The organism is Psychrobacter sp. MES7-P7E, from assembly GCF_002863645.1.
GTDB lineage: Bacteria > Pseudomonadota > Gammaproteobacteria > Pseudomonadales > Moraxellaceae > Psychrobacter.
In genome coordinates this window covers 1-43,640 of record NZ_PJBU01000105.1, presented here as the reverse complement: position 1 = coordinate 43,640, position 43,640 = coordinate 1, and the positions used below count along the sequence as shown (strand labels likewise).

The window sequence follows — 43,640 nt, the reverse complement described above, 5'->3', positions numbered from 1 at the left end:
TTTTTTTTGAGTAGCTTATCTATGTTTGGCATATCTATTAAGTAAGTAGAGTTCAATAATATACGTTGTGTATTACAACTACTTTTGCAAGAGGTCTAATATTGTGTCCTGTTTTTAATAAGAAAGTTTTTAATAATAAAATTTGAAAATATAGTTAGGGCGTGTCCTCAATTCAATCAATAGTCATCTAAATGGGTTAAAAATGGCTAAACCTTGCCAAACAGCGTCAAATCGCTGGTTAATATCCCGATATTATCTGCACTATTTTCCTCGTTTGACGGCAATTTACCTCATTTTTATCACCATTTTTGAAATGAAGATACGCCCTAGTAATGGTTTAATTGTTTGAAATTCATTGATGCCGCAAAATATAAATCTTATGCATCTTATGCAAAAATTGACTGCAATAATGTTTGAGTCTGCTGCTCAAGCTCTGCAATGGCTGCTTGGTTTAAAGCATCAGCATGTGGTCGACCAAATTCTCCTCTTGCATCGCCATGTGCGCCACCTTTGATGTCGTTATCAAAGTATGTACCAGTATCGTCAGCGAACTCATCCGAGATGGCCAACTCCGTTAGGATATTTGCGCCTTTGTCTGCTGATGACCAATGCTGACCATACGCTTCGTTAGCCATTTTTGTATTCAGTAGCGAACCTGGGTTAACGGCGATGACATTGATATCGTTGCTAACGACTGTGTCAGCTAATGCCATACTCCACATGGTTAATGCCAGCTTACTTTGGGCATAAGCATCTTTATCATCGAGGCGGGTTTGACCTGCAAGTGCTTGATAAGATATTGACGCTTGCGCAGCTGAGCTTAAGTTCACGATACGCGCTTGCTTAGACTGCTTGAGCAAAGGCAACAAAGCATTGGTCAGCTCATAAGGCGCTAGGTAATTGACTACGAAACGTACATCCAAACCGTCTTTCGTCATTGCTGATGCCGTAGTATAAATCCCTGCATTATTTATGAGCACATCAAGCTTGGTCAGTTTTTCATTGACGTCTGCTGCCATCTTTAGCACATCCGTTAGATCAGAAAAATCAGCCACAAACCCATCAATATTATCTACTGCTGCGCCTGTCGCGACTGCTCGAACTTCTGCAATGACGCTAGCAAGCTTGTCAGCATCGCGGCCATGCAAGTACACTTGGTGCCCAGCTTCTACCAGTTTTAACGCTGCCAATTTGCCAATGCCATCTGTGCTGCCAGTAATTAAAATTGTTTTAGTGGTATTCAGAGTCATAAACCGCCCTTATTGTTTGAATTATTGTTTCAGTTTTGGATACCTGTTCTATTTTATCCGTCGTGATAGCGTCCATTGTAATGAAAGTGTTGTGGGTCAAACAGTAGCCATCACCTAAAACACTTTCAATATAATTTTGAAAGTGAATTATATTTAAGAGGTTATGTAGAGCATTATCTAAGCGGTTGCTAGTTATACTTAGGTTCAAACTTCATGAGGAATGTTAAATGCAGTATCCCATAGCAATTACACCAAGTAATAAAACAACAGCTTATGGCATATTTATCCCAGACATAGTGGGTTGCTATTCAGCCAGCGATGAACGTGCAGATATCTCTAATAATGCTAAAGAAGCGATTATGCTCCATCTAAAAGGATTGATAGAAGACGGTGAAGCCATTCCTCTACCTACCGATAGTACTAAACATAAAGATAATCTAGATTTTGAAGGAATGGATTGGGCAGTAGTAGATATTCAGATACATGAGCTATATGAATGACATCAAAGAACCACTCATGCCTGTCAGATATAATAAATGAACTAAAAAAATTCACATAACAAAAAGGACAAGTAATCTAATCATGAAAAATTAAAAAGATAATGAATAGAAAACTGCATTATCAATCTTATTTTAAGTCACGCTATGCAAATTGGCGTTCGAATGACGTCCAGTCCTCAACATAGGTTGACTGGCAAATAAGACAATCACACCAACTAATGAAAACACACCAAAGGCGTAGAATGCAGTAGCAGCACCATACCGATCCACAATCAAACCAGTAAAGATGACGGGTACACTAAGCCCTATATATGCCATCAGAAAATAGCCTGCACTTGCACGTGCCTGCTCATTTCCAGCAGATTTTGCGACTCCTAACATACCGCCTAAATAGACAAAGCCATAGCAACTAGTACTGGCCAAGAATGCCGCCAAAAGAATGACTGGTAGATTGGCGTTCAACGTCCCCCAAGCCAATAAAGCATAAGCCGGTAATAAGATCAAAAGACCAAGCTTGCTTGAGACTTGAGGGTCAAGCTTTCGGGCGATTGGCTGAACGATCAATCCACAACTGATGGCTAACATAGAGGATATCCCTGCATACTTAGCGAGTCCATGTGTGGCCAGTACTGAGGGAATAACTGACAGCACCAAACCTGTCGTCGCCCAACAAATCAAAATACTACTGCCATACCAAATGACTTCACGATTAAAATAAGGTAGCCGTAGCATAGATGTGGGCAAATTAGTGCGTTTAGGTGCTGTCTCTGGTAATTGATATAACAAAAACATAGCGAATATCCCACTCGCTAGCAGTAAGAAAAAACTGGCTGGCTGATCGGTTTCGTAAAACATTAAAGAAACTGTCGTCAATACAGGACCAAGACCAAAACCTATCGTCGTACTGGCCGTCACCCACGCTGTCGCACGCATCGTATCCGATGAGCCAAGCAGCTCAATCATATAGGCTGTCGCCGTAGCAGCCATCAGAGCAGTTCCCACACCCAGTACGAATCGCGCTACTGCTAATGCTCGCGTGTATGGATAAAATAACATAAGAGCCGTCGCTGCTACCGATAACGCTAAAGCTATTAAAATTGTCTTGCGCCGTCCAATCCGATCAGACAACCCACCAAAAGCCAACAATACAGGTATGACGCCTAATACATAAAAGGAAAACGCTATCGTAGTTGCTAGTACACCATAGCCATCATTGTGTGCGTAAACGGCATAAAGCGGCCCTTGGATATTGACGCTTGTCGTTATCACGCATAAGGCAAAGGCCAGATATTTATTATATTTTTTCGTGGTCATATATCGCTGCTTTTTGAAGAATTACCATTGAATTGACTGAGGTAAGTGTGATTCACAGTAGAATGACACCTACCTCTACATCGTTTACGTTCAATGATTAAAACAAAAGTACAGTAGGTTATCTATATACAATCCAGTACAATTAGACAGAACTGTTTGGTCTATAAAACCCATACAGTTCGGATATCCTACCCATATATTGTCCTAGCTATAACCTTAAGATAAAACCTTCACAAAATTCGCCTTACCAAAAATTGTAAAAAATATGAATAAAAAGCTAACACGTATCGAAGTTGTCATGGCTGACGTAAAAGAGAAAATAGCGACTGTCATCTACATGCCAGAGTCGCGACTACCCTCCGTCCGTGCCGCTGCCAAAGATTATGGGTTCTCGCCATCTACCGTGGTTGAAGCCTATGAACGCCTGCAAACTGAGGGAATCATCTACTCCCGTCCTGGCGCAGGGTTTTATGTGGCAGAAACTACAGCGCCGCTATCATTGACAGATATAGCACCAAAAATTGACCGAGTGGTAGATCCGTTGTGGGTATCGCGGCAGTCACTGGAGCCACCCGATGGCGCGCTAAAGCCAGGCTGCGGCTGGTTACCAGCGGACTGGCTGTTTGAGGCAGGTATACGCCGTGGTCTACGAAATGTGGCAAAGGCTGACGCGTCCATTATCAGTGAGTATGCAACGCCGCTAGGACTGTTAACATTGCGCCAATTACTCACACGGCGTATGGCAGGATTAAGTATCAATGCAGAGCCATCACAGGTTATATTGACGGATTCAGGCACTCAGGCGATAGATTTGATTTTTCGATTTTTGCTGACGCCGGGTGACACGGTCATCGTCGATGATCCTTGTTATTTTAACTTTCGAGCACAGCTGCTTGCCCATCGGGTCAAAGTGGTTGGTGTGCCTTATACGCCAAATGGGCCAGATATAGATGCCTTTGCAGCGATTTTAGATGAGTGTAAGCCGCGCCTGTACATCACCAATGCTGCCATTCATAATCCTACGGGCGCAACGTTATCACCTGCTACGGCATACCGTGTATTACAATTGGCTCAGACTGCTGATTTGTACATTATCGAAGACGATATTTTTGCAGATTTTGAAGTCAAGCCTGCGGCGAGATTGGCGGCTTTGGATGGGTTATCACGAGTATTCTATATAGGCAGTTTTTCTAAAACGTTATCAGCATCCCTACGCTGTGGTTATATTGCAGCGCCTACAGAGTGGGTTGAGAGTTTGGTAGATTTAAAGATAGCGACTGGCTTTGGTGGCAGTCAGTTAGCAGCGGCGGTTGTGTTCTCAGCATTGACTGATAGCGGCTACCGTAAGCATATGAATGATATCCATACTCGGCTGGCAAGCGCGCGTACTCATACGCTACCACGATTGGCCAAATTAGGCATCGTACCGTGGCTGCTCCCACAAGCAGGTATGTTCCTATGGTGCCGATTACCTGAGAATAATAATGCGACCGAATTGGCCAATCGCTGCTTATCACAGGGTGTGGTATTGGCGCCGGGTAATGTTTTTAGCCAATCGGACAATGCTGAGAACTTTATGCGGTTCAATGTGGCGCAAATGAGTCATTCAAAAGTTTTCGAGGTATTGGCTCAATCGTTAGACTGACCAATCAGAAATTTATATATTCATTCCACTATTATAAAAGTATTACAGCGTTAACCTCGCTTGAAGTATCAAATGTACATCTATACTCGGTTGCCTTGTACTACTTTTAAATTGAATCGACTATAGTGCTAGTACCGTCCTATTATATAGTGACCTTTCGACTATAACTCTAAGTCTAAATATCAGCCAAACACAATCAAATCTAATCACTTCCGACAACGGATAATAACCCTCTAGGATAGCTCATATGTCCCCTATATATACTGCATTGGCTGTACTGGTTACCTTTATCTGGGGCGTAAATTTTACTTTTATTGCGTGGGGTCTTGAGAGCTTTCCGCCACTGATGCTTACCGCCCTGCGTTTTTTCTTTACTGCTGTGCCACTGGTTTTGTTTCTAAAGCCGCCTAAATTCAACCGTACCCTGTTTATTTATGCCATCGGTACATTTGTCATGCAGTATGCCTTTGTCTTTACAGCGATGCATCTGGGTTCATCCCCGGGGCTGACGGCACTACTGCTACAAATTCAGATTTTTATTACGGTATTGCTAGCGTACTTTATATTGGGTGAAGCAGTCAGCCGTATGCAAATCGTCGGTATGTTGGTCGGTGTACTAGGACTCAGCGTGATTGCGTTAAACCTTGGCGGTGATATGCCTTTGGCAGGGTTCATCTGTATTTTGATTGCGGCCATCGGTTGGAGCTTTGGTAATATTGCCTCCAAGCAAGTATCAAAACAGGCCTCAGAAAAAGCGTCAGAGCAAACGGCTCTAAAAGCGATGCAGCAAGCAACAAGGGTATCTGTTGCTACATCTAGCACTGGAAAAAATAAAGCCTCTGCTCTGTCTGCGCTAGCGCTGGTAGTCTGGGGCGGTCTCATTGCTTGCGTGATATTGACAATATCTTCTCTTACATTTGAGACTGATGCATGGCAGCTAGCGACATTTACTGAAGCATCGCTCAAGTCTTGGCTCTCACTTGGGTTTATCGTCTATATCTCAACCTTAATTGGCTTTGGCCTGTGGGCACACTTACTCAGTCAAAATACCGCCTCCAAGGTTATGCCGTTTGCGCTATTGGTGCCCATATTCGGTATGGTGACCTCAGTACTACTCACAGGAGAAGTAGTGACGTGGTGGAAAATGCTGGCCATGATGTTGATCTTATCAGGACTGCTATTGGCGAATGTGAAGATGAAAATAAAAAAAAGCTGCTAACGATGACTACTAAAACACTCGGCCATCATTAGCAGCTTTTTATTTTCTGCAGCTTTTTTTCTATAGTTATCGTAAATCATCCACGACAGCTAGCATTGCTACCAGTGATGCTTCCCCTAACTTGATAGAACGCTCGGGTGACCAACCCATCTCTTCATCGGGCAGATTATCATTGTCTTTAAATGGCATCTCTAACGTATTGGCGAGGCAATCAAAACGCTCTGCTACCCAATTGGTGGCAACGGTCATATTGGCAGCACCCGGCACATCAATCTCATAGCCAATCTCAGACTGAAAATCAGCACTGGCTAACTTTAATACCTCTGAAAATCTATCACGTAGTCCAGCAAGACGGTCACTGTAGCTTGGCGTCCCTTGTGACCCAGCGAGGAATACGTATGGCAATGCTTCATCACCATGCACATCATAAAATAGATCCACGCCTGTCGCTTCCATTTTATTAATCACATGAAATACTTCAGGGCTTTTGTCTAAGCTTGGACTTTGCCACTCACGGTTTAGATTGGTTCCGGCAGCATTAGTACGCAAGTGACCACGTACACTGCCATCAGGGTTCATATTAGGGACAATATAAAAATTGGCCTTGTCTAACAACTGCTTGCCAGTCGCATTATCACTATCTAACAAGCTATACAACAAACCCTCAATGAGCCATTCAGCCATCGTCTCACCTGGATGCTGACGAGCAGTAATCCATATATTGCGCTTACTAGCATCTCCGTCACCAATTTTGACTAGGGTCAAGTCACGTTTATCAAGTGTTTCGCCTAGATGCTCTAACGTCACTAGCGGATGCACTTGCACTGCGGCCAACAAATCTTGATGACGCTCATAGCTGTAAGGGGCAAAGTACGCAATTTGAATGGTTTCACATTCTAACTCTGCCACGATGGTCAACTTGCCATCTTTGTAAGAGGTTGGCAGACGGAACCAATGCTGACGATCATAAGAAGCCACCGCTTGGTAGTTCTCCCAACCCTCCAGATAAGAGGCCTCTCCTGCATTCAAAATATTGAGAACATACTGCTCCCCTATTTGACCTGACAGACGAAAGTTAAACCATTGAAAAAACTCGCCACCAACATCTGGACGAATCGCTAATTGAATGTCTTTTTTGTCATCTGCATTAATAATGTCAATGTTGCCTGCATCAAAATTAGCCGTGATATGCATAGTCATTCCCTAATTGATTTTTATGATTGTGTTTTAAGTATTATGTTCGTTATCGACTTACTCTTCTACCTATTGCCTTTTAATAATCTCTAGCTTTATATTGGGCACTAGACATACATTTACTTGGTCATTACCAGCTCGTTTTCAAGGCAACCATCTATCAAATTTATCTATTCAGATTGAATATCTATCGTTGACTACTAAAAGATTAAACGTCCGCTAATAACTCGACACTTACTTGAAAGTAATCATCGTCTTTTATAGTAATACTGACGTTACCATTATGCGCCCCAACGATAGACTGTACGATAGATAGCCCCAAACCTGTTCCTGTATGGCGATCTATTGTCTTGTGATGTCGATAGAAGCGCTCAAACAACTTATCTGCTTCACTTTGTGCCAATGGCTCATCTACTTGGTTGGTGATGGTGATTCGTAGAACGGCCTGTTTTGATTGTTGGAGGCTGGTTATCATTGTACCCACCATCTCATCTGAGTTTACTCTATCTGCACTAATGGTTATAACGCTATCTTGAGCAGCATAATAAATCGCATTCGATATCAGATTAGCAAAGAGCCTTTGTAATAAACTTTTATCTCCTAAAACAGCGCTGAACTCACCTTTGGTTTCAATAGCGATACCTCGGTCTTCTGCAATCATTTCGTAGTAATCAACGAGCTTGGTGATTAAACGGTCCGTATCCACGTGACTGATTTGCGAGTCACTCAATCCTTTTTGGGTTTTTGCCAGCAGCAGCATGTTGTTTATCATGGCCGACAGCTGCTCTAACGTGTCATGCTGATGATGTAGCTGCTCAATGTATTCATCACCAGCTCTCGGTTTATTTAACATGACTTGCGTTTGCGTGCTGAGTGTCGCTATTGGAGTGCGCAGCTCATGGGCGATATTGTCTGAAAACCGTGACAATGATTCAAAATTACTTTCAAGCTTGGCCATCATCGAATTGTAAGATTCTGCTAGTGGTCGCAGCTCTAACGGCATATCGCTGACCGTGACTCTATCATCCAATCTGTCAGGATTCATTCTTTTCATTTTTTGGACGATGGTCGCCAAAGGTGCAAAACCCCAGTACACACCCAATGCCGCTACTGAGACGAGCAACAAGGTAATCGCGAACAAAATCATACTAAGCTGACGATTGAACTGTAATAAATACTGATGATGCACATCTATAGGCAGTGCGATAAGCGCAAGCATTTTGTCGTCTTCAATGACCATTGCTCGATAATATCGGCTGTTGATATTCATCACAAACTGTTGCTTATCATTATCTTGTTTCAGTGATGATAGGTTAAACCCTTCCCCTAGCTCTTGAGCAAAGTTATTGGGGGTACTAGACAGTATCTGCCCTTCTTTATTAGCGATAATGGTTTTTAGATCGTAATCTAGCCAAGAAGAATGCTGATGATCAGCTTCATCTGATATCGCTGCGGTAGAAGTATCTCCATCAGGCATTACGTCAGGTGCCGCTCTTAGCGGCTGTTGACTATTCAATGGATATTGAGAGCTTGGTAGGGTTTGGGAAGTTATAGGGCTACTATCTATCACTCGTTTACGTAAGTTAAAAGCCGCATGAGTCATAATCTCAGCGTCCATTTGCTCGAAATGGCCTTTAACAGAACGTTGTATCCATATATAAATAATAACCTGCGATATAACAACAAATATTGTGAGCAATAGCACAGTACGCCATAATAGTGGCAAGCGCCGATTATCAAACCTATATTTCATATTAGACATTGCCAGCTTCGTGAGATGGTTTGCTATCAAGCGCTGTATCGACAGCTTCTAACCGATAGCCCATCCCGCGCACCGTATGAATCAGCTTTGAGTCATGATCATCGTCTATTTTTATACGAAGGCGCCTTATCGCCACATCAATCACATTGGTATCATTTTCAAAGTTCATATCCCATACTTGGGAGGCGATGATTGAGCGTGGAAGCACTTCACCGCGGCGCTCTAATAAAAACTGTAGTAAGGAAAACTCTTTTGCCGTGAGCTTAATAGGCTTATCTCCTCTATGCACCGTACGCTTGCCGATGTCCATCTTAAGATCCGCTATTTGCATAATCGTACTTTGATAGTCGGCTTGATTGGCACGTCGTAATAAGCTTTTCATCCTGACGATCAATTCTGCAAAGGCAAAAGGCTTGGTCAAATAATCATCGCCACCAATCTCAATCCCTTTTATCTTGTCACTTAAGTCATCTTTTGCGGTTAGAAATAGCACAGGCGTATGCTTGCCAGCCGCTCGGTAATTACGCACCAGCTCAAAGCCACTAACATCAGGCAGCATCACATCCATCAATATCACGCTAAATTCTTCCGTCATCAATGCATGATAGCCATCTAATCCTGTTAGCTGATGATCCACGATAAACCCAGCTTCGGTTAAGCCTTTTTTTATATACTCGCCAAGCTTCAATTCATCTTCTACCAGCAGTACTTTCATTGTAATTCCTCAATACGGTCATGATTGTTTAACGTTCTAACCAGCACAGGTGACAATATTGACTGGTAGCGGACAAAGATGTCATGTGCTCGTAATCAGACTGTCAGTTTTATTTTGCTAATCTATATAAACGGTACATAGGTGCTCGTTTCAATACTTAGCTACTATCCAATACTTAGGGCGTGTCCTCAATTCAAACGAGTGTCTCTAAATGGGCTAAAAACAGCTAAATTTTGCCAAACATCGTCAAATAATTGGTCAAATAATTGGTCAATATCTCGATATTATCTGCACTATTTTCCTCGTTTGACGGCAATTTATCTCATTTTTATCACCATTTTTAAAATGAGGACACGCCCTAGCTACTATGAATTATTTTTATCGGTAATCAATGTAAACAACTTACGAAAGAGGTTTTATATGAAAATTTATGGTTCGTTCAAAAAAGTAGTACTGCTTTCGGTATCTGTACTTATCGGTACTACCACTGCCAATGCGCATACGATTGATCTAAGCACTTCAATCATCAACAACTGCGACGCTGTGACTGAGTTTGCAAAAAACTTGGATCATAACGATGCTCAGCTCTCAAATTCACAAATGAAAAGCTATATCGATGCGAGAGTGGCTTGTGAGATTGAACACAAAGATCAACATCTACAGTCTGAAAAATACTTCATTAACAAATATGGTAGCGATAAGTGATATCAGCTCTGATGTCATACTAAAGGATTACTGACAACATTAAAAACCATAAATAGTAAGATGACAGAATTGTAATCTTACCGTCATCTCTCTGTCAGAATCACTAAAGTATGCTTTAAAGTAACTTAATATCTTAAAGTCTTTTCGACTACATACCAATTTAAATAAGGATTTACCATGTCATTATTCAAACCAATGCCACTGCTCAAATCAATGCCACTTTCTAAATCAATCGTAGCAACTGCTATAGCCTTAGTTGTTTCAACCTCTGCGTTGGCACACGATCCCAAAATGCACGCTGAAAAAGACCAAATGAACTGTGAGAAAATGCAAAAGCATATGCAGATGATGCAAAAAATGGATCATAGCAAAATGGATATGAATGATCCTGCTATGAAAGCCATGATGGCTAACATGAGCAAAATGAAAGCGATGTACCAAAAGCACTGTGTGAGCAGCGATAGCGATTCTTAAATATCAATTTATAAGTTCAATACTATAGTCAGTTCAATATAATTTCGATACAAGGAAACCGAGTGCAAGTTATACATTAATATGCTTAGCGAGGATGACGCTGTAGCGGATTTATATAGACTTGACTATATTGTCAGAGAAGCTGATCAAGCAGTAATGGGATATTAAATAAAATGGATTTTTAGGACAAACCTATGAAGTTTTTACTAGGAATACTGTTTACTGTCTTTGTCGCTATTGTGGGCATTTTTATGGTGGTGACTAGTGGCATGATAAATATCGGTGCTGATCGAGCTCATAGTCCGCTGGTTTACGATTTTTTAGAAACTGCCCGCACACGCTCGATTGAACATGCCAGTAAGAATATTTTGGTTCCCAATTTAAAAAAGGCGGAGATGATCAGCTCGGGCGGTGCAGATTACAAAGATATGTGTGCAGGCTGTCATTTATCTCCTGGCGTCAACAGCACAGATTTAAATAGCGGTATGTACCCAAAGCCTCCTAACTTTACTCAGGCGGATATCGTTAAGCGCTATCGAAACGAGGCTGGTGCCAGACAAAGCTTTTGGGCGATTAAACATGGCATTATGGCGTCTGGCATGCCCGCTTGGGGCGCTACTCACGATGATGACAGAATATGGGCGATGGTTGCTTTTATTAGATCGCTACCTGACTTAAATGAAAACCAGTACACCATGCTAACGACTCGGTTAGACGATAGTATGTTGGATATGTCATTTGATGGTGAGATGAATATGTCAGGTGATGGATCCGAAATGCAACATTGATTTTTTGTAAAAAATGCAGTGCTCAATAGTGCTGCTTTTTGCGATTTGAGTTTTAAGCTTTGCTAGCACTATTTTATCCAGTGATGTGGCTCTAATTTTTATAATATTTAATCGTCAGACAGACGCTCGGGAGTGGTTTTATGAGACGCTATACTAATAGATTTATTAATGAACATAATCTGATATCTGGCCGTGTGCTCTCGGCGATCGTGGTATTGCCATTATCGTTAACGATTGCCGCTTGTAATCAACCTAATTCCGCTGCTGCTGAATCAACACCAGCGACTGAGCCAACTATTGCTACGCAAAACGTGCAAACTACGCAAACGGAGCAGCCAACAGCTGAAATAATGCCAGTCAGCGCTCCTTCAGATACCCAATCAACTATCCTAAAAAACATCTCAGCCACCGTCTATAAAGATGCCAATTGCGGCTGTTGCAAAGAATGGGTCGGTTATGCCGAAGGTCATGGTCTAAACGCAACCGCACAGAATGTCGAAGACGTGTCCTTGTTTAAAGAGCGATACAGCGTACCGCAGCAAATGCGCTCTTGCCATACCACCGTCACTACTGATGGCTACGTATTTGAAGGTCATGTCCCTGCTAAGTATATGGCGCAGTTCCTAAAAAACCCGCCAAGTGATGCGATTGGCCTTGCTGTCCCGAGCATGCCAGTCGGTAGCCCAGGTATGGAATACCAAGATAAATTTATGCCATATAAAGTGATGCAGCTTAATAAAGATGGCTCAACAGCTATTTATGCAACTATTGACTCACCGCAGCAGCAAATCTAGCTTGGTTGTCGTTTAAATAGCTTATCCAGCTCTATTAATAAGCGGCCAAAGTCATATACTTAGCTGATAAATATAGACTCGACTCTCACTTTATAGATATAAATCAGGTGAATTATTATGAACACAACTATGTTTAACCGCAGGCGTTTTTTGACAGGATCTTCTACCTTGTTAGGGGCATCCATGCTGTCCACCCTACCGTCTATTGCCAATAGTGCGCTCGGTAAAGGCCAGCAGAATGTAGCCATCAACAGTGATAAAGCCGACCATATCGTACCTATCTTAACTGGGAATGAGTTTGATCTGTATGTCAGCAAGAAGCCCGTCACTGTCAATGGCAAGTCGAGTATGGCAACACTGATTAATGACTCGCTACCAGCACCAACGCTAAAGATGCGTGAAGGCGATACCGTAACTATCCGTGTTCATAACCAGATGAATGAGTCAACCTCTATTCATTGGCATGGCTTGCTGGTACCTTTTGAGATGGATGGGGTGCCAGGTATCAGTTTCGATGGTATTCCCGCGAACAGCACCTTTACCTATAAATTCAAACTTAAACAATCAGGCACCTATTGGTATCACTCACACAGTGGCTTTCAAGAGCAAACCGGTATGCTTGGTGCTATCGTCATTGAACCCAAAGGCCGTGAGCGTCATCCTATCGAGGAAGACCATGTAATCGTGCTGAGTGATTGGACGCACCGCGATCCGCACAATCTCTTGAAATTGCTCAAACAGCGCGCTGACTTTGATAATTATCATCTGCCAGATTTCAAAAAACTATTGTCTGATATCGCCGCAACAGATTTAGAAGCCGCTTATGACAAGCGCAAAATGTGGAATCAGATGCGCATGATGCCGACGGATTTTACTGATTTATCTGGCGAAAAGACCTTTACCTATCTGATGAATGGTAAGACCACAGCGGCTAATTGGACAAAGCTAGTAAAAGCAGGACAGCCCGTTAAATTACGCTTTATCAATGCTTCAGCGCAAACCATTTTTGATGTGCGTATACCGGGTCTCAAAATGACTGTGGTGGCAACAGATGGTATTGATATCGCACCTGTTGCGATTGATGATTTCCGCATTGGCGTGGCTGAGACCTATGATGTCATCGTCACGCCTACTCAAGATGCACATACGATATTTGCCCAAAATATCGATCGTTCAGGCTATGTCGCGACCACGCTTGCGACCAAGAAAGGCGCTCGTGCTGCAATACCTGCTATGGATCAGATCGAATGGCTGACCATGGCCGATATGATGGGTGCGATGGGTGATAAAGGCTACAAAGCAAAGCATGCCAAGACCGAGTATGACTTTAAATCTGATATGCGTGTCGACAGTCCACGTATGAACCTAGATGATCCCGGTATCAACCTGCGTAATATCAATCGTGACGTACTGAATTATAGTCAGCTGCGCTCTGTCGATGAGGCCATATTTGTAGAGCAGCGTAAGCCTACCCGAGAGATTGAGCTACATTTAACGGGTAACATGGAGCGCTATATTTGGGCTTTAGATGGTGTCATGTTTAAGGATGCAACGCCTGTCAATATTAAGCCTAACGAGCGCGTGCGTATCACCTTAGTTAATGACACGATGATGAACCACCCTATGCATCTGCATGGTATGTGGAGCGACTTGCGCACGCCATCTGGAGACTTTCAGGTACGTAAACATACGATTGTGGTGCAGCCTGCGCAAAAGATTAGCTTCGATGTGACGGGTGAATTTGGACGATGGGCGTGGCATTGCCACCTGCTTTATCACATGGAAGCTGGTATGTTCCGAGAAGTTGCCGTCGTTTAACAAACCTTCGAATATGAGGCTTATTATGAAAATATCTAAGAAAAATCTGCCATTCATTGGTTTGTCATCACTAGTCTTGCTCGCATCATCTTTTGCAGCAGCTGCTGAGATGTCGAATATGGATCACAGCGGCATGGATATGTCCGGTGATATGTCTGATATGGATCACAGCGGCATGGATATGTCAGGCGATATGTCTGGTATGGATCATAGTGGCATGGATATGTCGGGTGATATGTCTAGTATGGACCACAGCGGCATGGATATGTCAGGCGATATGTCTGATATGGAGCACAGCAGTATGGATATGTCGGGTATGCAAGGTGGGCAGCCACCAGCTGATGCTCGCAGTCCAGACTATTCAAATGGGGTTCCATACGGGCAGTATGGTAAACCCATGATGATGGGCAGCATGCCATTATGGGGAGTCTCAGTAGACGACTTGGGCTATCAGTTTGATGAGGATCAAATCAACTTCGAAGCGATGGGTTGGTATGGTACTGATAGTAACCGTATAAGACTACGCACGGAAGGTAGTGCTCAGACTAAAGATGATAAAGAAATCGATAGCTTGAGCTCGCTTGCTTATTGGAAACCACTGAGCATTTTCTGGAATGGTGAAGCTGGTGTCGCTTACGATACTGAAAACGATAACGCTGCCATAATGGCAGGTATTGTCGGTACCGCGCCTTATTTTATCGAAACGGATGCGAGAGCCTACTTATATACCGATGGTCAACTTCGTCTTGATTTGGGCGCAGAGTACGAATGGCGTTTGGATCAGCATTGGGTAGTCATACCGGAGGTTGGACTGACTGCCTTTAGTAAAGATGACCATGATAATGGTATTACCAAAGGCTTTAATGAGATGGAAACTGAGGTCAGGCTGACTTACGAGACATTCAGTCGCCAGCTAGCTCCTTATGTAGGTGTTAGTTATGAGACAGCGCTTGGCAAGGCTCGTGGCCAACGACGTCAAGAAAATGAATCAGTTGATAGCAGTAGTTTGACTGCGGGGGTTAAATTCTGGTTTTAACTGTCTACCCATTTTAATTTAACAAAACAATGGAGGTCATATCATGGAAGCTTCTAAGCAAAAAAATATGAACCCTTATGTAAAATTCACCTTAATGATTCTGACATCGACTGTCATCATGTATATCATGATGTATTTTAACACCTACCAGTGGGATCACATTTACTTTAGTGAAACCCGAGCTTATATGGCGCTATATATGGGTGCCGGTATGGCAGTCGTCATGTTGGCATTTATGACCAATATGTATAAAAAGACCAAGGTCAATTTGATGATCTATGGTCTAAGTGTATTGATGTTTGCAGTTGGTATCTGGGGCGTTAGATCTCAAGCGACTGTCGATCAAGTCGATTGGATGCAGGCGATGATACCGCATCACTCGATTGCCATTCTCACCAGTAGCCGCGCTGATATTGAAGATCCGCGTGTACAAAAGCTTGCTGATGATATTATAAAAGCACAAAAACGTGAAATTGATGAAATGAAGCAGTTGATTGATGAGCTTGAATAAGAGAATGGTGTACCAGTGAACGCTGCGAAAAGTGATCACTCTTTTCTGCTCAGACGCTCAATGACCCAGCCTGCTAGTGGGAAAGACACCAACTGTGTCAGTGGAACAAGTATTATCGTTTCAATTAATACCACCACTGGCAGGCTTAATCCTTGGGTCACAGGCTTCAATAACGTCAATACGATTAGGAGCGTTGGATAAAGTCCGACATATCCTATCAATATGCGTATAAGTCTGTCTTTGGAATTCTGATTCATTGCCTACTACCTATTGATAAAACGATAAAAGAAAAACCTTTAAGCGACAAAAACAATAATTGTCGCTTAAAGATTGACTGTCTGTGAATATCCAACAAGTCACAAATTTATAAATGAAAATAAGGCCATTAGTATTAATGGCCTTATCTCAGTCACTGTTTATGTACTTTGCTATTCTTGATAGTAAGGATAATCACTGTAGCCCACATCAGTACCACCATACATCGTGGTAGGATCTACTTCATTCAATGGCCAGTTATTGGCAATACGCTCTGGCAGATCAGGATTGGCGATAAAAGGACGACCAAACGCGAATAAATCACCGTAGCCTTTTTCTAAAATGTTCACAGCTTTTTGTACCGTGTACTTGCCAGCATAAATAATACGGCCTGAAAACTCTTCTCTGACTGCTTGATAAAAAGTGTCTGGTAAATCAGGCGCATTATCCCAATCAGCTTCTGCAATGGACAAATAAGCAATACCCGCTTGCTCAAGCAATTTGACTGCTTCGACATAGGTATGATGGGGATCTGACTCTACCAAGCCTAAATACACGCGCGTCTCATCCGTACTCGCAAATAATGGCGCAAAGCGTACGCCTAAACGATCAGCACCCACCACATCACTGACAGCAGCGACGATTTCTTTTAAGAAGCGCAAACGATTGGTCAACGACCCACCATATTGATCATCACGGTGATTGGTGTGCTCAGAGATAAACTGATTGACCAAATAACCGTTAGCACAATGCAGCTCTACCCCATCAAAACCCGCCTCCAATGCATTGCGCGCAGCGGCCGCATACATCGTTACCAACTCACCAACTTCATCGGTACTGAGAGCGCGTGGCTCACTTGGATCAGCCAATGCACCTGCACCTGGACCTGTTTCAATAAATACTTTGACGTTATCAGCGGTAATATCAGACGGCCCTACCGGCTGAGCACCATTAGGCTGCAAGCTGGTGTGCGACACACGGCCTACATGCCAAAGCTGAGCAAAAATAATACCGCCTTTGTCATGTACTGCTTGCGTGACTTTTTTCCAGCCTTCAACTTGGGCTGGTGAATGGATACCCGGTGTCCAAGCATAACCTTGACCTCTTGGCTCAATCTGCGTACCTTCCGTCACCATAAAGCCTGCTGACGCACGCTGTGCATAATAGCTGGCCATTAAGTCATTAGGGATATTGTCAGGTTGCGTGCTACGAGAGCGTGTCAATGGCGGCATTACGATACGGTTGTTGAGCGTATAAGGCCCAAGTGCTACAGAGGAAAATAATGTCTTTGTACCTGGAATAGTTTGTGTCATAAGTATCTCTTTTAAAGCAGCTGATGGCTTATTATTGAATGTATTGAGCCTGTTTTAATGCTTAACAGCTCATTTAGTGGCTACTTAAGCAATGTTGGTCAGCATAGCGTTTTGCAGGTACAATTAGAAACAACCGTTTCTTGTTTAAGATACAATTATTAATGGTATGAAATTATGAATGGTATGAATCGGCTCGATATCAAGCAACTTAGAGTATTGCAGGCGCTACTTGATCTAAAAAACTTGTCGCAAGTCGCACGCAAAATGGGGCTGACCCAACAAGCCATCAGTGAGCAGTTACGCAAGTTACGTGAGGTGTTTGATGATCGTTTGTTTATTCGTCAAGGCAATAGCATGGTGGCAACACCAAAAGCGCTATCGATGCAGCAACCTATTGACCATATATTAAAGCAGTTGGAAGATTTGTTAGAGCCAGAGATTTTTATGCCGCACACATACAAAGGCATATTTACGATTAGTGCGACTGACTATGCGACGCAGGCATTATTACCGCAATTGTTTAATATTACGCGACGCGAAGCACCAGATTTGAAGTTAATCGTACGTGATTTTGCCTCAGACAATATCAATCAGCTGATTGCAGCAGGCGAGCTTGATTTGTTGATTACCTTCCCTGAATTTATCCCTGATAACTTATCATATGTGACTTTATTTGAAGAGCAACATTTATGCGTGACGGGTTGTGAAAATACCTTTGCCACAGAGCCATTGACGCTGTCGCAAGTGGCTGCACACGCGCAGCTAGTCGTGTCACCCTCGCGTGCTAATTTACGCGGCTCTCATGATCAATGGTTTGCAGAAAAAGGTCTAAAACGAAATATTGTGATGTCGGTTCCTAGCTTTTCGGCTGTACCAGATATTTTGCACACGACTGACATGATTGCGTTTTATCCTTCGCGATTATTGCCGAGCAATAAGGTCAAAGAACTTGAGGTGGAAGCATTGCCGCCTACTTTTAAGGTCATCGCAGCATGGCATCCACGTACTGCTGACAGTGGCATACATCGTTGGTTAATCGAGCAATTACGAAATCTATAATAAGTAACTTAGCTATAGCCAACCTTGAAACGACATCGAACACTCTTAAACTTGATGTAAGTATTATCTAGACTAAACATGGTTCTACACAAGATTCTAGACGGGTGCACATAATCACCTTAGTAACAGTTTCTTAAAATAACAGTCTTTTAAACATAGTTATCCTACGCAATACTCTCCAAATTGGGTATTAAATCATTACTGCTTATCACTTTATCAACATCAACAAACTCACCTTTACCCATGGCGCCAAGATTATAGTCTGCAAACTCATGATATAAAGTGACCACATCACCCATAATCAATAGTGCAGGGGTTGGCAGTTTTGCTTCAGCTTGCTGATCAGCGATATCACTTAATGTGCCGATAAGTACTTGCTGCGTTGGCATACTGGCATGACTAATGATAGCAAAAGGCGTTTCGCTGTCACGTCCGCCTGCTATCAACCCTTGTGTCATCTCATGCAAACGGTGCAAACCCATGTAAAACACAACTGTCTGGCTGCTGTCCATTAGCTCACTATAATCGTTATTAGGCGCGCCATTTTTTTTGCAAGCAGTAACAAACTTGACCGATTGAGCATGGTCACGGTGCGTTAGTGGAATTCCTGTACGGCTAGCAGCGGCACTGGCGGCAGTAATACCTGGAATAGACTCAAAATGAATGCCATGACGTACCACTTCCTGTAGCTCTTCGCCGCCGCGTCCAAAAATAAAAGGGTCGCCACCTTTTAAGCGAACCACCATCTTACCTGCCAGCGCGTGTTTGACCAGTAGCTCGTTAATACTTTCTTGTGGCAATGCATGATTGGCGCGGCGCTTACCAACGAATATTTTTTCAGCCGTGCTCGCGCACATATCCAAAATATCCTCAGACACCAGACTGTCGTATAACACTACCTCTGCGCGCTGCATTACTCGCCACGCTTTTAATGTTAATAGCTCAGGGTCACCAGATCCTGCGCCAATCAGATGCACAGTGCCTCTTTTGGTGCAAGTTTGCACGTTTTCTGCGCAGTGTTGATCCATTAGCTGATAGGTCTCATGCATTGAGGTAGCGGCAGATATATTGGTCATGGTGGTGACTCCTGATAACAGCGTGAATACAGCAAAATGGGCAACCACAAGCAAAGTTGTCAATAAACCCCTACCCTAAAATGGCTTATTGTTCATAACACAACACTCAACCAGTAATTGCATATAAAAGGCTGCAAGCGACGTGCCATAACATCATTTAAGCTTGTGCCAATGGGCCGCATTCTGCGATTAATGCGTTAATTTGCCCCACGCAAGAGCCACAATTGGTACCTGCTCGGCACTGCTTACCCACTGCCGTCGCACTAATACAACCATGCTGTGTGATAGCGTTGAGAATGGTATTTTTTCCAACTGACATACATGAGCACACTAAAGGTCCTGGATCAACATAGCCGCTGGCAGGCCGCCCCGCTAGCAACCATTTATATCGTTGATTAACAGGTATTTGACTAGTATCCGTAAAGCAGCTATCGAGCCAACGTACACTCGGTAATTGCTTTTGCGTTGGAGCAACATAAATAGCCATAATCAGTTGTGTGCTGGGTCTCTCATCATCAGATGACCCACTATTTATGGCAGCGTTATTTGAGTCCGTCTCAGGCGCAGATTGCGTCACAATAAAACGCAATTGATTCTGTACATTATCGACCGTAAACGCCGTATGCATGACACGCTCTTGACAGTTTGGCTGTGATAATGATTGCATAGAGGCCATAAACTGCTGCCAAAACTCGGGGCACGCTAAGGTACTGCTAGCCTCCACCATCGGGCTAGCGAGATTTATCAAGACACTGTTATTTTGATGACTCAAACTCCAAGTAAGTGCAGGTAATGCCTCTGGCAAAATATTATTCGAATGTGCTTCGCATTTTGTTTCAGACAATTCTTTCTCTGACGATTGCGCAGAAAAATTGGCCAAAATAGTACGTAGTTGCACTATAACGGCGTCTTGCCACTCAGGATGCACCAAAATCTTGCCAAATGATTGCATAGGAACGGACGTGACACTGATCGCCGAATTTTTGAGCTCTGGCTGCCCTGAATGTGGATCGACGACTGTTGGAATAAGGGGACCTACCCGAGCAAAGCTAGCAAAAGCATTGCTCCAATGCATGGGCATAAACGCATCACCAACGCGCAACGTATCGCTAATGGCAACTTGCGCCATTACGGTACTTGCGGGCTCGTTGCCATCCCTAGCCGTACTCATCGCGATATCAATGACTATGCCATTATTGGTCACGCCGTTCTCATAACTTTCATACTTTCCGTAGTTTTCATACCTACGATGCAGTTGCACAAAATCATTGTCTTGAACACCTAGCTGCCGTGCATCATTAGGATGTATGGTCAGTGTCGGTACTGGCTGATGTTGATTTAACTGCGATGCAAGGCCAGTGCGAGTCATGGTGTGCCATTGATCACGCAGCCTGCCAGTAATCAGGCGTACATGAAACACTTCGTTTTCAGATTGAGTATCATACTCAACCTCGTGTTTAGAGGGTGTTCGATTATCAACAATCAGTTGGGGTTTTTGCCTGCTTTGATATCGATGCACATTAGCTACGCTCGCTTCATTAGAGGGTGTAATAGCGATTAACTGTGACTTAGTAATAGTAGCAGCGGAATTAATAATCTCGTTTTCTAAAGGTTTTATCTTATCAATCATAGAGATACGCGTGCCACCCCATTGAAACGGTAGCATCTCTTCGTATGCTTGCTGACTGAGTACGATTGGCTGATGTATTTGATTGCCGTTCTGGTTAATATGCTGGCTAATATATTGTTGAGCAGGTTTATCGGCTGGTACCTCATCTGTCATTAAAGCAGACAAGTCTTTGCTAAGGTTCAGATAACGAGGGTAATTCTTATTAGAGTGAGATGTTCTGTGGCTATGCGTATTACCATCAGCGGTCAATGCCACATGCTCATTAAATATCTCGCTAGGATGTTGGTAATCAAACCCCGTTAATCCCATTCGTGTGGCAACTTGAGACAGTATCCACCAATCTGGTTTGGCAAGCCCTGCTGCAGGCATTAATGTCCGCTGCCGAGAGATACGCCGTTCAGAATTGGTGACCGTTCCAGATTTTTCACCCCACCCTTGAGCAGGCAGTACAATGTCGGCACACTTTACCGTATCACTGTCTACCGAGCAATCAGAGACAATTACCAAATCACATGCAGCAAGCGCTTGACGAAAATTATCCGCATCTGGCAAGCTGACCACAGGGTTGGTGGCCATAATCCAAATGGCCTTGATACGACCATCCAATATGGCAGCGGCAGCATCGCAGGCTTTGACACCCACGTTTGGGGAGATAGGTTGAGGCGACTGCCAAAAGTCTGCCACAAGCTGACGATGATCGGCATTGTCTAGTTCTAAATGCGCCGCCAACAGATTTGCAAGGGCGCCGACTTCTCGTCCACCCATTGCATTAGGCTGTCCAGTAAGTGAAAACGGACTGGCCCCTACTTTGCCCACACGCCCCGTGAACAAATGGGTATTGGTAATAGCATTGACCTTATCGGTTCCGCTTTGTGATTGATTAACGCCCATACTAAAGGCAGTGACTGTTTTATCAGTGGCGGCAACGCATTCATAGAACTGGCGGATACTATCTGCCGACACTTGGCAGGCGTGTGCAACTTTGTCAATGCTCCATGCTTTGGCAACATTCACCGCATCATCAACGCCCAAGCTTTGGTTAACATATTCATCATCTTGGCAACCCTGCTGATCTAGGTAATGCAGCAACCCATTATATAAATGTGTATCCGTACCCGCAGCAATTGGTAAATGCAAATCAGCAAATTCACAAGAGTCCGTACGGCGCGGGTCTATTACAATCAGTTTTTTATTAGGATTGGCTTTTTTGGCTGCTAAAAATCGACCAAACAAAATAGGATGGCACCACGCCATATTGGAGCCTACCAGTACCAATAAATCACAAGCTTCCAAATCCTCGTAATTACCCGGCACAAGGTCTGCACCAAACGCACGTTTGTGCCCAGCTACTGCAGATGACATACACAGCCGAGAGTTGGAGTCGATGTTATTATTACCAATAAACCCTTTTATAAATTTGTTAGCCACGTAATAGTCTTCAGTCAGCAATTGACCTGAGACATAAAACATAATGCTGTCTCGCCCGTGTTTAGCGATAGTGTCATTTAAACGACTGGCTACGTCATCTAAAACGGTGTCCCAGTCTGTCTGATTTATAAGTGGCTTGTCGGATACGTCTATAGCATTGAAATCATTACCCAATTGCATAGGCTGATGCTGTTTCATGACTGCTTGCTTGTTTTGATAATATGGCTCGGTCAAGCGGCGCGCAGTGCCCAGTGTTTGTGCTAGCGCACTCCCTTTGGAGCACAATTTACCAAAGTTAGCCGGATGCTCAGGATCTCCTTTAACGCTCAGCACCTCTGTCTCATTTACGCTCGCTAAAACACCGCATCCCACTCCGCAATAAGGGCACGTCGTGCGGATAGTAGTGATAGAGCTATCAATCGAGCTATCAATCAAATCGCCATCAGAAGACGTCAGTGCTTTTTTTATATTTTTGGCAGCACTTATATCATGTGTTTCAATGACGCAGTCTGTTGCTTTTTGCACGCTATTAGGTAGGCCGTTCGATTTATTAGCTGATACTACTTTGCTTGCAGCAGATTCATTGGCAATAGCGTCATTCATAATGCATCCTCTAACAGTTCAGCCGCTTTATGATGATCGACGTTCTTGTCTGTCTCATTAAATTCTATATCTACTTCCGTAGTTGGCAAATTGTTAAGTGTGATTTCATCCAAATGACAATATGCCTCACCAAATATGAGTGTGTCTTTGATGGACGTAATATCAACGTTATCTATAATCAACTGGCTATAAAAGCTGCCATCGCTGGTGTCCCCATAAAGCACAGCACCAATGAGTTTGTTTTCTTTGAGGTACAGACAGTGATAATGGTCTAATTCAGGCTGACGATATACGAGAGTCTCAATGGTGTCAGCGACCTCATCATCAAAAGCAATTTGCCCTGCAGAAAATGCCGACATGCCAGATACTTTTAATTTTAATGACAGCGGCTTACTGACAAAAGGAACCCAGTGATCTGGTACGGCAGCTTTATTGCCTATCACATTTATATCGCTTTCTATCAAATCATCTTTTAAAACCGTAACCAATGTATCTACCTGCTGATTGACCGGCGCCACCATTCCAAATAGCTCGCCCTCTCGCTCTATACACTCACCAATCGCATAAACATTGGGACAACTGGTATGCATAAAATCATCGACCACAATACCGCGATTGACCTCGAGTCCGCTTTGCTTAGCAAGCGCTGTATTGGGTATCACACCCACTGCCATCACGATAAAATCGGCCGCTAGCATGCGCCCGTCTTTTAAAGATAGTCCGCATACTTCTCCTGCATCATTCATCTCGATGGCCTCAGTATGGGCAGAAACCGCGAGACCAACCCCTCGGCGACTGAGCTCAGCTTGCAGAAGCTCGGCAGCTGACAGGTCTAATTGGCGATTGAGGACATAACCGTCCATATGAATGACCGTCATGCTCGCGCCCTGTGCCGCCAAGGCGCAGGCAGCCTCCAATCCCAGTACGCCACCGCCAATCACCAACCCCGTTTTTCCTTGGCGGGCATAGTCCATCAGAGCGGTCACATCGGCAAGGTCTCGAAACACATGCACGCCCTTAGCCGTGTGATTGGGGAACGGAATGACTCGAGCAGTCGACCCTGTTGCCATCACTACCTTGGCATAATTGAGTGTTTGCCCATCATCTAGCTCAATACACTGGTGCCTGGTATCTATTGTCTCTACTGCAACCCCAGACAACACGGTGATACCTAGCTGCTCATACTCTGAGTTGTCATATAAATAAGTATCTTCAAATGCTGTGTCGCCAGCCAATACGGGTGATAACATAATTCGGTTATAGCCCACGTGCGGCTCTTTACTGATTAACGTAATTGGCAAACGGGATTTATCATTATTCGATTGCGTGCGAGCAAGCTCAATGGCAAAACGACTGCCTGCCATGCCCGCTCCGATAATAACGATGCCAGCGTTTTTTTGATGGTCTGATGCTAAGGCGTGAGTGTTGGTATGAGTATCTACCCTAGTGGCGGCTTGCGATATAGATAACGACATAAACAGTAAGTCCCTTAGCCGCGCGGAGCAGCATTGAATGCAAAACAGCGTGTCATGAAAAGTATGCCAACAATAATAAAATGATGACAAACTCTATGAAGCAAATGCCATGCCATACCAGCAGAGGGTTACGCTTAATGAGGGGTTCTGGGTCACGGCTGTGTGCCTTATTATCGGGGTTAAAGTCCTGTAAAAACTCACCAATGGCTTGATAGCGCGCGTTAGTATTGACATGCAGCGCACGCATGAGTGCCTGTTGGCTGGCGTCAGGTACATTCTGCTGCCGTAGCGGCTGCGCGGGCATCATTAGTGTTTGGTTTGGCATCATTAGTGTTTGGGTATTAAATGGCAATTGTCCCGTCAGCAATTCATAGCCAATCACTGCAATTGAGAACAAGTCAGAATGCACACCTTTTGGTGCATCGGTGTAATATTCTGGTGCAGCGTAGTGCAAATCACCATTTGGTGGTCGGGTGCTGTCTTTTAAGATAGAGGAACTGGCGGAACCAAAATCAATCAGTTTGACGGCGCCTGATTTGGTTAAAAGAATGTTTTCGGGTTTGATGTCTTGATGCAACAGATAGTTGCGATGCATGACTCGAACCGCCATGCCAATTTTGGTGAGTAAATCAAAGGTTTGCCACACATCACAAGGCTCATGACGATCCATAAAGTCCCGTAGACTCTCACCGGCGATATATTCAGTCAAATGATATAAGTATGTGGTACTTGCTGGTACTGGATAGTAACGCAGCAGCCCCGACTCACTGAGCCCAGAACCCACGTTATGACCACTATTGTTGGATGCAGGATTGACAGACAATCGATTGGGATCAGCTTGATTGTAAGCCGACTCTCCTGCGCGGCGATGTTTTGATAGGCTCAAACCGATTTTACGTTCTTTTAGAAAATCACGCAGATAGTGACCATCGGCAACAGAGTCTAAACTGGGTGATTTTAGAACAAAGTCATGATTGTATTCATCTTGCACCCAGTACACGTGACTGCGAGCCGTACGAGCAATGATACCAATCACAGTAAAACCATCAATATGATCGCCTATCTGTAAATCGGTTGGCAGCTGGTAGCGATTCACATCATGTATGACCGTATCCAGATTATCAAAGTCAATGCCATCAAAATGACCAATACCCTTTGAGCCATTGATAGAAGTAAAATGGGCTGATCGTGTGTTCATACTCAGCATGACCATGCTTAGATTATCATGACTGCCTGCACTAAAGGCTTGCTCGCACACGGCTTGACTGGTGTTAAACCCTAGCGGTAATTTGTGCGTGGTGGCCATCAACTGAAATATATCAGTCGCACTGCTGCACAGCTCAAATTGCAACTCTGTGGGCTCTATATGCTCATAAACCCCATCTGTCATAATGGCCAAACATTCGTTTTGATGAAGGGTAAATACCGATTGTTGTAGCTCTAACTGGCTATCTGCGCCGATAGCTGCAGCAAGCGCTCCTTTGTCTTGGCCGCGGTGCACGCGATGATCTTTGCTCAATACTGTCAGACAATCTACCCCAACGCGGTATATTCGAGAGTCGCCTGTATGAAACAGGTGAATACGGTCACCGATACAGAGCAAGCCTGATAACGTAGACAACAACGGCGGTACCCGTTGATACGATTGAGGAAAATATAGGATATCGTTGGCTTTGTTGACTGCTGTTTTGATGATAGTGGCGACTTGATCATCATCAAAACTGATGGATGACGTCTCATCTTGTGATTGTGCCAGTGCAGTCAACCCTAATGTGATTTTGTGGGCAATGGTATTCACTACCAGTCGACTTGCCTGTTTTGGAAACTGACAAGCGCTGACCCCATCTGCCATCAGCACCAATAATGGGGCTGATGAGGACGGGTGAGATCTTGCTTGAGATATTGAGCGATTAGCATTAGATGATTCTGCATCTGAACATTGATAGGGCAAGCAGGTGGTGATAAGTAAGCTGTCTTGGTTTTCAGTCTTGCGACCTGCCATAGTGAAAAAATCAAGCCACCATAATGCAGTACTGGCATCAACAATATCCTTACTGTCACCAGTCTTATCAATAGCGTGGCTATCAATGCGCTGGCTGACATCGTTGGTAACAAACTGACCTGAGCCTATTAGAGATGACGGATTGCCTGTATTAAAATGAACCGCCATCTCATCAGCGTTTTGGTACATATCACCATCCGCATTTTGACTATTGTTTCTATTGGCGTGTGCTATCGTCATCTGTCTTCACCCCGTACTATCTATGACTCACTTGTATTTCGGCAAATGTGCCATCTGGCATCTCTTCAATAATGATGCCTTCTGGCTCTTTTAAGAGAAACAATGCAAAGAATCCAACCACTGCTGTCGCGGCAATTACAAAGAAAAACACTTGATAAGACACCAGGCTCAACACCGTTAAATACACCACTGATCCAACATTGCCATACGCGCCTGTCATCCCTGCAAACTGCCCTGTCATACTGCGTTTGATCAGAGGAAGCACTGCAAAAACAGCACCCTCACCTGCTTGTACAAAGAATGAGCAAAACATTGTGATTAACAATGCTAATGCCAGTGGCCACGTTGAGTCAAGGAAGCCCATTAATAGATACCCGATGGCCAAACCAGCTGTCAAAATCAACAAAGTAATTTTGCGACCAAACTTATCACTGAGCCAACCGCCACCTGGGCGTGACATGAGATTCATAAAGGCATAGCTCGATGCCAATACCCCTGCCATTACAATCGATAAACTAAAAGTTTCTTGGTAAAACAAAGGAAGCATCGACACGACGGCAAGCTCTGAGCCGAACGTAGCAAAATACAAAATATTTAAAATACCTACTTGCTTAAAATCATAACGATGCGCCACTGGTACAGGCGTGGTGAAAACCTCTTTATTAAAGCGGTAGCTACTAATAAACTCGTAAACATACAGTATCGCAAGGCCGATATAGACCATGGTGACACTAGACTGGCTCAGCAAGCTCACACCATCAGGTGATAGTTTCCACGCCAATAGGGCCAATGCCAAATACATAGGCAGTTTAAAAACCATCATTAACCAAAAATCACCTGATGACGTCACCATCATGGCACCTGATTTTTTGGGTTTAAAATAAGTAGCCCCTTTGGGTGTATTACGCGCCATCTTATAAAAAATGATGCTATAAATCGCCATCACTACCCCTGACGTGGCTGTTGCATAACGCCACCCTTCATCACCACCGAACACTGCTGCGGCACCAATCGCGATAGTCGGCAATAACAATGCCGCTGCTGCTGAGCCGAAATTACCCCACCCCCCATAAATACCCTCAGCCGTCCCTAATTCATTGGTTGGAAACCAATCACTCATCAAACGGATACCCACCACAAAGCCTGCACCCACAAAACCCAGTAAAAACCGAGACAGTGCCAAGGTGTTGTAATCCTGCGCGAACGCAAAGGTAAAACAAGGAATAGCACCAATGGCTAAAATGGCAGTATAAACAATACGAGGGCCAAAACGGTCTGTCAGCATCCCGATAATCACGCGGGCCGGAATAGTCAATGCCACGTTTAAAATGAGTAGTGTTTTGACTTGGTCTTTACTCAGATTGAGCGTTTCTCCAATCGCTGATAAAAATGGTGCATGGTTAAACCATACAAAAAAGGTAAGGAAAAATGCCATCCAACCTAAATGAAGGATTTTATTTTTACCCGTAAATGACAAAACATTAAGCTTGTCTTTACTAGATGCAACGGGGGCTGATGATGACATAGGCAACTTCCTCAAATGATTAACTTCAGGGTTCTGACAACGTACTAAAGGTACTAAGTGTTCAAAAAATGCAGTATTCAAATATGATAAGTAGCAATGTTTCAAGCAGTGCAATGGTTATGCCAGTTATTTGTGTACGCTGCCAGATCCATATAAAGATCAGCACTCGTTAATTATCCAAGCGCCTTTACTGGTGGGTCTATAACCATCACCACACCTGACACTTATGCTAATAAAGCATTAATAAAGCAGATTTAAAACACTCCATCAGCCTCCCTTATAAACAGCAATAACATCCAACTTGGGGCACAGCAGTAACTATTTTGGTGCATTAATTTTTGATATCGCTGTCATTAACAATCGTGCTCACCCTGATTTTTGGCAAATAGCAACGCTAATCATGCTGACATAAAAACCTTAGTATATAAGCGACTGGTCTCGATACGGCATACCTTTATGCCTAATAGCAACGCGCAAAAACCTAGCTAATCGAAGTGCTCTGGCATGATTATTGAATGCTCTGTAATAGTAGGTATTAAATGCTGTTTATCAGCTGTTGTTGAGAGACGGAGCCGTTTATAGCGTGATAAAAAATAAACGATGTCCGTATTCAACCAGCCCCATTACTAAGGACAGACGCATGATTAGCACTGCATTGAACACAGAAAACAAAGGCAATTTGGTGGTGATTGGCAACGGTATGGTCGGTCATCACTTTATTGAACGAGCAATTGAGCAAGGACTGCACCAGCAATTTGATATTCATGTATTTGCTGAAGAAGACCGCCCTGCTTATGACCGTGTTTATTTGTCGAGCTACTTTGAACATAAAGATGCCAGTAAGCTGAACCTAGTAGATTTAACGGCTTACGAATTATCAAAAGTTAATTTGCATTTGAATCAATGCATTGTAGATATCGATTCTGCCAGTCAGCGTATTACTACTGAGGCAGGCGAGATTATTGAATACTCTGAATTGGTGCTAGCGACGGGCTCATATCCTTTTGTGCCGCCCATCCCAGGCCGCGAGCATCCGCACTGCCACGTATACCGTACCATTGCAGATTTAGATGAGATTCTAGCGATTGCTGAGCTACCCACTGTCAAAAAAGGCGTGGTGGTTGGTGGTGGCTTACTGGGGCTTGAGGCCGCAAAAGCGCTCGTGACGCTAGGGCTTGATACCTATGTGGTCGAGTTCGCACCGCAATTGATGGGCGTTCAGCTTGATGCCGCTGGTGGTGAGATCTTAAAGCGTAAAATAGAAGCACTGGGTGTCAAAGTACTGACAGGCAAAAACACCAAAGAGATTCTGTCTAATACTGCACGCGACTCTGATGACACTAGCAGTGATGGTCAACATTTAACCATGCAGTTTACAGATGGCACCTCTCTAACGACCGATATGATTGTGTTTAGCGCTGGTATTAGACCGCAAGACGGTCTCATTAAAAACAATCCCGAATGCGGTATCGAAATGGGCGGGCGTGGTGGCATCTTGATCAATGAGCAATGTCGCACCAATGTAGATCATGTTTATGCCGTAGGCGAATGCGCAGTATGGGACAATAAAGTATTTGGTCTGGTAGCTCCCGGTTACAACATGGCCAGTATCTGTGCCGCGCAAATCGCTGGTGATAGCAAACAGATATTTACGGGTGCTGACATGAGCACCAAGTTAAAACTGATGGGTGTGGATGTAGGTAGTATTGGCGACGCACATGGCTCAAGTGAAGGCAGCTTAAGCTACCTGTATCAGAACCCTGCTGAGGGAATTTATAAAAAACTGGTCACCACACCAGATAACAAACGATTGCTTGGCGCTGTATTGGTAGGCGACACCGAAGACTATAACAACCTATTGCAATTATATTTAAATGACATTGACCTACCCGCACACCCAGAAAGCCTGATATTACCCAATGTCGAAAAACCCGTGATGGGCATCGACAATCTGCCAGATACCGCCACGATTTGTTCTTGTTATAACGTGACCAAAGGTGCTATCTGCTCAGCCGTCGAAAACGGCGCATACTCCGTCAGCGATGTAAAAACCATGACCAGTGCTGGTAGTGGCTGTGGCGGCTGTGCCCCTATGGTCAAAGATACGGTCAGCTATCAACTCACCGCCATGGGCTTTGAAGTAAACAATGACTTGTGTGAGCACTTTGCTTACTCTCGTCAAGATTTATATAGCTTGATTCGCGTGCACGGTATCAAAACCTTTGATGAATTACTAACTGAACATGGTAGCGGTCATGGTTGTGAGATATGTAAACCAACGGTCGCCTCTATTTTGGCATCGTGCTGGAATGACTACGTACTCAAGACTGAGCTGACACCACTACAGGACAGTAACGATTACTACTTAGGTAACATCCAAAAAGACGGCACTTATTCCGTCGTACCGCGTGTGCCGGGCGGTGAAATTACTGCAGACAAGCTCATCGTACTGGGTCAAGTGGCGAAGCAGTTTAATTTATACACTAAAATCACTGGTGGGATGCGGGTCGATCTGTTTGGCGCACGCATGGAGCAATTGCCTGATATTTGGACGCAACTGGTGCAAGCAGGCTTTGAGACTGGCCATGCCTATGGTAAATCTTTACGTACCGTGAAATCTTGTATCGGTAATAACTGGTGCCGCTACGGCGTCGATGACAGCATTGGCCTCGCCTTGAGATTAGAAGATCGTTACAAAGGCGTGCGCTCGCCGCACAAAATCAAGATGGGTGTGTCAGGCTGTATGCGCGAATGTGCTGAGGCGCAAAGTAAAGACTTTGGCATGATTGCGACTGAAAACGGCTGGAATTTATTTGTCTGTGGTAATGGCGGTATTACCCCGCGTCATGGTGAGCTGTTCGCCACCGATCTGGATACCGAAACCATGGTCAAATACATCGACCGCATCATTATGTTCTATATCAAAACAGCGGACAAGCTACAGCGCACCTCAAAGTGGCGTGAAAGCTTAGATGGCGGGCTTGATTATCTAAAAGCCGTCATTATCGAAGACAGTTTGGGCATAGCAGATGAGCTCGAAGCACAAATGCAATTATTGGTCGACAATTACGTGTGTGAGTGGGCAGCGACGATTAATGACACCGAAAAACTCAAACGTTTCCGTCATTTTGTAAACAGTGAGAAAGGCGATGATAATGTCGTTTTCGTGACTGATCGTGAGCAGATTCGCCCAGCGACTGATGCGGAAAAAGCAACCATCAACCTGGTTGAATTGGCCTAGCCAATGATGAGTGCCTTGTTTGTTATCACAACAAGCAAGGTGCTGTTTTTTCCACTCATGTTTTTAGACTCAAGTTTTACGACTCATTTTTCTCAAATCATGTTTTGCAAATTGCAGCTTATCACTCACGATTTATCATTCATACAGAGCAATATTATCATCACTAAGGATACCGCCTCATGAACCAACAGACTATTTGTACACTTGACGATATCATTCCTGAAACCGGTGTCTGCGCCCTGATAGATGGCAAACAAATTGCTATCTTTCGTACCAAAGAGAACGATTTATTTGCTCTTGATAACTACGATCCATTCAGTCAAGCCAATGTACTGTCACGGGGGTTGATTGGTGGAACCACGATTACAGATGATACAGGAACAGCAAAAGAAGTGCTTTATGTGGCCTCGCCCATCTATAAACAACGCTTTAACCTAGCTACTGGCCAGTGTTTAGATGATGAGAGTATTGTGCTCAATACTTATAAATTCAAACTTGATGGAAATAATGTGGTGGCAAACTACGAATAATAAGCGACGTTATCTCTAATTTGATATGCCATTAATAATTGCTGTATTAATCTAAGACATCCTTTGATTCTGAGATTCAAAGGATGTTTTATTTTTGACAATTACGCTGAAACACCGTGATCTATGATTTTCAAAATACTTACCCAAACTGAAAAGCTGACAATTGCGTTTTTAGCACTTGCTGGGAGTAAGTCTTTTGGCCTTTATCACGTCCTGCTGCACCCACCGCTATCATAAGCGGTAACAAATGCTCTTCTGCCCCTAACGGATGTGAGTCAAGCGCATGAGGAGCATTTTTCCAATTAGCCAAGGCCGTGAGTCGTTTATTCGAATCTGCTGATTCTACAGTGTTCGTTAGCCATTCATCAAAACGCTCTGACGGTTCAGTAAAACTGGTATCGCCATAACCGCGCATATTATGAAAGCTCATGCCGCTACCGATGATTAGCACACCCTCTGTACGCAATGACGCCAATGCCTGACCAGCAGCCAAATGCGCTTGTGGGTCTAAATCATGACGCAGGGATAGTTGGACCACTGGAATATCCGCCTCAGGGAACATTAGCTTGAGCGGTATAAATACCCCGTGATCAAACCCACGCTCCGCATCTTGTTTATTGCTTACCCCTGCCTCTGTCAGTAGACTACTGACTTTCTCCGCCAATGCTGGTGCGCCTGAGGCTGGATAAGTCAAACTGTAAGTATGTTCAGGAAAGCCATAATAATCATAAATGAGATCAGGTTGCTTACTAGCGGTGATACTAAATTCAGCTGTCTGCCAATGCGCACTAATGATTAAGATAGCCTTTGGTCGCTCAGGCAAACGAGCAGAAATGCTCTTTAAAAACGTTGCCATCTCATACCACGTATCCGCTGGTTGCCAATCCATGAAAAAGCACGGCCCTGCACCATGCGGTATAAACAATACAGGCTGGCTAACTGACTCATTAGATAGAAGTGTTATCATGGCTTTCCCCTTGTTGCTTTTCTTAAATGGCTCTAATTAAACAGCTTTATTCACGAAAATTGAATAAAGCTATTTACAACTATAAAACCTATCCTAATTTTTCTGACAATACCTTATCCATACTGAAGGAACCGCCACCTTGGATGGCTAGAGCAAGCGAAGCCACCATCAATGTTAGCGCGTATTCATAACCACCATTATCAGCGAACAGCCCATTACTGATATGGACAGAAAAAATAGCCACCAACATGGTAAAAGCTGCGGCTAAAGCGGCCGGTCTGGTTAGCAAACCTAATACCATAGCCAGACCACCGAAGAACTCAGCACCGCCTGCGAGTATTGCCATCAGGTAGCCAGGCTCCATACCCATACTGCTTAACCATTGAGCCGTACCTGCCAGTCCGTTACCACCGAACCAACCAAATAATTTTTGGGCGCCATGGGCTGCTAAAATTAGGCCAACGGGTACACGAAGAACTAAGGCCGCTGCTCCAGCTTTTGATGTCAAAATAGTATTTAATAGTGATGATTTCATTGATGCTCACTCCATAACGTATGATTAGAATAAATAGTGTCGAAAATGATATAGGCACACTTTACTATCAACGCTATAAAAGAGTAAGATCAGTTATATTGAATAATTATCAACATACTGTTTATAATGGATTTGATATCGAGAGAATTATAGGGACAGATATGGATAGAATCGATGCCATGCGTGCTTTTGTCGCGGTAGTGACAGAAGGCAGCTTTAGTAAGGCGGCAATTACGATGCAGCTCTCGCCGCAGCTAGTAAGCAAGTATGTAGCAAAGCTAGAGGAGGAACTACATACTCGCCTGCTCAACCGTACTACACGCAAAGTCAGCCTGACAGAAGCTGGCAGTCAATATTTTACGCATGCGCAGCAGATTTTATTGAGTATTGATGAGATGGCATCGCAGTTAGGCGGCTTACAGCAGCATCCCAAAGGCGTCCTGCGCATCAGTGCGCCCGTCTCCTTTGCCTTAAAGCATATGGCAAAACTCATCACTGATTTTCAGGAGCGCTATCCGTCAGTTACCGTTGATCTGCAGTTGAGTGATCGAAAAGTAGATATCGTTGAAGAAGGGTTTGATATTGCCCTGCGTATCGGACAGCTCCAAAGCTCATCGCTTATCGCCAAGCAGATTGCTCCGATTCGCGTGGTGCTATGCGCCTCGCCTGAGTACCTCAAAGCTCATGGCACCCCTAAGCAACTTGAGGATTTAGAGTCGCATCGCTATTTGCATTATAGCTATATGAATGTAGAAACTAAGGGTCAAATCTACAAATACCTAAAGACCAAACAATTCAAAGAACGTAGCGTTTTCCATAGTAATAATGGTGACGTACTCGTTGAAGCAGCTATTGCAGGCGGAGGATTGATATTACAGCCAACTTTTATTGCTAGCGAAGCGTTGAGTACGGGCAAGTTGGTGGTAGTGTTGCCAGAATATGAACCTAGCCCTTTGGGGTTGTATGCAGTCTATGCCCATAGAAAACTACTACCTCACAAAGTCAGATGCTTTATCGACTTTATGACCAACTACTATGGCACGCCGCCGTATTGGGATGAGAATATATAGCTCTAAATATAGAGAAATAAAAAAGCCACGACACATTATGTATCGTAGCTTTCGGTTCAAGCAAACTTAAGCGATCTAATTTGACGATTAGATCCAACCTTCTTCTAATAGGTGCTCAGTATTGCTGATTTTAAAATTATTGCATAAGTCATAGAATGCCATTGGGTCTTCAACATTATCGAGCAATTCTCGTTTATGCAGCGCCACAAATAACGCTAACGCATACGCCGCGCTATGAATAGATTTTTTAGGATTAAAGGTAATATCAGTGAAGCCCTGATATTGAATCACTTCTTCATGCAGCTGAGGATTTTGCTTGAGCGCATTCACGTACAGCCAATCATAAAATGTCGTTAACGGCTCTACGCCCCACTCCATTCCAAAGTAATTGTAGCCAATGAGCTCGCCCGAAGTCATCAATCGCTCATCCTTTCGGGCTTGTCTTGGCGGCGCAGTCAGCAAATCCGTGTAAGGACCACCATCTTCAAAAACCATACTGGCTTGAAAAGCATTTTCGACACTATATGGATTGTCATCATGCTCATCAGTAATTTTTAAGCTAAACGGGCTTAATGGAAAACTCAGCTTATTACCAGATTTGCTAGACAGCTCTAACACATGCTTAAACCCATACTTTTTACGAATGACTTGTTGTAAGTCATTGATGGATTTTTTCTTTTGTCTGGTCGCAAATCCCACATGCCGCTCAAACATAACCATATCCGTTTTTACCAAATTGTCACTGTTGACTTTGGGCATGAATACAGGTCTTTGTTCTATCGTATTTGGTACTTCTTCCATAGTGATGTGCCTTAATATCAATGGTCTTGTATAAATGTTTTATGTTAACGGTGCTGATATCACCTGCTGTTGACGTTGTACTCTGTCATTGCTAGCAGCATTTCTTATTATTGGTATTTTCTTCGCTAGCAGTCAAATACAGTGAATTGATCTAGAGCTATCGAGAGTTATCGAACCCTATCAGCGCTCGCTGGGCAGTTTATCTTATTATCAGTCATTTATCCTGCCCTATTTTAGAATTAATGCCGCCATACCTTCAACAATAAACCATAATCGAGCTATTTTGTATTCAACGATAAATATAAGACGCTACTATAAACGGGTTTAAAAGTATTTAAAGAAATACGCTTGACCTTACCATGATGTCAACCTATATGCTGTCACTTTAGATTAAAAACAGAATTAAAAACGACAGAGGTTGTTATGAAAACAAAAAACACCAAAACACCTACTTATCATGAAGTACTGAGCATTGAAGGCATGAGTTGCGCGTCTTGCGTCGGACGTATTGAAAAACAATTAAAAAATATTGAACATGTTGAAAACGCCGAGGTAAACCTTACCACTGAACAGGCGACTGTTTACTCATCTCAGCCTTTAGATGTTACCCAGTTAAACAAAGCGGTAGAGCGTGCAGGCTATAAAGTGACTGAAACCAAGCCTATCGAGCTATCCATAGAAGGCATGAGCTGTGCCTCTTGCGTTGGACGAGTAGAAAAATCCTTGGCCAAAGTCGCTGGCGTGCAACAAGCTACTGTAAACCTTGCAACTGAACGCGCTTGGATTAAAGGCGATGCGCAAATACAAACGAGTGAATTGATTGAGGCCGTTAAAAAAGCGGGCTACGAGGCCAAACTGGTAGAACAAGACCAAAGTAATCGACAAGATAAGAAAGCCTCGGAGCAAAATCAGCTTAAACGAGATTTAGGGCTTTCTGCGCTGTTGTCACTGCCCGTATTCATTCTCGCAATGGGCTCGCATATGATTCCCGCCTTTCATATGTGGGTGGTGAATAACCTCGGCACTCAGCAAAGTTGGTGGATACAGTTTGTTTTGACCACATTGGTACTCCTCTTTCCAGGCCGACGCTTTTATCAAAAAGGCGTGCCAGCCTTATTACGTTTTGCGCCAGATATGAATTCGCTAGTGGCGATTGGTACTATCGCAGCGTATGGCTTTTCTCTGATAGCGACTTTTATCCCGCAAGCGTTACCTGAAGGCACGGTGCACGTTTATTACGAAGCCGCTGCCATGATTGTGAGCTTGATTTTATTAGGACGCTATTTTGAAGCAAAGGCCAAAGGGCGTACTTCTGGGGCCATTCAGCATTTAGTAGGCATGCAGGCAAAGACCGCCCGTGTACAGCAAGATGGCAAAGTCATTGAAGTCCCTGTAGAAGACGTCACTGCACAAATGATCGTTGAGATTCGTCCAGGCGAGCGTGTGCCTATCGATGGCGAGGTGGTTGACGGTCACAGTTATATTGACGAATCTATGATTACGGGTGAACCTGTTCCTGTGAAAAAACAAGCAGGCGATCAAGTGGTCGGCGGTACTATCAATCAAAACGGTACCGTGAATATTAGAGCAACGGCGATTGGTGAAGATTCTGTGTTGGCACAAATCATTCGTATGGTAGAACAAGCCCAAGGCTCTAAATTACCGATTCAAGCATTGGTGGATAAAGTCACCATGTGGTTTGTACCAGCGGTGATGTTTTTATCAGCATTAACCTTTATAGTTTGGTTGATTTTTGGTACTGAGCCTGCCTTAACCTTTGGTTTAATCAATGCGGTTGCCGTGCTTATTGTAGCCTGCCCTTGTGCAATGGGATTGGCCACCCCCACCTCTATTATGGTTGGTACGGGTCGCGGCGCAGAATTGGGTGTGCTATTCCGTAAAGGTGAAGCGCTACAAATGCTTCAGGATGTGAGCGTGGTTGCCGTTGATAAAACGGGCACCTTGACTGAAGGCAAACCTACCCTAACGGATTTCCAAGTCCAACAAGGGTTTGAGAAAGAACAGGTCTTACGTGTGGTGGCATCGGTTGAAGCAAAGTCTGAACATCCCATTGCCTTAGCCATTGTACAAGCCGCAGAACAACAGAATATTCAACTGCTTCCTATCACTGACTTTGAAGCGATGACAGGTTTGGGTATCCAAGCAAACGTGGCAGGCCAAGTGATTCACATTGGCGCAGATCGTTATATGCAACAATTAGGGCTTGATGTCGCGCCTTTTGCACAAGATGCGCTACGTTTGGGGCAAGAAGGCAAAACCCCACTCTATGTATCTATTGACCAGCAGTTGGCCGCTATCATTGCCGTTGCCGACCCTATTAAAGAGACGACTCATGCCGCCATCGCCGCACTACATCAGTTGGGCTTAAAAGTGGCTATGATTACAGGTGATAATCACCACACAGCCCAAGCTATTGCCGCAAAATTAAATATTGATCAGGTAGTGACAGAAGTATTACCCGAAGGCAAAGTGGATGCAGTACGCCAGTTGCAAGAACAATATGGGCGAGTGGCATTTGTTGGTGACGGTATCAATGATGCCCCTGCATTGGCTCAATCCGATGTTGGATTGGCCATTGGTACAGGCACAGACGTGGCGATTGAGGCGGCTGAAGTGGTGCTAATGTCAGGTAGTCTGCAAGGTGTGCCTACTGCAATTGCCTTGAGTAAAGCAACTATCAGTAATATCAGACAAAATCTGGCTTGGGCATTTATTTATAATGTCGCCTTGATTCCGATTGCCGCAGGTGTCTTGTATCCCGCATTTGGTATTCTGCTCTCACCCATTTTTGCGGCAAGCGCAATGGCACTATCTTCCGTTTTTGTATTAGGTAATGCGTTACGCCTCAAGTACTTCAAAGTATAGTCAGCGAACTACTAAACCGCTACAGAGTGAATATAGAACCGTAAAGGATATCCATATAGGGTTTAAACCTTAATGGTTAAACCCTTTTGTTATTTGAGTCCCTTTTTAAGTTAGGAGGATAAATATGAATATTAGTCAAGCATCAAAGCAATCAGGTATCTCTACCAAAATGATTCGCTACTATGAGCAGATTGGCTTGCTAGAAACCGTAAATCGCTCGAACTCAGGTTATCGTTTGTATTCTGAAGACGATATAGACGACTTATGCTTTTTAAGACACTCTCGTGACTTGGGATTCTCATCCAAGCAAATGAAAGAGTTACTGTATCTGCGTAAAAATGCCAATCGTCAGAGCGCGGATGTTAAGCAACTGACACAAGAGCATATTGAAACGTTAAACCAAAAAATCGCTCAATTGCAAGACATGGTCGACTCGCTACAGAACTCTTTTGATCATTGCGCAGGCGATGATAATGCAGAGTGCGCTATTCTGGATGATCTAGGACAGGGTCAATAAAGTAAATGAGTTAGTTATACATTTTTTGCTAACCATACCTTGTGGGTTTTATTTTTAGGAATTAGCCCTTTGCTTACAAGTCCTTTTAAACATCCAAATCTGGAGTGACCTTCGATCAAATGTAACCTATAATCTAACTCAAGAAAAAGTGGTGCTCTTTTCCACGTGCGATTATGCTCCCAATACATTACAGTCTGTTTTGTATGCCTAATTAGTTTCCAGTCTGAATCTATAGAAACGCCACAAGACTTTATATAGCAGGTATTCACCCACTTTTGAAAACTAGGAAAAACTGTAGCACATGATATTTCGTCAATATATATATTTCCTGCTTGATCTGAATGAAGACCCATCAAATCTTTAAATTTCAAAATTACCTCACAATGCAGATTTCGGAACGTGTATGTAGACGTAATGATTCTCATACTATAAAGGTCACTTAATGTACTCATAAAAGGAGTTAATTTGCATTGAGTACCTCTCATACCCCAAATAAGCTGACTAGCACACTTCCCTTACATCAACGCTCATTTCCTACTTTTATCCTCTCAACCAAGAAATCGACGGCGGCTTTCACTTTTGGTACTAGATAGCGCTGTTTTTGATACAGCAGATACACGGCCATATCAGCGTGCTGCGTGATTGCTAACGGATGCTCAAATTTGATTTCTTGCAATGCGCCTGACTCAAGATATGAGGATAGTGCCCACCGAGTGGACATCAAAATCCCTTCACCATCACAAGCTTTTTTGGCTAGCCATGGTCCATTGTTTGAGATCGCGACTGCAGGTCCTGAGACATCATGCCACTGATCGTCGACATAGCAAAGCCAGGGCGTTGGCCCGTTTGGGGCTTTAAAATACAGGCCTTTATGTTCCTTTAATGCCATCACATGACTAGGTGCGCCATGCATCTCTAAATAACTGGGCGACGCAACCGGTATAAACCCATTATCCATGAGCCTAATGGCAAGCACTCGCTCATTTGGCGCATAACCACCGCGAATCGCAATATCGACATCGTCACGTCCTAATGCTGATAGCTCATCACTGAGACTGACATCTAGCACAATCTCTTGATACAACTCACCAAATTCATCCAGCAATGGTAGCAGTATTTTTTCACCAAAACCCACCATAGAGCTGATGCGTAAACGCCCCATTGGCGTCGTTTGATAACTGCGTACTGTTTCTTTACTTTGTTCGAGCTGATCCAATACTTGCTGCATATCGTCGTAATAGACCTGTCCTACTTCTGTCAATTTAACGATTCGAGTCGAGCGCTTTAATAATGTCGCGCCCAAGCTCTTTTCTAAATCAGATACTCGTCTTGATAGTGAGGGTGGCGGCACTTTGAATGCACTTGCCGCCTTAGTAAAACTGCCCGTTTCTACGACTTTGCTAAAATAATTGATGGCACGTAATTGATCCAACTGACCTCTCCATTTAGATGAATATGTGAGCATTTTCGCTTTATTATTGTCTTAAAAGCAATAGTGATTCACGTTATTCCTTATATATCACCACATTAAAACCAGTAATAATGTGTTTAATTTAAACGTTGCAATGAAAACACGATTAAAAATAACTTTTACGTCAACAATGGAAGAATGACTTATGATTACTTTGCATGGCTTTGCTGCAAGCAACTATTACAACATAGTAAAACACGCTCTTTTATATAAGGGTATCCCATTCCAAGAGGACCTTTTGTACGCTGGTAGCGATGATCTACTGACCGTCAGTCCAGTGGGTAAAGTACCTGCGATCACCATGCCTGACGGTTTTAATCTGTCAGAATCTAACGTAATTTGTGACTTCCTTGAAGAAACGTATCCAGAAAAGCCGCTATATCCTGCCGATACAGCAGAACGCGCGACTGTACGTCAGATTATGAAAATAGCAGAGCTGTATTTTGAGCTACCAAGCCGTCGACTGATTCCATATGTATTTTCTGGTACTCAAGCACCTAACGCAGTCAAAGAGGAAGTCCGTCAAGTATTGGGCCGCGGTATTATTGCTATGAATCGCTTATGTCAATTTTCGCCTTGGATTGCAGGCGAGCAATTCACCATGGCTGACATCTATGTGCATCACGTCAACACTATTGTCAACGCTTTTGGAGCGACTCAGCTTGAGTGGGATGTACTGGCAGAGGTGGACGGCATGAAAGAATGGAACAAAGCCATGAGTGAAACCGACATTGCAAAAAGTGTTCAGGCAGACAGTCAAGCAAACATGCCTGAGTTTATGCAACACGTTAAAGCTCTAATCCAAGCCGCAAACGCTAAATAACATATGACAGTGTGGCTACTAAAAATGAGCCACATTAAGAAAATTACTAAAGCTCAATAACCTAAAGAACGGCCAATACCGTAAAGGGATTGGTCTAAAAAATCTAACTATTTGCAGGAGCAAATCTTATGACCGATAAAAACAAACAACTGGTTTCAACCATCAGTGATGACAACAAATTAACCCTGTCTTTAAAAGACATCGAGATGCCGCAACCCGGTGCTGACGAAGTTGTCGTTCGCATGGAAGCCATGCCATTGAACCCTTCTGATTTTGGTGTGATGTTCAGCGCCGCTGATATGTCAACCGCTGTACAATCAGGCACTGATGACAGCCCGATCATTACCGCTGATGTGCCTGCGAAATTCATGCCATCACTCAAAACGCGGGTAAATAAAGATACGCCAGTCGGTAACGAAGGCGCTGGTACAGTCGTCGCAGCAGGCTCATCAGAAGCCGCTCAAGCACTCATGGGCAAAATGGTTGCGGTGATTGGTGGCGGTACATATCGTCAATACCACTGTGTCAATGTAAGGAGCTGCATAGAAATGAAAGACGGCACGACAGCTACCGAGGCCGCATCGTCTTTTGTAAACCCGCTCACCTCACTGGCAATGGTCGAAACCATGCGCGCTGAAGGCCACAAAGCCATCGTACATGCAGCAGCCGCTTCTAGCCTTGGTCAAATGCTAAACCGTATCTGTATGGCAGACGGTGTTGATTTGGTGAATATCGTACGTAAAGACTCGCAAGAAAAGCTATTGCGCGATATGGGCGCAAAGTATGTGGTGAACTCAAGCAGCGAGACGTTCCTTGCTGATTTGACCGCCGCGATTACTGAAACAGGCGCTACGATTTCGTTTGACCCTATCGGTGGCGGTAAGCTCACCAGCGATATTCTAAACTGTATGGAAGCCGCTATCACTCGTGACGTAGAAGAATACAGCGTCTATGGCTCAAATACCTTTAAACAAGCTTATATTTATGGCGCCTTAGACCGTGGTCCAATCACCTTAAACCGTAACTTTGGTTTTGCGTGGGGTGTGAATGGTTTCTTATTATTCAATGCACTTGGCAAACTTGGTAGTGAAACGGTTCAGTCCATGCGCAAACGCGTGGCAGAAGAAATCACCACCACCTTTGCGAGCAGCTATACGCATGAAGTGACGCTAGAGGAAGCACTACAATTGAAATCAATCGCCGCTTATGGCAAACAGGCGACTGGTGAGAAGTACTTGATCAAACCTCAAGCTTAATAATTGTTTGAAGCATAATATAGAAATAAAAAAAGCAGATATTCTAGGATGTCTGCTTTTTTGTGCTTGATTGCTATAGCAACGTTTATTTTAGAGTCGAATAATATTTATTCATTGTAATAATTCTTCTTTAAGTTTCTATTATGAAATATTTTTTAGCGTAAATTTCTAATCAGAAAATTGTTAATACCTAAAGGCCATGACATCTTTTATACTTTTTTCCACTTCCGCAAGGACATGAAGCATTACGGCCGACTTTTCGTTTTTGCTTTGGCTCTAACTTTCCCTTAACGGCATGATCGGCTCTAGATTTTATTTGCTGATTCATCCGTTTCGCATCTTCAAATATGAGCATATTTTCTTTAGTCTGCTCCACTGGAACATTAATTTTTAGAGGTTGTGCCGCTTCATAAACACCTCGTTTACCAACTTTAAGTAGTACCCCTATTAGGTTTTCTACTTTAATCGATATAGCAACAACACTTGCTTTATGGTTTACCTTCTCCCATTCAACTTCATATTTTGAGTTTTGCATCCAGACAAGAATTGGATTAGCTTCCCCACCAAATGCGAAATAGCGAGCTGGATGCTGTTCGATAGTTTTGTCTAGATCAGTAAGGTATTTTGCAAAGTTATTACGTGCTTCCTCACCAAAATCTCGAATTAGGCTATCGACAGAGAGCCATCCTGGTTCACGAGAAATATCAAGTGCTGAAAGTACCTTTAAAACCACTTCAGGAAATTCTTGAGTAGGTTTTGAGCTTGTTTCCCATTGTTCACTTGCGAAAGCGCTGTCTACAACGTCACTCATCCCATTATATATTACTAAACTAGCATTTTCGTCCTTAGACTGGTCAATGATATCCTGATCAAAGCGATTTTTAGTTAGGTAAGCTCCTAGATGATCGAATTCATCGAAAAGAAGTCCTTGTTTAATGCCTGCAATTGCTTGTCGCACTTCCATATAATGTGCAAATACTCCAGGAGTAGGCAACATACGTCTTAGAACAAAAAGGTCATCAATGGAAATCGAAACAAAACTATATTGCCCAACCAGTGGTTTTACTTGGGGTAAGTTTTTAGAAAATGATGAAAATGGAGAGAATGACTCAACTGTTAGCCCAATGGGGATCATTACACGATAGTCTGAATGACGGAGTTTTCCTACTTCCTCATATTTTCCATTTATTAGGTTGAATAGTGGGACTTCGT

35 protein-coding genes are annotated in these 43,640 nt (G+C 43.6%); 18 read left to right on the top strand and 17 right to left on the bottom strand.

The genetic code is table 11. From position 1 onward, the window contains the following. Positions 1-386 precede the first annotated feature (386 nt). Entirely contained in the window at positions 387-1,250 is an 864-nt protein-coding gene (locus CXF62_RS09665; protein ID WP_101204558.1) for an SDR family NAD(P)-dependent oxidoreductase, read from the bottom strand. A gap of 227 nt (positions 1,251-1,477) precedes the next feature. On the opposite strand from CXF62_RS09665, the gene CXF62_RS09660 reads away from it, so the two are divergent. After that, on the top strand, positions 1,478-1,750 hold the full coding sequence (locus CXF62_RS09660; RefSeq protein ID WP_101204557.1) for a type II toxin-antitoxin system HicB family antitoxin: 273 nt from the start codon (positions 1,478-1,480) through the stop codon (positions 1,748-1,750). 132 nt (positions 1,751-1,882) lie between these two features. Here CXF62_RS09660 and CXF62_RS09655 read toward each other — a convergent pair whose 3' ends face one another. Next, positions 1,883-3,064, bottom strand: coding sequence for an MFS transporter (locus CXF62_RS09655; RefSeq protein WP_101204556.1), 1,182 nt, complete (start codon positions 3,062-3,064; stop codon positions 1,883-1,885). Between the two features lie 265 nt (positions 3,065-3,329). On the opposite strand from CXF62_RS09655, the gene CXF62_RS09650 reads away from it, so the two are divergent. Continuing rightward, positions 3,330-4,709 (top strand): aminotransferase-like domain-containing protein, encoded by a 1,380-nt coding sequence (locus CXF62_RS09650; RefSeq protein WP_102094155.1) that lies wholly within the window; start codon positions 3,330-3,332, stop codon positions 4,707-4,709. Positions 4,710-4,956: 247 nt separating this feature from the next. After that, positions 4,957-5,928: an EamA family transporter gene (locus CXF62_RS09645; protein ID WP_102094153.1), complete on the top strand. Its 972-nt coding sequence runs from the start codon at positions 4,957-4,959 to the stop codon at positions 5,926-5,928. Between the two features lie 66 nt (positions 5,929-5,994). On the opposite strand, the gene CXF62_RS09640 is transcribed toward CXF62_RS09645, so the two are convergent. The 3 genes from CXF62_RS09640 to CXF62_RS09630 all read right to left on the bottom strand — a co-directional run bounded on the left by CXF62_RS09640 (position 5,995) and on the right by CXF62_RS09630 (position 9,599). Continuing rightward, complete coding sequence (locus CXF62_RS09640; RefSeq protein WP_102094151.1) at positions 5,995-7,122, bottom strand: M14 family metallopeptidase; 1,128 nt, start codon at positions 7,120-7,122, stop codon at positions 5,995-5,997. Positions 7,123-7,330: 208 nt separating this feature from the next. Beyond that, positions 7,331-8,875, bottom strand: coding sequence for an ATP-binding protein (locus CXF62_RS09635; protein ID WP_102094150.1), 1,545 nt, complete (start codon positions 8,873-8,875; stop codon positions 7,331-7,333). A gap of 1 nt (position 8,876) precedes the next feature. Next, complete coding sequence (locus CXF62_RS09630; protein ID WP_102094148.1) at positions 8,877-9,599, bottom strand: heavy metal response regulator transcription factor; 723 nt, start codon at positions 9,597-9,599, stop codon at positions 8,877-8,879. 420 nt (positions 9,600-10,019) lie between these two features. Between CXF62_RS09630 and CXF62_RS09625 the strand changes: the two genes are divergently transcribed. The 7 genes from CXF62_RS09625 (at position 10,020) to CXF62_RS09595 (ending at position 15,725) form a co-directional block, all read left to right on the top strand. Then, positions 10,020-10,304, top strand: a complete 285-nt coding sequence (locus CXF62_RS09625) for a hypothetical protein (protein ID WP_101204550.1) — start codon at positions 10,020-10,022, stop codon at positions 10,302-10,304. Positions 10,305-10,481: 177 nt separating this feature from the next. Beyond that, on the top strand, positions 10,482-10,778 hold the full coding sequence (locus CXF62_RS09620) for a hypothetical protein (RefSeq protein WP_227522875.1): 297 nt from the start codon (positions 10,482-10,484) through the stop codon (positions 10,776-10,778). Positions 10,779-10,972: 194 nt separating this feature from the next. Next, positions 10,973-11,566, top strand: coding sequence for a c-type cytochrome (locus CXF62_RS09615; RefSeq protein ID WP_101204549.1), 594 nt, complete (start codon positions 10,973-10,975; stop codon positions 11,564-11,566). A 140-nt stretch (positions 11,567-11,706) separates the two neighbouring features. After that, complete coding sequence (locus CXF62_RS09610; RefSeq protein WP_102094147.1) at positions 11,707-12,360, top strand: DUF411 domain-containing protein; 654 nt, start codon at positions 11,707-11,709, stop codon at positions 12,358-12,360. Between the two features lie 117 nt (positions 12,361-12,477). Further along, the gene (locus CXF62_RS09605) at positions 12,478-14,178 is read left to right on the top strand and encodes a copper resistance system multicopper oxidase (protein WP_102094145.1); all 1,701 of its coding nucleotides are present in this window, start codon (positions 12,478-12,480) and stop codon (positions 14,176-14,178) included. Between the two features lie 25 nt (positions 14,179-14,203). Then, positions 14,204-15,214: a copper resistance protein B gene (locus CXF62_RS09600; RefSeq protein WP_102094144.1), complete on the top strand. Its 1,011-nt coding sequence runs from the start codon at positions 14,204-14,206 to the stop codon at positions 15,212-15,214. Positions 15,215-15,257: 43 nt separating this feature from the next. Continuing rightward, entirely contained in the window at positions 15,258-15,725 is a 468-nt protein-coding gene (locus CXF62_RS09595; RefSeq protein ID WP_101204545.1) for a DUF305 domain-containing protein, read from the top strand. A gap of 35 nt (positions 15,726-15,760) precedes the next feature. On the opposite strand, the gene CXF62_RS09590 is transcribed toward CXF62_RS09595, so the two are convergent. Continuing rightward, positions 15,761-15,982 (bottom strand): putative antibiotic biosynthesis monooxygenase, encoded by a 222-nt coding sequence (locus CXF62_RS09590; RefSeq protein WP_101204544.1) that lies wholly within the window; start codon positions 15,980-15,982, stop codon positions 15,761-15,763. A 171-nt stretch (positions 15,983-16,153) separates the two neighbouring features. After that, entirely contained in the window at positions 16,154-17,293 is a 1,140-nt protein-coding gene (locus CXF62_RS09585; RefSeq protein WP_101204543.1) for an alkene reductase, read from the bottom strand. A gap of 174 nt (positions 17,294-17,467) precedes the next feature. On the opposite strand from CXF62_RS09585, the gene CXF62_RS09580 reads away from it, so the two are divergent. Further along, positions 17,468-18,352, top strand: coding sequence for a LysR family transcriptional regulator (locus CXF62_RS09580; protein WP_102094142.1), 885 nt, complete (start codon positions 17,468-17,470; stop codon positions 18,350-18,352). A gap of 164 nt (positions 18,353-18,516) precedes the next feature. On the opposite strand, the gene cobA is transcribed toward CXF62_RS09580, so the two are convergent. From cobA to CXF62_RS09555, 5 genes are all read right to left on the bottom strand, one after another. Continuing rightward, complete coding sequence (gene cobA / locus CXF62_RS09575) at positions 18,517-19,380, bottom strand: uroporphyrinogen-III C-methyltransferase (protein ID WP_227522881.1); 864 nt, start codon at positions 19,378-19,380, stop codon at positions 18,517-18,519. A 205-nt stretch (positions 19,381-19,585) separates the two neighbouring features. Further along, positions 19,586-23,089: a nitrate reductase gene (locus CXF62_RS09570; protein ID WP_102094141.1), complete on the bottom strand. Its 3,504-nt coding sequence runs from the start codon at positions 23,087-23,089 to the stop codon at positions 19,586-19,588. Next, positions 23,086-24,564 carry an NAD(P)/FAD-dependent oxidoreductase gene (locus tag CXF62_RS09565; protein WP_102094139.1) on the bottom strand — a complete coding sequence of 493 codons (1,479 nt, stop codon included), beginning with the start codon at positions 24,562-24,564 and terminating at the stop codon, positions 23,086-23,088. Before CXF62_RS09565 ends, CXF62_RS09570 begins: the two co-directional genes overlap by 4 nt. Positions 24,565-24,616: 52 nt before the next feature. Then, positions 24,617-26,806 (bottom strand): bifunctional protein-serine/threonine kinase/phosphatase, encoded by a 2,190-nt coding sequence (locus tag CXF62_RS09560; RefSeq protein ID WP_322868755.1) that lies wholly within the window; start codon positions 26,804-26,806, stop codon positions 24,617-24,619. Between the two features lie 16 nt (positions 26,807-26,822). Then, positions 26,823-28,331 carry a NarK family nitrate/nitrite MFS transporter gene (locus tag CXF62_RS09555; protein WP_102094138.1) on the bottom strand — a complete coding sequence of 503 codons (1,509 nt, stop codon included), beginning with the start codon at positions 28,329-28,331 and terminating at the stop codon, positions 26,823-26,825. A gap of 640 nt (positions 28,332-28,971) precedes the next feature. Here CXF62_RS09555 and nirB point away from each other — a divergent pair. Further along, the gene (gene nirB, locus CXF62_RS09550) at positions 28,972-31,572 is read left to right on the top strand and encodes a nitrite reductase large subunit NirB (protein WP_102094136.1); all 2,601 of its coding nucleotides are present in this window, start codon (positions 28,972-28,974) and stop codon (positions 31,570-31,572) included. 179 nt (positions 31,573-31,751) lie between these two features. Beyond that, positions 31,752-32,102, top strand: coding sequence for a nitrite reductase small subunit NirD (gene nirD, locus CXF62_RS09545; protein WP_101204537.1), 351 nt, complete (start codon positions 31,752-31,754; stop codon positions 32,100-32,102). 139 nt (positions 32,103-32,241) lie between these two features. On the opposite strand, the gene CXF62_RS09540 is transcribed toward nirD, so the two are convergent. Together CXF62_RS09540 and CXF62_RS09535 are read right to left on the bottom strand one after the other, a co-directional pair. Then, entirely contained in the window at positions 32,242-33,069 is an 828-nt protein-coding gene (locus tag CXF62_RS09540; RefSeq protein ID WP_101204536.1) for a DODA-type extradiol aromatic ring-opening family dioxygenase, read from the bottom strand. A gap of 88 nt (positions 33,070-33,157) precedes the next feature. Then, positions 33,158-33,604 (bottom strand): DoxX family protein, encoded by a 447-nt coding sequence (locus CXF62_RS09535; RefSeq protein ID WP_101204535.1) that lies wholly within the window; start codon positions 33,602-33,604, stop codon positions 33,158-33,160. Between the two features lie 161 nt (positions 33,605-33,765). Between CXF62_RS09535 and CXF62_RS09530 the strand changes: the two genes are divergently transcribed. Then, positions 33,766-34,674, top strand: coding sequence for a LysR family transcriptional regulator (locus CXF62_RS09530; RefSeq protein WP_101204534.1), 909 nt, complete (start codon positions 33,766-33,768; stop codon positions 34,672-34,674). Between the two features lie 87 nt (positions 34,675-34,761). Here the strand turns inward: CXF62_RS09530 and CXF62_RS09525 are convergent, their stop codons facing one another. After that, positions 34,762-35,475 carry a DarT1-associated NADAR antitoxin family protein gene (locus CXF62_RS09525; RefSeq protein ID WP_101204533.1) on the bottom strand — a complete coding sequence of 238 codons (714 nt, stop codon included), beginning with the start codon at positions 35,473-35,475 and terminating at the stop codon, positions 34,762-34,764. 423 nt (positions 35,476-35,898) lie between these two features. On the opposite strand from CXF62_RS09525, the gene CXF62_RS09520 reads away from it, so the two are divergent. Both CXF62_RS09520 and cueR read left to right on the top strand, forming a co-directional pair. Beyond that, a complete protein-coding gene (locus tag CXF62_RS09520; RefSeq protein ID WP_102094135.1) occupies positions 35,899-38,361 on the top strand; it encodes a heavy metal translocating P-type ATPase in 2,463 nt (820 codons plus the stop codon). Positions 38,362-38,485: 124 nt separating this feature from the next. After that, positions 38,486-38,878 (top strand): Cu(I)-responsive transcriptional regulator, encoded by a 393-nt coding sequence (gene cueR, locus CXF62_RS09515; RefSeq protein WP_102094133.1) that lies wholly within the window; start codon positions 38,486-38,488, stop codon positions 38,876-38,878. A gap of 520 nt (positions 38,879-39,398) precedes the next feature. On the opposite strand, the gene CXF62_RS09505 is transcribed toward cueR, so the two are convergent. Continuing rightward, positions 39,399-40,310 carry a LysR family transcriptional regulator gene (locus tag CXF62_RS09505; protein WP_102094130.1) on the bottom strand — a complete coding sequence of 304 codons (912 nt, stop codon included), beginning with the start codon at positions 40,308-40,310 and terminating at the stop codon, positions 39,399-39,401. Positions 40,311-40,494: 184 nt separating this feature from the next. Here CXF62_RS09505 and CXF62_RS09500 point away from each other — a divergent pair, with 184 nt between their 5' ends. Beyond that, positions 40,495-41,172 carry a glutathione S-transferase family protein gene (locus CXF62_RS09500; protein ID WP_102094128.1) on the top strand — a complete coding sequence of 226 codons (678 nt, stop codon included), beginning with the start codon at positions 40,495-40,497 and terminating at the stop codon, positions 41,170-41,172. Positions 41,173-41,300: 128 nt separating this feature from the next. Continuing rightward, positions 41,301-42,428, top strand: coding sequence for a zinc-binding dehydrogenase (locus CXF62_RS09495; protein WP_102094127.1), 1,128 nt, complete (start codon positions 41,301-41,303; stop codon positions 42,426-42,428). 190 nt (positions 42,429-42,618) lie between these two features. Here the strand turns inward: CXF62_RS09495 and CXF62_RS09490 are convergent. Further along, the coding region (locus CXF62_RS09490) for an SEC-C metal-binding domain-containing protein (RefSeq protein WP_185156631.1) at positions 42,619-43,640 on the bottom strand (1,022 nt) is incomplete at its 5' end.

Excerpts from the sequence above, each read along its gene's own strand:
- CXF62_RS09600 (WP_102094144.1), top strand. The coding sequence starts at position 14,204 with ATGAAAATATCTAAGAAAAATCTGCCATTCATTGGTTTGTCATCACTA.
- CXF62_RS09560 (WP_322868755.1), bottom strand. The coding sequence starts at position 26,806 with ATGACGATAGCACACGCCAATAGAAACAATAGTCAAAATGCGGATGGT.
- CXF62_RS09610 (WP_102094147.1), top strand. The coding sequence starts at position 11,707 with ATGAGACGCTATACTAATAGATTTATTAATGAACATAATCTGATATCT.
- cueR (WP_102094133.1), top strand. The coding sequence starts at position 38,486 with ATGAATATTAGTCAAGCATCAAAGCAATCAGGTATCTCTACCAAAATG.
- CXF62_RS09580 (WP_102094142.1), top strand. The coding sequence starts at position 17,468 with ATGAATGGTATGAATCGGCTCGATATCAAGCAACTTAGAGTATTGCAG.
- CXF62_RS09635 (WP_102094150.1), bottom strand. The coding sequence starts at position 8,875 with ATGAAATATAGGTTTGATAATCGGCGCTTGCCACTATTATGGCGTACT.
- CXF62_RS09595 (WP_101204545.1), top strand. The coding sequence starts at position 15,258 with ATGGAAGCTTCTAAGCAAAAAAATATGAACCCTTATGTAAAATTCACC.
- CXF62_RS09500 (WP_102094128.1), top strand. The coding sequence starts at position 40,495 with ATGATTACTTTGCATGGCTTTGCTGCAAGCAACTATTACAACATAGTA.
- CXF62_RS09555 (WP_102094138.1), bottom strand. The coding sequence starts at position 28,331 with ATGTCATCATCAGCCCCCGTTGCATCTAGTAAAGACAAGCTTAATGTT.
- CXF62_RS09625 (WP_101204550.1), top strand. The coding sequence starts at position 10,020 with ATGAAAATTTATGGTTCGTTCAAAAAAGTAGTACTGCTTTCGGTATCT.
- CXF62_RS09605 (WP_102094145.1), top strand. The coding sequence starts at position 12,478 with ATGAACACAACTATGTTTAACCGCAGGCGTTTTTTGACAGGATCTTCT.
- cobA (WP_227522881.1), bottom strand. The coding sequence starts at position 19,380 with ATGGATCAACACTGCGCAGAAAACGTGCAAACTTGCACCAAAAGAGGC.
- CXF62_RS09535 (WP_101204535.1), bottom strand. The coding sequence starts at position 33,604 with ATGAAATCATCACTATTAAATACTATTTTGACATCAAAAGCTGGAGCA.
- CXF62_RS09620 (WP_227522875.1), top strand. The coding sequence starts at position 10,482 with ATGTCATTATTCAAACCAATGCCACTGCTCAAATCAATGCCACTTTCT.
- CXF62_RS09615 (WP_101204549.1), top strand. The coding sequence starts at position 10,973 with ATGAAGTTTTTACTAGGAATACTGTTTACTGTCTTTGTCGCTATTGTG.
- CXF62_RS09645 (WP_102094153.1), top strand. The coding sequence starts at position 4,957 with ATGTCCCCTATATATACTGCATTGGCTGTACTGGTTACCTTTATCTGG.
- CXF62_RS09530 (WP_101204534.1), top strand. The coding sequence starts at position 33,766 with ATGGATAGAATCGATGCCATGCGTGCTTTTGTCGCGGTAGTGACAGAA.
- CXF62_RS09655 (WP_101204556.1), bottom strand. The coding sequence starts at position 3,064 with ATGACCACGAAAAAATATAATAAATATCTGGCCTTTGCCTTATGCGTG.
- CXF62_RS09650 (WP_102094155.1), top strand. The coding sequence starts at position 3,330 with ATGAATAAAAAGCTAACACGTATCGAAGTTGTCATGGCTGACGTAAAA.
- CXF62_RS09665 (WP_101204558.1), bottom strand. The coding sequence starts at position 1,250 with ATGACTCTGAATACCACTAAAACAATTTTAATTACTGGCAGCACAGAT.
- CXF62_RS09565 (WP_102094139.1), bottom strand. The coding sequence starts at position 24,564 with ATGTCGTTATCTATATCGCAAGCCGCCACTAGGGTAGATACTCATACC.
- nirB (WP_102094136.1), top strand. The coding sequence starts at position 28,972 with ATGATTAGCACTGCATTGAACACAGAAAACAAAGGCAATTTGGTGGTG.
- CXF62_RS09585 (WP_101204543.1), bottom strand. The coding sequence starts at position 17,293 with ATGACACAAACTATTCCAGGTACAAAGACATTATTTTCCTCTGTAGCA.
- CXF62_RS09520 (WP_102094135.1), top strand. The coding sequence starts at position 35,899 with ATGAAAACAAAAAACACCAAAACACCTACTTATCATGAAGTACTGAGC.
- CXF62_RS09525 (WP_101204533.1), bottom strand. The coding sequence starts at position 35,475 with ATGGAAGAAGTACCAAATACGATAGAACAAAGACCTGTATTCATGCCC.
- nirD (WP_101204537.1), top strand. The coding sequence starts at position 31,752 with ATGAACCAACAGACTATTTGTACACTTGACGATATCATTCCTGAAACC.
- CXF62_RS09630 (WP_102094148.1), bottom strand. The coding sequence starts at position 9,599 with ATGAAAGTACTGCTGGTAGAAGATGAATTGAAGCTTGGCGAGTATATA.
- CXF62_RS09660 (WP_101204557.1), top strand. The coding sequence starts at position 1,478 with ATGCAGTATCCCATAGCAATTACACCAAGTAATAAAACAACAGCTTAT.
- CXF62_RS09540 (WP_101204536.1), bottom strand. The coding sequence starts at position 33,069 with ATGATAACACTTCTATCTAATGAGTCAGTTAGCCAGCCTGTATTGTTT.
- CXF62_RS09590 (WP_101204544.1), bottom strand. The coding sequence starts at position 15,982 with ATGAATCAGAATTCCAAAGACAGACTTATACGCATATTGATAGGATAT.
- CXF62_RS09570 (WP_102094141.1), bottom strand. The coding sequence starts at position 23,089 with ATGAATGACGCTATTGCCAATGAATCTGCTGCAAGCAAAGTAGTATCA.
- CXF62_RS09640 (WP_102094151.1), bottom strand. The coding sequence starts at position 7,122 with ATGCATATCACGGCTAATTTTGATGCAGGCAACATTGACATTATTAAT.
- CXF62_RS09495 (WP_102094127.1), top strand. The coding sequence starts at position 41,301 with ATGACCGATAAAAACAAACAACTGGTTTCAACCATCAGTGATGACAAC.